This window comes from Pseudomonas duriflava (assembly GCF_007830155.1).
GTDB lineage: Bacteria > Pseudomonadota > Gammaproteobacteria > Pseudomonadales > Pseudomonadaceae > Chryseomonas > Chryseomonas duriflava.
Genome location: NZ_VLKY01000003.1, coordinates 346,029 through 403,699, shown reverse-complemented (window position 1 = coordinate 403,699; position 57,671 = coordinate 346,029). Strand labels below are relative to the sequence as shown.

The window sequence follows — 57,671 nt, the reverse complement described above, 5'->3', positions numbered from 1 at the left end:
GACGGAAAAAGCCTATGCCAGGGGCGTTATTGAAAGTTCTCTTTTTGCAGCCGCCCGCCGCGCCGGTCTTTCACACGACATGACTATGGCCTTGGCTAATGTATTTGCCTATGACGTAGATTTTGCTCTGGATATACGAGAGGGTGACGAGTTCGAAGTTATCTACGAGAAAAAAATGGTGGATGGCAAGCGCGTCGGTAACGGCAACATACTCGCGGCTCGCTTTACTAATCGCGGCAAAACTTACACAGCCGTGCGCTATACCAATAAACAAGGCAACACCAATTATTACACTGCTGATGGTAGCAGCATGCGCCGAGCCTTTATTCGCACACCTGTAGAGTTTGCTCGGATCAGCTCGCGCTTCTCACTCGGCCGTTACCACCCCGTACTGAATAAATTGCGTGCTCATAAAGGCGTCGATTATGCAGCGCCTACAGGGACACCGATTCATGCCACGGGAGATGGACGCATTGTTGAAGCTGGGCGCAAAGGCGGTTATGGCAATGCGGTTGTAATCCAGCATGGGAAACGCTACAGCACCGTATATGGCCATATGAGTCGTTTCGCCAAGGGCATTCGTGCAGGGACATCTGTCAAGCAAGGCCAAGTCATTGGATATGTCGGCATGACCGGCTTGGCGACCGGACCTCACTTGCATTACGAGTTTCGTATCAACGGAACCCACGTTGACCCACTAGGCGTAAAGCTACCTATGGCCGATCCTATAGCCAAAGGAGAGAAGCAACGCTTTTTGGCACAGAGCCATCCTTTAATGGCACGTATGGACCAAGAAAAGGCTACTTTAATAGCCTTGAACAAACGCTAGGCATACCTTATGCCCAAGTATATAGGAGTGATGTCTGGTACCAGCTTGGACGGGCTGGACATCGCTCTTATTGAACAAGCAGATAACACGTGCACATTATTGGCTGCGCACTATCTTTCCATGCCAGACGACTTGAGGCAGGCACTGCTTGCCCTTTGTAGTCCCGGCAATAATGAATTGGAGCGCGCTGCTCTTGCCGAACAGCATTGGGTAATGCTAGCCGCCCAAGGCATAGCTCATCTTTTAGATCAAGAACATCTTCCTACAAGCGCTATTCGGGCTATAGGCAGTCATGGACAAACAGTCCGCCATAGCCCAGCGGATCATTACAGCATTCAGATTGGCAATCCAGCCCTCCTAGCCGAACTCACTGGTATAGATACTATCGCTGATTTTCGGAGGAGAGATATTGCTGCCGGGGGACAAGGCGCCCCTCTGGTTCCCGCTTTTCACAAGGCAATATTTGAACATCCTCAAAAATCACGTGCCATCTTGAACATTGGCGGCTTTACCAATGTAACGCTTTTGTCACCCGGCCGCCCCGTTGAAGGATTCGATTGCGGGCCTGGCAACGTATTACTTGATGCTTGGATTCAGACACGACTCGGTAAAAGCTTTGACCCCGACGGCAGTTGGGCAGCAAGCGGGACCCCTTCCGCCGCCCTGCTTAACCGGTTTCTTGAAGATTCTTTTTTTGCGCAGCAAGGCCCTAAAAGCACAGGGCGTGAGCTATTTAACCTTGAGTGGCTTAATCATCACTTGTGCAGCACCCCGCCTCTATTGGCACAAGACGTTCAGGCCACGTTAGTAGAATTAACCGCCGTCTCAGTAAGTCGGTCTATTCAACAGGCACAGCCTGACTGCTCGGAAATCTTTGTCTGTGGCGGTGGCGCTCATAATCAGCACTTGATGACGAGACTGGCTTACCATATGCCTTCAAGTAAAGTCCTGACGACGCATACCTTAGGCATATCTCCCGACTGGGTAGAGGCTATGGCTTTCGCTTGGTTAGCTCACTGCTTCCTTGAACACATACCTGGAAATTGCCCTGAAGTAACAGGCGCACAGGGCTTAAGAGTTCTAGGGGCGCTTTATCCTGCATGAAGAGAAGCGCCACCCGGAGTATCTTTAACTAGATAGAAAAAGACTGACCGCAACCGCATGTGGTTGCGGCGTTTGGATTCTTAATGACAAATCGCGAGCCTTCCAAGCCTTCCTGATAGTCGACCTCAGCACCAGCCAGATACTGAAAGCTCATTGGATCAACCACTAGGCTGACTCCGTCACGCTCAACAATCGTGTCGTCCTCAGCAGTGTCCTCATCAAATGTGAAACCGTATTGAAATCCAGAGCAGCCGCCCCCGGTAACAAACACGCGTAATTTCAAACGGGGATTACCTTCCTCGTCGATCAGAGTCTTCACCTTATTGGCTGCACCAGGAGAAAACACCAAGGGAGTTGGAATAAAGGTTTCTATCGTCATACTCAGATCTCCCGGCTTTCGCCGATACCCACTTTAACAAGCAACATTATCCGCTTAACCGAGCAAAATGATCAACTATTCACATAAAGACGCTCGTCAATAAATCTACGACTCTTTAGGTGACGCTCCTCATTTAGCGCACTACTATTTCAGCTTTGCTCAGCCCCGGAGACACCCATGCTTTATTTATGGATCAAAGCTTTACATATAATTGCTTTAGTCTGCTGGTTTGCCGGTCTGTTCTATTTACCACGCCTGTTTGTCTATCATGCACAAAGCGAAGATGATGTCAGTAAGGCTCGTTTCTGTCTGATGGAGCGAAAGCTGTATCGCGGCATCATGCTGCCATCCATGCTGTTAACGCTTGTCTTTGGGGTTATGTTGCTTGTTATCAATCCAGGCTGGATGAGCCAAGGTTGGCTGCATACCAAACTGGCGTTAGTGGTCGTGCTGATTGGATACCATCATATGTGTGGTGCCATGTTGAAACGCTTTGCTCGCGGAGAAAATCGCCGAAGCCATGTTTTCTTTCGCTGGTTTAACGAAGCGCCTGTGCTACTTCTGATCGCCATAGTCATTTTAGTTGTAATTAAACCTTATTAACTTAGCGAAGCAGCGGCTCCAAGGCTGCTGCCTCAACCACAGTCATGCGACAAGGAAGCGCAATGTCCGACTTACGATACAAGGTAGTTTTCGATGGACAATTAATGCCTGGCATGGAGAAGGAAACCATCCTGCTTAACCTGGCAACATTGTTCAAAAGCGACTTGCAGCAGGTTAGCAAACTTTTTAAAGGGCCTACCACAATAAAGAAAGACCTCTCAGAGCTAGAGGCGGAGCGGTATGTGAAGGCCTTACGTCAGGCTGGCGCCTTGGCAAGGAAAGAGCAAGATCTTTCCTCCATGTTAACACTCGTTTCTGACGATACAACGCCGACACTTTTACAAGCATCAGAAACAATGATATGTCCGAAATGTAGTTATGAGCAGCCAGTTGACCAAGAGTGCTCCGCATGCGGAATTATTATTGAAAAATATCAAGCCCGACTAGCAGCACCAACATCTGCAATACCCGGACCAGCATTATCTCCCTATGCACCACCAAAAGCGGAGCTGAAAAGCAGTAGTCCTCAACACTACGGAAAACTTAAAGTTCTTAGCTTGAATGGCCGCATCGGCAGGCTCCGCTTTCTGGCATGGTCTCTGGTATCAGCTACAGTCTTGGCGCTGTTTTCTTTAATATTTGTCGCATTGGGCTCATCCTCCGCCTTGGGAGGGGCTGGCTTTACTCTTTCCATTACGCTACTTGCCTTGGCTGTCACGTTAAGCATTGGCGTACAACGTCTACATGATATGGGCTGGTCTGGATGGCTCTGGCTTATCTCAGCCATTCCATTCGTTGGTGGGCTATTTACACTTCTTCTTCTGATTGTGCCGGGTAATCGAGAGGCAAACCGCTATGGACCGCCTCCACCGCCTAATAGCACTTCAGTCAAAGTACTGGCTAGCCTTTGGCTGGTCGTTGTCATCCTTGGGATTCTCGCAGCTATCGCAGTGCCTGCGTATTACGCCTATACCCTACGTGCTACTGGCCATTAAGCCGTTATGATCATCGCAACCCCGCCAGGCTTGAGCGGTCAAACCTGGTGCGGTCTTTTTGAGAGTTCATCATGCCTCGTTATGCTTTAGTGACTGGTGCTTCAAGCGGTATCGGGCTTGCCCTTGCCGAAGCCTTGGCTCGTCGTGGACGCGCCTTGATCCTGCTCGCTCGCAAGCGCGACGCTCTAGAAAGTATTGCTAGTGAGCTGACACAACGCTTTGGTGTCGAGGCGCTGTATCGCGTGTGCGATCTTTCGGAACCTTTGCACGTAACTGGGCTACTGCATGAACTTGAGCAAAGCGAAAAGCATATCGATTTACTGGTCAATTGTGCTGGAATAGGTACTAGCGGCCCGTTCATCAGCAGCGACTGGTCAAAAGAGCAACGCCTTATTGAACTCAATGTACTTGGCCTGAGCCGTCTCTGCCATGCAATAGGCGAGAAGATGGCTACACAGGGCGGAGGTCAGATTCTGAATGTGGCCTCTACAGCTGCCTTTCAGCCTGTTCCCTGGATGAGCAGTTATGCCGCCAGCAAGGCCTATGTTTTACATTTTTCCGAAGGCTTACGTGAAGAGCTCAGGCCTCGTGGCGTTAGCGTATCTGTTCTTTGCCCAGGCCCAACGCGTACACACTTTTTCCGAAAAGCAGGTATGAACACAGCCCCTCTTGAGCGAGGCAAAGGGCTCATGAATGCGGAAGACGTTGCCCTGATTGCCATGCAAGGACTTTCAAAACGCACTGCCGTTATCCACTGTGGCTGGCGTAATTATATGATGGCGCTGATGCCGCGTTTTTTCCCTCGCTTTCTAGTGCGCAAAATAGCCGCTAAAGCCAGTCGAATGTTGTCCTCTTCATGATCTACATCTGTGACTAACCGGCAGCCCCCGCTACACTCTGCCTTAAATCCACACACAGGAGACTTCAATGGACTGCCTGTTCTGCAAAATTGTCGCTGGGGATATTCCTGCTCGTAAATTATACGAGGATGATAAGGTCATTGCCTTTCACGATATCTCCCCCCAAGCACCGGTACATTTTCTAGTCATTCCTAAGAAGCACATCGCTACGCTACATGACCTGAGCGAAACCGATGACAAAGCGCTGGCAGGGCATATCCTCTTTACAGCACAGCGTCTAGCGCAGGAGCAAGGCTGTGACGAAGGCTTCCGGGTCGTCATGAATTGTAACGCCATGGGTGGACAGACGGTTTATCACATCCATATGCATGTGCTAGGCCAGCGGCAAATGACATGGCCGCCAGGCTAGGACAAGTGTCAACATGCTTACATACAGGTTCATAGGGGATTTCAATGAGCAATGATCGTCACTATTCGCCTGGCGACCGCCTGCTATTGCAGATAGACAGTGCCTTACGCACCCTATTGCCGTTTAGCGGGCAACCCGAGCGCATTTCGCCAGCTACCGGTCATGAAGAAACATCTCTAGATGAAGAAAGCGCTCGGCATGTAGCCGGCCTCATGCGTATCAATCACACTGGTGAGGTTTGCGCGCAAGCTCTTTACCAAGGTCAAGCTCTGACTGCAAAACTACCTGAAGTGCGAAAAACGATGGAAAAAGCGGCTGATGAAGAAATTGATCACCTAGCCTGGTGCGAACAGCGCATCCGCGAGCTTGGTAGCCGCCCCAGCCTGCTAAATCCATTGTTTTATGGACTCTCGTTTGGCATGGGCGCTACCGCTGGCCTGATCAGTGATCGTTTGAGCCTAGGCTTTGTTGCTGCGACCGAGGAGCAGGTCTGCAAGCATTTAGATGAACATCTGGAGCAAATCCCTGCCGAGGATCGCCGCTCGCGTGCCATTCTTGAGCAGATGCGTACGGATGAAGAGCAACATGCCAATCATGCGCTTGATGCTGGCGGACTCCGCTTCGCTACTCCTATCAAGTTTGGCATGACGCTGTTATCCAAAGTAATGACCAAGAGCACTTATCGTATCTAGCAAACGGGCGCCTTTTGAGCGCCCTTTTTGATAATGTTTGACTTGGGTTTATCATGGCCTAGCAAAACCAGCCCCCCTCTCGCATTTGACACTTCAAACACGGCTAACCTGCTGCTCCGACAGATTGTGCTGTGGCATCGTTAAATAGATTGTTCAGAACCTAGTGGAAAGTCACTCTACAGGCTATTCAGAGATTAGGGTAGTTATGATCGCGCCTTGAGGGTCATAGCCCCTGACTGGGGATCACACTTCATTATAAAATGCGCATATAGCGCAATAAACTACTAGCAGAAAGCCCCATAAATCGAAGCTGGATACTCCGTAAGTATGTTGATAATGCCTAGCATTCCTACACTATGGTAAGCCCTAGCAGGGATACACGGCAGTGCTATGTGCTAGGCATATCCAAACACACCCAACTTTTAACCTAGTTCGACAATTTCGTACCCATGAGTTATTTCGACCCCAGCGCGCTCTAACATAATCGAGGCTGAGCAATACTTTTCAGCCGACAACTCAATTGCTCGCTTTACTTGAGCTTCCTTGAGATTGCGCCCCTTAACTACAAAACGAATATGAATTTTCGTAAAGACTTTCGGCTCAGTCTCGGCACGCTCAGCCTCTAGAAACGCCTCGCAGCTTTCTACTGCCTGACGGGACTTCTTGAGAATGCTCATGACGTCAAAGTTCGTGCAACCACCAAGACCGATCAACAGAGCTTCCATAGGCCGAACACCTAGGTTACGACCGCCATGATCTGGCGGGCCGTCCATTACAACAACATGCCCACTACCAGACTCACCAAGAAACATGGCCTCGCCGGCCCATTGAATACGTGCTTTCACTTATGGACTCCGCAGAAAGAGAAATAATGAGAATATCACAGGGCACCTCCACACCTCATTGCTCTCAAATAGCCACTAAAAAGCCATCAAAGTGTTAGGCGTGTCGCACCCTGCAAAACTATCAAGAGAAAGGGATAAAATTCGATTTAGTTTGCTGGCAAACTTGCCGCGATGTTCAAATCCCTGTAGACAAGGCTTGTCTCACTACCAGGAATCAGCATGGCCGCTATCATACCTCCTGCAAAGCTACAACATCTTGATAAACTGCTCGCGCATTGCTCACGTCGGCGGTATACCGCCAAGACGACAATCATCTATGCCGGTGATAACAGCGAGAGTCTCTTCTTTATTTTGAAAGGCTCGGTAACCATCCTGATTGAGGATGATGAAGGCCGCGAAATGATTATCGCGTACCTAAACGCTGGCGACTTCTTCGGCGAGATGGGACTTTTTTCCAAGGAAGGTAGCGAACCGGAGCGCAGTGCCTGGGTACGCGCAAGAACGGAATGCGAAGTTGCAGAAATCAGCTATAGCCAGTTCCGCGAACTGAGCCAACAGGACCCCGATATGCTCTTCTCTCTGGGGCGCCAGATGGCTGAGCGTTTGCGTCAAACCACCCGTAAAGTTGGTGACTTGGCTTTTCTTGATGTCACAGGGCGCGTAGCACGTACGCTACTTGATCTCTGCAAGCAACCTGATGCCATGACTCACCCGGATGGTATGCAGATCAAGATCACTCGCCAGGAAATTGGCCGGATCGTTGGCTGCTCCCGTGAAATGGTTGGCCGGGTCCTTAAGTCTCTTGAAGAGCAAGGTCTCGTTCATGTCAAAGGGAAAACAATGGTAGTTTTTGGAACGCGCTAACGATACCCAAAACAAAAGCCGGCCTAGCGCCGGCTTTTTTATTACAGAAATCAGCCAGCGTCGGGAGCAGAAAGACCCGTGTGTCGCTCTGGGAAGAACAACCGGTGCAATTCGTGCCCAGGATTTTCAGCCTTCATGAAGGCCTCTCCTACCAAAAAGGCATGAACATTACTGACTTGCATCAGCTCGACATCAGCCCGATTAAGGATACCGCTTTCGGTTATAACCAAACGACCCTGAGGAATCAGCGGAAGCAGGTCAAGCGTAGTCTCCAGACGCACTTCAAAGGTATGCAGATTGCGGTTGTTGATACCAACAAGAGGCGTATCGAGTACCTTCAAGGCCCGCTCTAATTCATTTCCATCATGTACCTCGACTAACACGTCCAGGTCATAAGACTTGGCTGTAGCAGCCAGGTCAGCCATCTGACCGTCTTCTAGTGCTGACACAATCAGAAGGATACAATCCGCTCCGATTGCACGCGCCTCGACTACTTGGTACGGGTCAATCATGAAATCTTTACGGATGATGGGCAGCGTACAAGCGGATCGTGCAGCCTTGAGATACTCATCACTTCCCTGAAAAAAATCGATATCCGTAAGCACGGACAAGCAGGCAGCACCTCCCGCTTCATAGCTACGCGCGATCTCCTCCGGAACGAAGTGCTCACGCAAAAGCCCTTTACTGGGCGAAGCCTTCTTAACTTCAGCAATAACTGCAGGCTCCTTACGGGCTGCTCGATCGATCAAAGCCTGGGCAAACCCTCGGGGCGCATCGGTCATCCCTGAGACATACCGATCAAGATCAGCTAACGAAACGCGGCTTTGACGCTGCGTGATCTCCTCTGCCTTACGCGCAAGAATCTTTTGCAGGACACTGGGTACGCTCACGCTTCGTTCTCCACTTTGTACACGGCCGTAAAACTGGCCAGCTCATCCATTTTCTCTTTGGCTAGCCCACTACAGAGCGCATCATGCGCCAAGCTAACACCTTCTTTAAGGGTAGAAGCCAGATCAGCTGCATAAAGCGCTGCACCTGCGTTGAGCACAATCATATCAGCAGCTTTCTGAGCCGCCTCGGTCGTACGACGACCAAGGGCATCACGAATCAATGCCAATGAACTGCTTGGGCTGTCGACAGTAAGGCCTATAAGGCTTTGGCTCTTAATCCCTACGTCCTCAGGCAAAACTTCATACTCAACGATCTGCCCGTCCTTGAGCTCAGCGACATGGGTCGGAGCTGCCAGGCTAAATTCGTCCAAGCCATCTTTGGAGTGGACAACAAGGACATGTTTGCTACCAAGTCTCTGAAGTACCTCTGCCAGAGGGCGACACAAAGCCGGGGTAAAAACACCTACTACTTGGTGTAACACTCCGGCAGGGCTCGTCAGCGGGCCAAGCATATTGAATAACGTTCGTAGACCTAATGACTTGCGCGGGCCTGCCGCATACCGCATAGCGCTGTGGTGGGACTGGGCAAACATGAAGCCAACCCCTACCTCTTCGACACAGCGGGCAATTTGCACAGGTGTCAGGTTAAGGTAAATCCCCGCAGCCTCTAATAAATCGGCACTACCACTTTTTCCAGAGACCGCACGGTTGCCATGCTTGGCTACTTTTCCACCAGCAGCCGCAACGACAAAAACCGACGCTGACGAAACATTGAAAATATTAGCCCCATCGCCTCCCGTACCGACGATGTCGACAACATGTTCCAATGTTGGCAGTTCGACCTTAAGAGCCAGTTCACGCATGACACTGACGGCCCCGCAGATTTCGTCAATGGTTTCGCTCTTTATACGCATACCGACTAAAAAGGCTCCGATCTGTGCCTCGTCGCATTGCCCCGTCATGATCTGACGCATGACAGCGCGCATTTCCTCTGTAGTCAGGTCGAGCTGATTCACGATTCTGTCAAGAGCTTCCTTGATATCCATATCAGCGCATGCCTCCGCTCTGCTTGAGGAAATTAGCCAGGAGGTCATGCCCGTATTCCGTAAGGATGGACTCCGGATGAAACTGCACACCTTCGATCATGTACTCACGATGCCGTAGCCCCATGATTTCATCCATGCTGCCATCCGGATGTTGCGTCCATGCAGTGATTTCAAGGCAGTCAGGCAATGTCTCTCGCTTAACGACCAGGGAGTGATAGCGCGTCACGGTGAAAGGGTTTGGCAGGCCGGCAAATACGCCCTCTCCCTTGTGATAGACCAAACTGGTTTTTCCATGCATAGGTTCGCGGGCGCGCACAACTTCGCCGCCAAAGGCCTGCCCCAGGCTTTGATGCCCGAGACAAACTCCTAAAACAGGTAGCTTACCGGCCGAGTGCTTTAGCAACTCAAGTGATACACCCGCCTCGTTAGGCGTACAGGGGCCAGGCGAGACGACTATGCGCTCTGGCGCTAGTGCCTCGATATCGGCAACGGTAGACTCATCGTTACGCACGACCTTCACATCTGCCCCTAGCTCGCCTAAGTACTGGACCAGGTTGTAAGTGAAGGAGTCATAGTTATCCAGCATTAATAACATGTCGGCAATTCCTTCAAGAATCCAGTGTGGAGGTCTGTTCGGCTAACGCAACCGCTCGGAACATAGCACGGCGCTTGTTAATGGTTTCTTCCCATTCGGCTGCTGGCTGAGAGTCCGCCACGATGCCGCCCCCGGCCTGGACATGCAATTCGCCGTTCTTGATCACTGCCGTACGAATGGCGATAGCGGTATCCATGTTGCCGTTCCAGGCCAAATAACCTACAGCTCCCCCATAAACGCCGCGCTTGACTGGCTCTAATTCATCGATGATTTCCATTGCCCGAATCTTGGGCGCCCCCGACAGGGTTCCTGCCGGCAGGATCGCACGCAAGGCATCCATAGCGCTCAGGCCATCTTTCAACTGCCCAGTCACATTGGAAACAATATGCATGACATTCGAATAGCGCTCGATGATCATTTTTTCAGTCAGCTTGACCGAGCCGGTTGACGATACGCGGCCTACATCATTACGGCCCAAGTCAATAAGCATCAGGTGTTCAGCAACTTCTTTCTCATCGCTTAGCAGGTCTTGCTCCAACTCCAGATCCTGCTCTTGCGTAGCTCCACGCGGACGGGTACCGGCAATAGGGCGGACGGTAACCAGCCCCTCCTCTACACGCACCAGAACTTCCGGCGAACTTCCTACCACGTGAAAGTCGCCAAAGTTAAAGAAGTACATATAGGGGGTCGGATTAAAACAACGCAGAGCTCGATAGAGATCAATGGGAGCCGCAGTGAAATCAATGGACATACGCTGGGAAGGTACGACCTGCATGCAGTCACCTGCCAGGATGTAATCCTTAATTTTGGTAACGGCCTGCTCATAATCTTCGCGGGTGAAACTGGCACGAAAATTAGGCTCGTGAACGTGCGTCGCACTGAAGTCGAGCCCTCGACGTGGCGTAATGGGTTGCCTTAAGGCCTCAAGCAAGTCGTCCAGGCGGCTCATGCCTTTATCGTAGGCATCCTGCTCGGCTGGATCGACCAGGACAATGGCATGCATCTTTGTAGAAAGATTATCGAACACCACGACGGCATCGGAGACCATTAGTAGAATGTCCGGGTTTCCCAACGGGTCGGGATTAGGACACTCTCCCAGACGCTTTTCTACATAGCGCACACAGTCATAACCGAAATAACCAACCAGACCGCCATTGAAGCGCGGCAGATTGGGCAGATTAGGGACACGATAGCGTTGCTGGAAGGCCTCGACAAAGGCCAGCGGATCATCGACCTCAGCCTGTTCGATAACGTCACTACCCTCACGGACGACGACTTGATGCCCGTAGACCCGCAGCACGGTACTGCTGGGTAGGCCAATGATGGAATAACGTCCCCATTTTTCGCCGCCCTGTACTGATTCGAGCAGATAGGTATTGGTACCGTTAGCCAGCTTTAGATAAAGCGAAAGCGGCGTATCGAAATCAGCAAGAGTTTCGAAGGTCAGGGGAATGCGATTGTAGCCAGCATCGGCTAGACGCAGAAATTCTTCGCGGGTCATGATCAGCCTCGTGGATGAGGAAAAAAACGGTCAGGTGCAAAACATGCCGGACGGACCGGCCAGGAATAAGTCAGGCGCGCCAGCGCCAACGCGCCAGAGCCTTAATGACCTTCATCCAGAGTTTGCAGGTGACCACCACGATTCGATCTCTTCGGCGGGATAAACAGGAATAACAGCACACTAGCTCAGCCTGCACGTCGAAGCAACCCATTCGCCAAGAGATCAAAGGTTTCGTTTATGACAATAGCTGTCGAAGATCATCAAGGAGCATGTCCGGCGACTCATTAGCAATAGGCTGCCCATGGTTATAACCATAGGTCATGGCTACGCAGCGGACGCCAGCGGCACGTGCTGCCCGTACGTCATTACGGGAGTCACCAACAAAAAGTGCTGCTTCTGCTTCGACGCCGGCCTTCTGCATGACATACAACAGCCCAGCCGGATCAGGCTTTTGCTGGGGGAGCGTATCACCGCCAATGATCCATGAAAAAAACCGCCCCAGCCCCATGTCATCGAGCAACGGGGCTACAAAACGTTCAGGCTTGTTGGTAATAACGGCCATGGCGATGCGCTTCTCTTCAAGCGCAGCCAGTCCTTCCGAAACCCCCGAATAAACCTCAGTTAAGGCATGGCTCCCGCCATAGATTGACATAAACAAGGCCAATGCCATCTCCGTTTCGCGCTCGGAGACAGCGTGGTGATCCATGCTGTCTGCCAGTGCACGACGCACCAGTACGCGCGCGCCGTTTCCAATCCACAGCCGGACCTTGCTCAGCCCGGCCGGGGGGCGCCCTAACTGAACGAGCATGGCATCGACGGCAACCGCAAGATCTGGCGCAGAGTCCAGCAAAGTGCCATCCAGATCAAACATGACCAGGCGCGGCAGACGCCCATGAAATAGGGCCTCTAACAGACCTGACGTCATATAGCACGCGCCTTGGCAAGCTCGTCTCGCATGGACTTGATGACCTCGGCATAATCCGGCGCACCGAAGATCGCGGATCCCGCCACAAAAGTATCGGCTCCGGCGTGAGCAATCGCACCGATATTACTGACGTTGACTCCACCATCAATTTCCAGGCGGATAGGCAGGCCAGAGGCATCGATCAATGCACGAGCTTCACGCAGCTTGTCGAGCGTGCCTGGAATGAATTTCTGACCACCAAAGCCCGGATTCACGCTCATGAGCAGAATCATGTCAATCTTATCCATGATATATTTCAGACAATCCAGGGATGTAGCAGGATTGAATACAAGTCCGGCCTTGCAGCCACCCGCCTTAATCAATTGCAAAGAACGATCGATGTGCTCCGAGGCTTCGGGATGGAACGTGATGAACGAAGCACCTGCATCAATGAAGTCGCCAATGATGCGATCCACTGGCTTAACCATCAAATGCACATCGATAGGTGCCGTTACACCATATTTGCGCAAGGCCGAGCAGACCATCGGACCAATAGTCAGATTGGGCACATAATGATTATCCATAACATCGAAGTGGACAATGTCGGCACCTGCAGCAAGCACTTTATCTACATCTGCTCCTAAGCGGGCGAAGTCGGCAGAAAGGATCGATGGAGCGATGGCATAAGGTTGCATGGATAAGCCTCAAGGCGGTCATGGGAAATAGCATTGTAACTGTGCCTACCCGATAGGCTCATCGGTTTTGGCATCCTGCTGATAAAGTACCAACAGGTCTAATTCTCTGTGTTCTGACAGGCGAAAGCCTACGCTACGATTATTGTTATAGAAGCTTTGGCGGCAAAGCCTGCGGTAGATGATCTTCTATGGACAGCGTGATGCACACATCATGAATTGCAGGCTCTGCCTTACCGCCTATACAGAAGATGAAGTGTAAACCCTATGTTGAATCGCCTTTTCGACCTAACATTTTTATTATTTTCTTCGTGCCTTTTAGCCGCCTCAATTACTTATGCTGAAGACAAGACATCCCCGCCCGCACCGCAGCCCAACCTTGAGCGAGCTGCGCCTTTAGAGCGCAGCCAGGAAGCCGCACAAGCTCTTGAACGCACGTTACCTTCTGACGAAAGACAAACCCTGAACGCAGGAAGCGAATCCTTTTTGGCACTTTGGCGTCTGGCTAATACACCCCAGCCACAAGGTACCATCGTATTGATTCCCGGCGATGGTGAGTCAGCAGACTGGCCAAGAGCGCTCGGTCCTTTGCGTCGCAAGCTACCTGACGCGGGCTGGAATACGCTAAGCCTTACCTTACCTGACCCCCAAAACACGGCGCCTCAGCCGCGAACATCTGGTTCATCCTCAGTCTCGTCTGCCGATGCAGATGCCAATACGAGCACTGGCAATACATCTACAACCGTAGAAGGAGTGGCCGGAACGGCTCCCACTGCCGAAACCCAGGCGGAAGTAGGTAGCAGCGAACCTGCCCAGGCCGGCACGGCTCTACCAGACCCGCAAATAATAAAAGATGCTTATGCAGAACGGGTCATGGCACGTATTGCATCAGGGATCGATCTTGCTTTGCAAAGAGGCGCTCAGCAGGTCATTTTGCTAGGGCATGGCAGTGGTGCTTACTGGGCAGCTCGCTACTTGGCCGAGCGTGAACCTAGTGAACTTCACTATCTGCTCATGGTGGACGGCACGGTTCCGATCGGCTTTGCTCCGCCCCTTGAAGCTATAGCACCCAAATTGAATCTGACAATAGGTGACTTCTTTCATGACCAGACGGCACGTGTCCGCAGCGCCGCCGAGCGTCGACGCCAAGCCGCTGTGCGCGAAAACACTTCGCGCTATACCCAAATCAGCCTCAAGATCATCCCCGGCGACCCTAAAAGTGAACAGGAGCAGCTATATCGACGCTTACGCGGCTGGCTGAATAGCCACGTCAAAGCAGCTACCCCAGAGGAAACTCCCTAAGGCTTCAGCGGAAACCATGCCGCTCTCTGACTATTGCATACGCCGCATGCAGAGCCGCCGTTTTCTCGGCGGCCTCTTGTACAAGGTATTTATTGGCACCCATGCCTTGAACCTTGTCTGGGTGATGCCGGCTTAGCAATCGACGATAGGCACGCTTGATAATTTTCGGGTCATTACTGCTGCTCACCCCCAGCAAGGCCAGGGCTTGTCGGTAGGCTTCATCGGAACAGGGCACCTTGGCTGCTCGCATCGGCTGCAAGTCTTCCGTACGCACACGGGATAAACCCGCCCACTCCCCCCATTGCAGAATGAGGTCACGCTCGCCCGGTCTCACACTGCCGCTTACCCAAGCCATACGCCAGCAGGCACGAACAAGAAGCTCCGCCTGATCAGCGGCTGCCCTCAAGCGTGCCTGCGTTGAGGGCACCGACTTTTTACCCTGCGCAAAGGCTGCAATAGCACGGCGGCGACCGTCGGCATTCAATCCGAGCCGTTTGATCTCGCCTTCAGCCTGCCGAATATGCGCAGCGGTAACCTGTCCTCCTACCTTGGCCAGGCACCCCAGCAACTCGAATAACAATTGATACTCAAAGACGTCTTGCCTCAGCCGTACTCGCAGAGCTGACCAAGAAGTCAGGCCTAGCTGCCGCTCGGCAGCATGCCCCAAAACACCTCCGAGCAGAGCGCCCGGCAGGCTGGCCAAGGCCCATCCTGCCGCCACTCCTGTTAACGTGAGCGGCCAAGGCCAGAACATCTATTCACCCGCCTGGATCAATCGCTCGACCTCTGCCAATCGCTCATGGGTTCCGACGTCCACCCAACGGCCCTTATAGTGCTGCCCACTAACACGCCCCGCCGAAATAGCCGCACGCAGCAGTGGCGCCAACTTGAACGCACCGGGTTCGCAACCGTTAAACAACGTCGGATGTAAGACGGCAATACCGCTATAGGTAAGCCGTTGTTCGCAAGCGCCCTGCTCGACTATATGTCCATCCTTCAAGTAGAAGTCTCCCTCCGGGTTATGCAGAGGGTTATCGACCAAAACCAGATGGGCTAAAGCTCCATCCATCTTGTTTAATTGCCGATAATCGCAATCCGTCCAGATATCTCCATTAACGATCAGAAACGGTGCGTCTCCTAACAAGGGCAACGCCTGAAAAATACCCCCTCCGGTTTCCAGAGGTTCGCCCTCACGCGAATAGGAAATTCTGACGCCGAAAGCAGAGCCATCTTGTAAGTGATCCTCGATCTGCTGGCCTAGCCAAGCATGATTGATAACCACGTCGGTAAATCCGGATTTTTTCAAAGCATGGATATGGTATTCGATCAGCGGTACCCCCCCAGCACGAACCAAGGGTTTGGGCGTATGCAGGGTCAGCGGTCGCAGACGCTCTCCACGCCCCGCCGCCAGAATCATCGCCTTCATACGCTCTGGCCCGCCTGTAACTGTTTCAACAGTGTACCCAAGGACGCTAGTTCAGGGCGTCGCGCGATAACAGTTTCGATATAGGTAAAGAAGCGTGGTACGTCAGCAAGGTACTTGGGCTTGCCGTCTCGATGGCATATGCGCGCGAAAATACCGATGACCTTGAGGTGTCGCTGTACGCCCATAAGATCACTTGCTCGATAAAAGGCTTCAAAATTTTCATCGACCGGCAGCCCTTGTTGACGAGCACGCTCCCAATACATTGCAAGCCAGTCCTTGACCCGTCTCTCTGGCCAGCTGAGGAATGCATCTTTAAACAAGCAGGTCACGTCATAGGTAATGGGACCAAACACGGCATCCTGAAAGTCGAGAATGCCTGGATTGGGGTCGCTTACCATAAGATTGCGCGGCATATAATCCCGATGGACCAGCACCTGTGGCTGCGCCAGAGCGCTATCGATCAATACCTCACAAACATGCTGCCACTCCGCTGCCTCGGCTTCACTAAAAGAACGCTTCAACACACAGCGCACATACCAGTCCGGGAACAATTGCAACTCGCGTGATAGCAGCGCACGGTCATAAACGGGCAAGCGCCCTGCGACAGGAACCCGCTGATAGGCCAGAAGAGCAGTTAACGCCGCATCAAAATAATCATCCGCATTATCAGCAGTCAGGACGTCCAAATAGGTGTGCCGCCCTAGATCACTCAGAAGCAGAAAGCCTTGATCAAGATCTTGCGCCAAAATTTCAGGCACATGCACGCCCGCCTCAGCCAATAAACTTGCCACATGAAGAAAGGGCCGGCAGTCCTCTTGAGGCGGGGGGGCATCCATCACAATCAGCGTACGCCCGTCACACTCCCAGCGGAAATAACGTCGAAAACTGGCATCACTACTGGCGGGCGTCAGGGTCCCCGTAGGATAGGCACCCCACCCTCTTTCTTGGAATAAGCGAGCTAGAGAAAAGTCCAGCCAGGTACGCAATTGAGTAAAACGAATATCTTCGGACATTTCTAGCGGTATCCCTCGGCTCTAGCCGTTGTGCAGGTCATGCTTTATTATCCGATATCTTTTTGAGCCCATCGAGAGGCCTGCGGCCCATTTCCGGGCCGATGGCGCGCAGGATAACTTTAAGGATGGCCGTGAAATCCCCCGCGTTTCGCAGAAAGTTTCCCTTGCTGGTAACCGGCAGTCTTCTGGCTTTCCAGCCAATGACTACCCTGATCGCTGCACCAGCAGCCCAGCAGTTCAACTGCGCCCCCTCCGCTTCGGGTGGGTGGGCGTGTAATGCCGAGGCGGCTGCTAACAGCACACCCCGCCCCGCTCATACAGATTCAGCGGTTAGTGCAGGCCGCACGGATACTTCACCACAGGCCACAGCGTCGACCGAACCCAAGACTATGCTGGTTACGGAAAGCAAAGGTCGGGCACTGGCCTCTCGTAGTCCCGACTATAGCCATCTCGACTGGGTGCCCCGTGAAAAGCTGACGCCTGCACAATTGGCCGAGACGGGACCGTATTGCTCCGGTGCCTATGTAGAGCCTCAGCGCCCGGGAATGAACGACAATACCCCTATGGAAGAGGCACCGACCTATGTGTCGGCCAAGGCTTCCCGTTATGAGGAGCAGACCCAGACTGCTACCCTGGCAGGTAATGTGGTACTGCGTCAGGGCAGCATGCAAGTCGAAGCCGATGAGGCCAACCTGCACCGCGCAGAAAACCGTGGCGAGCTCAACGGTAACGTCAAGTTCCGCGATGACGGCATGCTGGTTGTTGGCGATAACGCACAAATGCAGCTCGACAATGGCGAAGTCCAGGTGGACAACGCCGAATATGTCGTTCACCAGAGCCGCATCCGCGGTAGTGCGTTATATGCCAAGCGTAGTGAGGATGCTGTCATTCGTCTTAAAGACGGGACGTACACTACCTGTGAACCGAGTAGCAATGCCTGGCAGCTCAAGGGCAATAACGTTACCTTGAATCCAGCAACAGGGCTTGGCTATGCAACCAATGCCACCTTGCGCGTCAAGGATATCCCGGTTCTTTATACACCGTTCATCTACTTCCCCATCGATGATCGGCGTCAGTCCGGCTTCCTCCCGCCAACGATTGGTTCATCGAGTGATAATGGTCTAACAGTTGTTACGCCGTATTACTTCAACTTAGCCCCAAACTACGATGCCACCCTCTATCCGCGCTATATGAGCAAGCGCGGCCTGATGATGGAAGGCGAATTCCGTTATCTGACACGTAGCAGTGAAGGTCAGCTCAGCGCAGCCTATCTAAACGATCAGGAAAACGATCATGAGGACATGCCAGAGCAGACAGATACACGCTGGCTTTACGGTTGGAAGAATCGGACCGGCCTAGACTCACGCTGGCTAGCGGAAGTTGATTATACGCGTATCAGTGATCCTTATTATTTTCAGGACCTCGATACCGATCTAGGAATCAGTACACCGACTTATCTGAATCAACAGGGACGCTTGACCTACCGGGGCGATACGTTTACAGCAGGTATCAATGCTCAGGCCTACCAATTGGCCACGGTTTCAAACGTAACCCCGTATAACAGATTGCCGCAACTGACGTTGAATGGACGCCTACCGTTTACCCCGGGCGGCCTGACCTTCTCTTACGACACGGAGTTTGTAAAGTTCCAACGTGACCTTGAAAATAGTAGTGATAGACTCGATTACAATATAGGCCTAAACAATGGTCTAGCGCGCGCTGAAGGTGAGCGATTTAACTTATCGCCTAGCGTTTCGTTACCTCTGAGTTCAAGCTGGGGTTATTTAACGCCTTCAGCTAAGTACATTTATACTCAATACGATTTAGATATTGATAGTAGAGGCGAGCAACTATTAGCCGCTCAAAAACGCACTTTCAATGACAGCCCGGATCGTAACCTGCCAATACTGAGCGTAAATAGTGGCTTGTATTTTGATCGCGATTTGAATCTGTTTGGAGAGGGCGGCAAGCAAACCCTTGAGCCTCGAGCCAAATACTTATATGTACCTTATGAAGACCAGAGCGACATTCCTGTCTTCGATACCAGTGAGTACACGTTCAGCTACAGTTCGCTATGGCGTGACAATCGCTTTACTGGGACGGATCGCATTGGTGATGCCAACCAGCTAGCATTAGGCGCCACCTCGCGCTTTATCGAGCCCAGTGGATTTGAAAGAGCTAATATCAGCGCAGGTCAGCTGTATTACTTCTCGAACCGACGTGTTCAACTACCGGGACTGGAAGACGACTTACCAGATGACGCCACGACATGGCGCTCGCCTTATGCACTAACGGGCATGTACCGATTCAATCGTGATTGGCGTGTTAGTTCAGAGCTCAACTGGGATCCCAACACCAAAGAAACCGATTCAGGCAATGTGATGTTCCATTACCAGCCTGAAGCCAACCCGAACAAAGTAGTCAATGCCGGTTATCGCTATCGCGCTAACACCCGGACTTATGATCCAAACCTGGGCCGCTTCATTTATGACAGCGATGATTATCGTATCAAGCAACATGACTTTTCAGTTATCTGGCCGATTGTCCCGCAGTGGTCTGCTATTGCGCGCTGGCAGTATGATTACAACCAAAACCGTACGCTGGAAGCATTTGGTGGGTTCGAATATGACAACTGTTGCTGGAAGCTTCGCCTGATTAGCCGTTACTGGCTCAAGACAGAAGATGATGTCTATTACACATCACAAAGCACAGAGTCCGATCGCGGCATCTTCCTGCAAATCATCCTGAAAGGTCTCGGCAATGTCTTTGGTGGCAAGACCGAAGGTTTCCTAGACAAAGGCATTCAAGGCTATCGTGAACGTGAAGACCAAGCTATGTAACGCTATGCGCCCGCTCGCTTTGGGCGTGGCGCTCACTTTAAGTTCGCTGACCCATGCAGCCGTGGTACCGCTGGATCGTGTCGTTGCGATTGTCGACAACGACGTGGTCATGGAAAGCCAGCTGAAACAGCGGGTCGAAGAGGTTAAGCAGAACATCCTACGACGCGGTGGTTCCGTCCCCCCGGATAGTGCCTTGCAGAGCCAAGTACTGGAGCGCCTCATTTTGGAGGACATCCAGCTACAGATGGCCGAGCGCAACGGCATCCGAGTTTCGGATGAAGAGCTCAACCAGGCCGTTGCGACCATTGCCCAGCGCAATGGCCTCAGCGTTGCGGAGTTTCGCCAAGCCTTAGCCAGAGATGGCCTCTCTTATGAGGATGCTCGAGAGCAGGTCCGCCGTGAATTACTCATCAGCCGGGTACGTCAGCGACAAGTCGCTCAACGTATTCAGGTGAGCCCACAGGAAATACAAAACTTCCTTGCCTCCGACCTAGGCCGAATTCAGTTGGCGGAGGAATATCGGCTTGCCAATATTCTTGTTCCGGTTCCTGATAACGCCTCGGCCGCTACAACTCAGGCCGCTGGCCAGAAGGCTGAGCAGCTTTATAGACAGCTTCGCCAGGGTGGTGATTTCGCTCAGCTGGCGATAGCACACTCGGCAGGCGATAACGCACTAGATGGCGGCGAAATTGGCTGGCGTAAGGCTGCACAACTTCCACCACCCTTTGATCAAATAGTCAGTGACATGAATGTAGGTGATGTAACCGAGCCGGTACGTGTACCTGGCGGCTTCATCATCCTCAAGGTGGAAGAAAAGCGCGGCGGTGGCAGCTCGGTCGTCGACGAAGTTCATGTCCGACATATTTTGCTCAAACCCAACGAAATTCGCAGTGACGATGCCACACGTCGTCTGGCGCAACGTTTGCGGGAGCGTATCGTTAATGGTGAAAGCTTTGCGGACTTGGCCAAGAGCTTTTCGGAAGATCCAGGCTCGGCACTCAACGGTGGCGATCTTGACTGGGTTAATCCCGACTCATTGGTTCCTGAGTTCCGGGAGGTCATGGCCAACACGCCAGCCGGCGAGCTGTCACAACCGTTCCGTACTCAGTATGGCTGGCATATTCTGGAAGTGTTAGGACGCCGCGCCACGGATAATAGCGATCAGGTTCGTCAACAGCAGGCCCTGAATCTGTTGCGTAACCGCAAGTATGATCAGGAGCTGCAATCCTGGCTCCGTCAGATCAGGGATGAGGCTTACGTGGAAATCAAGCAGTGAGCTTACCCAGGCACTTCGCTTTGACGCCTGGTGAGCCGGCAGGCATAGGTCCCGACCTGTGCCTGCTTATGGCTCGAGTAGCTCAACCCCACGCTCTGATTGCAGTTGCCAGTCTGGAGATGCTAGCTGCGCGAGCCCAGCAGCTAGGCCTCTCGATTACTTTCATTCCGACCACTCCCGAACAAAAGTCACTGCAACCTGCACCGGCAGGTGCTTTGTATGTATGGGATACACCGTTGTCCGCTCCGGTTAAAACGGGATGCCTTGATGCAGCCAATGGACCTTATGTGCTCGAGACGCTAACTCGAGCCGCTCAAGGATGCATGGATGGCATGTTCGCGGGCATGATTACCGCTCCGGTGCACAAGGGCATCATCAACGAAGCAGGCATTCCGTTTTCCGGACATACCGAGTTTCTAGCCGAGCTGACAGGTACAGCTCAGGTCGTCATGATGCTTGCAACGACAGGCTTACGGGTAGGTTTAGTGACTACACATCTGCCTTTGCGAGCCGTGGCGGATGCTGTTACCCGAGAGCGCCTCCTGCAGGTAACCCGTATCCTTCATAAGGACTTACAGAACAAGTTTGGCATTGCTCAGCCCCGGATTTTGGTATGTGGCCTTAATCCACATGCAGGCGAAGGCGGGCATTTGGGCCTCGAAGAAATCGAGATCATCGAACCCGCTCTCGATACCTTGCGGGCAGAAGGCATCGATTTAGCAGGGCCGTTGCCTGCCGATACGCTTTTCACACCCAAGTATCTGGATCATTGTGATGCCGTCCTGGCCATGTATCATGACCAGGGACTTCCCGTACTCAAGCACAAGGGCTTTGGCGCTGCCGTGAACGTAACGCTAGGTCTGCCCATTATTCGAACATCGGTTGACCATGGAACTGCCTTGGATCTGGCTGGCACGGGCCGGGTCGATATCGGTAGCCTTGAAGTCGCCTTGAAGACAGCCTATCTAATGGCTGAAGCACATACTCCATGACTGAGCTTTATCAGCACCGGGCGCGAAAGCGTTTCGGTCAAAACTTTCTCCATGATGCTGGCGTTATTCACCGTATCCTTCGCGCTATCCATGGTCGTGAAGGCGAGCGCCTACTGGAAATCGGCCCTGGACAAGGCGCTCTAACAGAGGGATTAGTGGCCAGTGGCGCCCATCTCGATGTTATCGAACTCGACCAAGACCTGATTCCCCTGCTGAAACTGAAATTCGGCCTTAACCCGAACTTTACCTTGCACCAAGGCGATGCTCTGAAGTTTGATTTCAGCGCACTGGCTGGCTCTGACAAGCTGCGTGTGGTTGGAAATCTGCCCTACAATATTTCGACCCCGCTTATCTTTCACCTTCTTGCCCATGCTGATGTTATCGCGGACATGCACTTCATGCTGCAGAAGGAAGTAGTCGAGCGACTCGCTGCTGAACCGGGCGGCGGCGACTGGGGACGCCTGTCAATTATGGTGCAGTATCACTGCCGCGTTGAACATCTGTTTAATGTAGGGCCGGGAGCCTTCAATCCACCGCCAAAGGTAGACTCTGCCATTGTACGTCTTGTGCCGCACACTAAGCTGCCGCATCCCGCTCGCGATCCGAAAATACTGGAGCGTGTCGTGCGTGAAGCCTTCAATCAGCGCCGTAAAACGTTGCGCAATACACTGAAGAACCTCATGAGCACCGACATGATCGAGGCTGCCCATGTCGAGCCTGGACTGCGTCCGGAGCAATTGGATATCGCCGCCTTTGTCCGTTTGGCCAATGTCTTGGCAGACTTATCGCCTAGCAACTAAGGTCAACTCAATACACTCGCTTCTCACGAGGTCAGCCCCTGTGTCCGACCCACGCTATAACATCAAGGTCAGCGTTTCCACACGCTATTTGCCTGAGCAATCCATCGCAGCGCAAAACCGATTCGCCTTTGCCTATGATGTCACTATTACTAACGAAGGCAGCCTACCGGCTAAACTGCATACTCGCCACTGGCTCATTACCGATGGCAATGGTCGGACTCAGGAAGTACGTGGCGCCGGCGTCATTGGTGAACAACCCGTTATTTCACCCGGTGCAAGTTACCAGTACAGCAGCGGTACGGTACTTGAGACACAAGTAGGCAGCATGCGCGGAAGCTATAGGATGCAAGCCAGCGATGGGCATGATTTTGATGCCGAAATCGCACCGTTCCGTTTGGTTGTTCCGGGTGCGCTTCACTAATGACATTGTATGCCGTCGGTGATCTGCAGGGTTGCTTGGATCCTCTCGTATGCCTGCTTGACACCGTAGAGTTTGATCGGACGCAAGACCGCCTGTGGCTGGTAGGCGATTTGGTGAACCGTGGTCCACAATCGCTAGAGACGCTGCGCTTTCTTTACGAGATGCGCGATGCCATTGTAACCGTACTAGGTAATCACGACCTGCATCTCCTGGCGACATCGCTTCATCCGGAGCGCTTAAAGAAAAGCGATACACTACGCAAGATTCTTAAAGCGCCCGACCGGGACGAGCTGCTGAACTGGCTACGCCAGCAGCCTATACTGCATTACGATGCCGTCTACGACACAATTCTGGTTCATGCAGGTCTACCTCCTCAGTGGACGCTACCTCACGCTTTGACCCTAGCGGGCGAAGTCGAGTCGGTTCTTCAGGATGATGAGCGTTTCCCCTTATTTATCGAGGGGATGTACGGCAACGAGCCGGCATTATGGCGGGAGGATCTCGAAGGTGTTGAGCGTTGGCGGGTCATTACCAACTATCTGACCCGCATGCGATTTTGCGCGGCAGACGGCACGCTGGAACTCAAATCCAAAGAAGCCTCCGGAAACGCCCCTGACGGTTTTGCTCCGTGGTTTAGCCATCCGCACCGCTTGACGCGAGAACATCGTCTGATCTTTGGACACTGGGCGGCCCTTGAAGGCCGCTGCGACGAGCCCGGCGTATTTGCCTTGGATACTGGCTGCGTCTGGGGTAATAAAATGACTTTATTGAATGTCGATACTGGCGAGCGTCATACCTGCGCCTGCCGTAAAGGAGGCTGAATGAGCGAATTTCACCACATCGATCCGAACCAAGCCCTAGAACTGCGCCAGCGTGGCGCTACTATCGTAGATATCCGCGACCCGCATAGTTTCGCAACGTTGCATATCACAGGCTCAAAGCGGGTCGACAACCAGACGCTGCCTGATTTCCTCGCACAGGCCGACCTGGATCAACCGCTGGTTGTTGTCTGCTATCACGGGCACTCCAGCCAAAGTGCCGCGGCCTTCTTTGCGCAGCAAGGATTTAGCGATGTCTATAGCTTGGACGGCGGCTTCGAGCAGTGGCGAAGCACTTATCCCGACGAAACGGAAAGTGGCTCATTTTAGTGCCCTGCATTACCTCTTAGCACAGGCTTTTGACGATCCGGTTACAACATAAGTATTAAAGGGGGCTTCCACATCTCCATAATCGGACTATTCTTGAATCAGGCCTTCCCATTTCAGGGAGCCGGATAACCGGCTGCGCTATCGGTACGACCATTAGGTGTTCGGGGGAATATCAACGGTTGCTCCGTCGACTGTTTTTGTTCTCGTGCATCCCGTACGACCGATTCCGGCCGGCTCGAGGGTATCCAGCGAGGAGACGTCATGAGCATTTTCAGTCACTTCCAGGGGCGTTTCGAAGCGACTCGTCAGGAAGAATATTCCCTTCAGGAATATCTTGAGATCTGCAAGAAGGACCGTACTGCCTATGCCAGTGCCGCTGAGCGTATGCTCATGGCTATTGGTGAACCGGAGCTGGTAGATACCACCAGCGATCCGCGCTTATCGCGCATCTTTTCCAATAAGGTGATCCGGCGTTACCCTGCCTTTGCTGACTTCCATGGCATGGAAGACTGCATTGAGCAAATCGTTTCGTACTTCCGGCATGCCGCCCAAGGTCTTGAAGAAAAGAAGCAGATTCTTTATCTCCTGGGGCCTGTAGGGGGCGGTAAATCATCACTGGCAGAAAAGCTCAAGCAGTTGATGGAGAAGGTTCCCTTCTACGCCATCAAGGGCTCGCCGGTGTTCGAATCTCCGCTGGGGCTGTTCAACCCCGACGAAGACGGCCAGATCCTCGAAGAGGATTACGGCATTCCTCGTCACTACCTGCGCAGCATTATGTCACCGTGGGCGGCCAAGCGGCTCCAGGAGTTTGGCGGCGATATCAGTAAATTCCGCGTCGTTAAGCTGCGCCCATCCATTCTCAACCAAATTGCCATCGCCAAGACAGAGCCAGGTGATGAAAACAACCAGGATATCTCTGCACTAGTAGGCAAAGTCGATATTCGTAAACTTGAAGAGTTTCCGCAGAACGACGCCGACGCCTACAGCTATTCAGGTGCATTGTGCCGGGCCAACCAAGGCTTGATGGAATTCGTCGAGATGTTCAAGGCGCCCATCAAGGTCCTGCACCCTCTCCTGACGGCAACGCAGGAAGGTAATTACAACAGTACGGAAGGCTTGGGCTCCCTACCCTACAGCGGCATTATCCTAGCGCACTCCAACGAGTCGGAATGGCATACCTTCCGAAACAATAAGAATAACGAGGCCTTCATTGACCGTATCTATATCGTCAAGGTCCCGTATTGCCTACGCGTCTCGGATGAAATCAAGATTTACGACAAGCTGTTGATCAACAGCTCTCTTGCTGATGCTCATTGCGCCCCTGATACGCTAAAAATGCTGGCACAGTTTTCCGTTCTTTCGCGCCTTAAAGAGCCAGAAAACTCCAACATCTACTCAAAAATGCGTGTCTATGATGGTGAAAACCTCAAAGATACTGATCCCAAAGCCAAGTCGATTCAGGAATACCGTGACACTGCAGGCGTTGATGAGGGCATGAATGGCCTTTCAACCCGTTTTGCCTTTAAGATTTTGTCCCGTGTATTTAACTTCGATCCCAACGAAGTGGCCGCCAACCCGGTTCACCTACTCTATGTACTAGAACAGCAGATTGAGCAGGAGCAATTCCCGGCTGAAGTGCGCGAGCGTTACATGCGCTTTATCAAAGAGTATCTGGCGCCCCGCTATGTTGAATTCATCGGCAAGGAGATCCAGACGGCTTATCTCGAATCCTATAGCGAGTACGGCCAGAATATCTTTGATCGCTATGTACTCTATGCAGACTTCTGGATTCAGGATCAGGAATATCGAGATCCCGAAACCGGCGAAATTCTCAATCGCGCAGCCCTGAATGAAGAGCTGGAAAAAATCGAGAAACCGGCTGGCATTAGCAATCCGAAAGATTTCCGCAACGAGATCGTCAACTTTGTATTGCGTGCACGAGCCAACAATAACGGCAAGAATCCGAGCTGGCTGTCTTACGAGAAGCTGCGTACGGTCATTGAGAAAAAGATGTTCTCCAACACCGAGGATCTCTTGCCGGTCATTAGTTTCAATGCCAAAGCCAGCAAGGAAGACCAGCAGAAGCACAGCGATTTTGTGACGCGCATGGTCGAGAGGGGCTATACAGAGAAGCAAGTGCGGTTGCTGTCCGAGTGGTATCTGCGGGTACGGAAATCGCAGTAAAGAACGCAGCTGCCAGCCTTAGTCAGAAGTGGCCTGTCCATTTCTGACTAAGGCGTGTCCAACGGTAGAAAAAACGCAACATAGGACTCCTATCGTGGGACAGCAGGCTGCTCCCTTTCCGAGCCCGGAGGGCGTCTATGAGTTATGTCATCGACCGGCGTTTGAATGGCAAGAACAAGAGCACGGTAAACCGCACGCGTTTCCTGCGGCGTTACCGTGAGCACATCAAGAAGGCAGTCGAAGAGGCCGTAAGCCGTCGCTCCATCACCGATATGGAGCATGGCGAGCAAATCAGTATTCCTGGCCGTGATATCGACGAGCCGGTGCTTCATCACGGTCGTGGTGGAAAGCAAACTACCGTTCATCCCGGTAATAAAGAGTTCACCTCAGGCGAGCGCATCCCCCGTCCGCAGGGCGGAGGCGGCGGCGGTACAGGCCAGGGCAAGGCCAGTAACAGCGGCGAAGGCATGGATGATTTCGTCTTCCAGATTACCCAGGACGAATTCCTGGACTTCATGTTCGAGGATCTCGAGCTTCCCAACCTGGTCAAAAAACAGCTCACCGGTAGCGATACCTTTAAGACGGTTCGGGCTGGTATTAGCAGTGAAGGCAATCCGTCGCGCATAAATATCATTCGAACACTGCGTTCCGCTCATGCACGCCGCATTGCACTGTCAGGAGGCAGCCGCAATAAGCTGCGTGAGGTGAAAGCTGAGCTTGCACGTCTGCATGTGGAGGAACCGGATAACATCACTGATATCCAGGCGCTCGAAGCCGAAATCGCACGGCTGCGAGCACGTATCGACAAGGTCCCGTTCCTGGACACATTCGACCTCAAGTACAACCTGTTAAGTAAACAACCTACACCCAGCTCCAAAGCCGTGATGTTTTGCCTGATGGACGTTTCAGGCTCCATGACTCAGGCGACGAAAGACATCGCCAAGCGCTTTTTCATCCTGCTATACCTGTTTCTCAAACGAAACTACGAACGCATCGATGTGGTGTTTATTCGTCACCACACCAGCGCACGTGAGGTAGATGAGGAAGAGTTCTTTTACTCACGCGAGACGGGCGGCACCATTGTCTCCAGCGCCTTGAAACTCATGCAGGAAATCATGGCAGAGCGCTACCCCATTAACGAATGGAACCTGTATGCCGCGCAAGCGTCGGACGGCGATAACTGGAATGATGACTCGCCGATCTGTCGGGATATCCTCATGCGCCAGATCATGCCGTCTATGCAGTACTATACCTACGTGGAAATCACGCCGCGTGAGCATCAGGCACTGTGGTATGAATACGAGCAGGTTCGCGAGGCTTTCTCAGAATCTTTCTCACAGCAGCAGATCGTATCGGCTGCGGATATCTATCCGGTGTTCCGGGAACTATTCCAGCGGAGGCTCGTGTCATGAAGCGTCAGCCTATCTCTACCGGTTCGGAATGGACATTCGAACTTGTGCAGGCCTACGACCGCGAGATTGGTCGTATCGCCAAGCGTTACGCACTGGATACCTATCCCAACCAGATCGAGATCATCACGGCCGAACAGATGATGGACGCTTATGCGTCCGTCGGTATGCCCATTGGCTATAACCATTGGTCATACGGCAAGCACTTCCTGCATACGGAAAAAAATTACAAGCGCGGCCAGATGGGATTGGCTTACGAGATCGTGATCAACTCCGATCCCTGTATTGCCTATTTGATGGAAGAAAACACTATCACTATGCAGGCGCTGGTTATTGCCCACGCTTGCTATGGCCATAACAGTTTTTTCAAAGGGAATTACCTGTTCCGCACTTGGACAGACGCTAGCTCGATCATTGACTACCTGGTCTTTGCCAAGCAGTACATCACGCAATGTGAAGAGCGCCATGGGATCGATGCGGTGGAAGACCTGCTCGACTCCTGTCATGCGCTAATGAATTATGGGGTGGATCGTTACAAGCGGCCTTATCCGATTTCTGCCGAGGAGGAACGCCGTCGACAGAAAGAACGTGAAGAGCTTTTGCAGCGTCAGGTTAATGATCTCTGGCGCACCATCCCTAAAATGGGGGACAAGGATAAGCACGAGGAAGACGCACGCTTTCCTAGCGAACCTCAGGAAAACATTCTCTATTTCCTGGAAAAGCATGCGCCATTGCTAGAACCCTGGCAGCGGGAGGTCATCCGCATCGTCCGCAAGATTGCCCAGTACTTCTACCCTCAGCGCCAGACCCAGGTCATGAACGAGGGGTGGGCTACATTCTGGCATTACACCTTGCTCAACGATCTATACGACGAAGGGCTGGTGACTGATGGCTTCATGTTTGAGTTCCTGCAATCGCACGCAGGGGTGATTTACCAGCCCGGCTTCGACAGCCCCTACTACAGTGGTATTAATCCTTATACGCTGGGTTTTTCCATGTTCCGTGACATTCGCCGAATTTGTGAGAATCCCACCGAGGAAGATAAACGCTGGTTCCCGGACATAGCTGGTAGCGACTGGCTTTCTACCGTCACGTTCGCCATGAAAAGCTTCAAGGATGAAAGCTTTATTCTGCAATTCCTCTCGCCCAAGGTTATCCGCGATCTTAAGCTGTTTAGCATCCTGGATGATGACAAGCGCGATGAATTGGAGGTGGCGGCAATTCATGATGACCCCGGCTATCGCATCATCCGCGAACAGTTGGCGGCCCAATACAATTTGGGTAATCGGGAGCCGAATGTACAAATCTGGAATATCAACCGCCGGGGTGATCGCTCACTGACACTCCGCCATATCCAGCACGATCGCAAGCCGTTGGGCGAGTCCACTGAAGAAGTGCTCAAGCATTTGCATCGCTTATGGGGGTTCGATATCCATCTGGAAACAGTACAAGGTGATCAGGTCATTCACACCCAACATGTTCCGCCGCGTGAAGATGGACATGACGGCTTACACCGTCGTATGGACATAGCAGTTTCTCCTATCTGACCTCACCGGGGCCTTCCTTGAGGCCCCACTCTTTCACTCTTCTGTTGGCCCTTACCTATTCACGCCGTTATCCTGCTGCCTTCAGGAGGTGCTGTATGCGGATTTATAAAGTCGGGGGCGCGGTAAGGGATCGTCTGCTAGGGCAGCCGGTTACTGAAGTGGACTGGGTTGTAGTGGGAAGTACAGCCGAAGAATTGCTTGAGCAGGGCTTCCGCCCAGTTGGGGCTGACTTTCCCGTTTTTCTCCATCCCGCAACCGGCGAGGAATACGCGCTGGCTCGTACGGAGCGCAAAAGCGGACGCGGCTATGGGGGCTTCACGTTTTATGCCAGTCCAGACGTAACGCTGGAAGATGATCTTGTCCGCCGTGACCTGACGATCAATGCCATGGCAGAAGACGAAACCGGCCATGTCATCGACCCTTATGGCGGTATGGCTGATTTAAGCGCCCGCCTGTTGCGTCACGTTGCCCCAGCATTTGTCGAAGATCCGCTGCGAGTACTGCGTGTCGCCCGTTTCGCGGCCCGCTATGCTCCGCTGGGCTTTAGCGTCGCACCGGAAACCCGGCAGCTTATGCAGCAAATGGCCGAAAGCGGAGAGCTGGATGCGCTCACACCGGAACGCATGTGGAAGGAATTATCACGCGCCCTGATGGAGCCCCGCCCTGATGTTTTCATTCAGGTATTGTATGACTGCGGAGCGCTGGCTGTCCTTTTGCCCGAAATCGAGGCTCTCTTTGGCGTACCACAACCTGCCGCGCACCACCCGGAAATCGATACAGGCCTCCATATACAATCCGTATTGCGGCAATGCGTCCGATTCAATCAACCGCTGACAGTACGCTGGGCCTGCTTGTTGCATGACGTAGGCAAAGGCATAACCCCTGAAGAGGAGTGGCCTCGACATATCGCTCACGAAACGCGCGGGCTCAGGCTGATCAAGAACATAAATGCCCGCTTTAAAGTACCGCGTGACTGCAGTGAATTAGCACTATTGGTCGGCCAGTACCATACCCACGCACACCGTGCGCTGGAGCTAAGACCTTCTACTTTATTCGAGCTGTTTCAGGCATTCGACCTGTTCCGCCGGCCAACGCGGTTTGAAGAGTTCCTGGCCACTAGTGAAATGGATGCCCGTGGCCGACTTAGCCTTGAAGACCGTTCCTATCCCCAAGCAGATTATTTACGTCATGCAGCAGAGGCTGTACGCGCCGTTGGCGTACAGCCTCTGCTGGACAAAGGGCTGAAAGGTGCAGAGCTGGGTGAAGCCTTGCAGCAAGAGCGCCTAAGAGCACTGACACGCTTCAAGCAGACTTATACCAAGGGCGAGACCTGACACAGGGCAGAAGGCGTGAGGGAGCGCCCTTGCCAGCTGAAAGCTACCGGCCACAGCCGCTGCCCCTTAGGCATTTCTTGCCAGAGCTCAGCAAAGGTACGCCCGTCGACGGGATGGCGTACCGTACCGGCTAACAGCGATAAGGGCCAGAGCACAAAAGCATTCTTCAAGATTTCGGCGCGCGGCAGGACCAGACCGTCAAAGTCCCCTACCGACTCGCCGTACAACAGAATATCAATGTCCAGCGGGAGGCCCTTGCGGTCCGGCGCATAACGCCCACTGTTCGCCTCAATGTGCTTGAGCTGCGCACTAAGCTCCGCCAAAGACAAATCGGTTTGGCCACGCACCACGAAATTGATGAACGGAGCACTTTTGATACCTACCGCCTCGCTCTCGAAAACGGGCGAACATACCAATCCTTCTAACATGCCGGACAAGGCATTCAAAGCTGCAGTCAGGTTGCGCTCACGCTCGATGTTGCTGCCGAGCCCGAGATATACCGTGATCAGAGACATCCGCGCTCAATCTCCACACCGACACCCGCTGCAGTTGGCACTGCGCCGGGTTTGGTGATTTTTAAACGCAGCCATGGCAGGTTGAACTCTTTCTGCAGGCACTCCGCCAATCGCTCGGCAAAGGTTTCAACCAGTTGAAAGCTGGACTGGTGAGCAAATGCCAGAATCCGCTCGGCTACGGCGGCATAGTTCAAGGTCTTGTCCAGCTCATCCCTCTCGGCAGATGGCCGGATATCCCATCCCATGCATACATCCAAACGCAGGCACTGGCGAATTTCCCGTTCCCAGTCATACACGCCAATAACCGTGTCGACTTCCAGCCCCTCGATGAACACTTTATCCACGACTCTCTCCTGCGCCGTTAGGCGCATCGATTGAAAAAGCCCTGGCACCGTGTCGCGGCGGGCCAGGTATTCCCATAGAATCCACTATACGTGCCCCACGGAATTGCACCATGGTTTGGTTGCTGGCTACCTTCGCCTACCTCCTCGGCTCCTTGTCCTTTGCCGTACTGGTCAGCCAGGCATTTGGAGTAACCGATCCTCGCACTAGCGGCTCCGGTAACCCGGGCGCGACCAACATGTTGCGCTTGGGAGGCAAGAAACTTGCCTTGATTACCCTGCTGGGAGATCTGAGCAAAAGCCTTATCCCGGTACTTGTAGCGCGCGGCCTGGGCTTGGGTGAGCCCGAACAGGCCTGGATTGGCCTGGCTGCGGTGCTGGGGCATCTCTATCCTTTGTACTTTCGTTTTCAGGGCGGTAAAGGCGTTGCCACGGCCGCAGGTCTCTTGCTGGGCGTCTATCCCGCCATGGCCTTGCTGGCTTCAGCCTTGTGGGCGACCGTATTTGGCTTGACGCGTACCAGCTCTCTAGCCGCCTTGATCGCCTTGCCTCTATCCCTGCCGTTGGTCGCCTGGCAAAAACCACTACTGCTTCCGCCACTGCTGATCTTGACTGGCCTGATCGTGATCCGTCACCGCAGCAACCTCAAGAATCTATTGGCCGGACGCGAACGCCATTTCTAAAGCAGTAGTGTTGCCGATATTCATGCGATTCACTTGTCAGTGTGCGCCCTTCAAGCGTCTCAAATCGCCGGCAGCTGCTCCATTGGCCAACGCGCCTGTACTTTTATGGCAGGGCCGTCCTGCTGGCCTACTAGCAGACGCTGGCAACCAGCATAGGCAATCATCGCCCCGTTGTCCGTACAGAAACGCGGACGGGCATAGAACACCTGACCACGTAGCTCCGACAGCATCGTTTCCAATGACTCACGCAATGCACTATTGGCGCTTACCCCGCCAGCAATAACTAACGATTTAAGCCCGGTCTGCTTGAGTGCACGCTTGCACTTGATAGTCAGCGTCTCGACCACAGCCTTCTGGAAAGCCAGAGCAATATCGCAACGGGACTGCTCGTTATCGTCTCCAGCAGCACAACATTGCTGCCACGTATTAAGGGCAAAGGTCTTTAAGCCACTAAAGCTGAAATCCAGACCCGGCCGATCCGTCATCGGCCGAGGAAAGACGAAACGCCCTAGCGTACCGCGCTCTGCCAGACGTGCGATTTCAGGCCCGCCGGGGTATCCCAGACCTAATAACTTGGCCGTTTTATCGAAGGCTTCGCCAGCAGCATCATCTACTGACTCACCTAAAAGTTGATAACGACCGATACCGTCAACCCGAACCAGTTGAGTATGTCCACCCGAAACCAACAAAGCGACGAAAGGAAACTGCGGCGGCTGCTCTTCGAGCATAGGCGCCAACAGATGACCTTCCATATGATGGACGCCCAGGACAGGAACATTCCAGGCAAGCCCCAAGGCCTGCGCAAAGGAAGCGCCTACAAGCAAGGCACCCACTAGACCGGGCCCGGCCGTATAGGCAATAGCATCCACATCGGTAGACGTACTACCCGCCTCGCTAAGCACCTGATTAATAAGCGGCAGCATACGTTTTACATGATCACGGGAGGCCAACTCGGGCACTACCCCACCATAGACGCGATGCAGATCGATTTGACTGAACAGAGCATCGGACAATAGTCCGCGGTCACTGTCAAAGAGTGCGACGCCGGTTTCGTCGCAGGACGTTTCGAGTCCCAGAACACGCATGGGCAGCCAGCCTTCGGCCTGGTTGAGAATGAAGTCAGGCATAATAATCCCAGGTTTTCCGGCAGACCAGTGCTTTCGTCTGGAAGCTTTGCATTTCGACTACTGAAGGGTTACTATCCGCAACCCTTAAAAACCGACGCTTTGCGTGGCTAAGCCCGAGCGTTGAATCCACCCCCCGGTAAACATTGAAGGTACGACCTGGATGCCCGCCGTCAAAGTCAAAGAAAACGAACCCTTCGACGTAGCCCTGCGTCGTTTCAAGCGCTCTTGCGAAAAAGCCGGTGTTCTGGCTGAAGTTCGCAGCCGCGAGTTCTACGAGAAGCCTACTTCCGAGCGCAAGCGCAAAGCAGCAGCTGCTGTTAAGCGTCATGCCAAGAAAGTGCAGCGCGAACAGCGCCGTCGCGAGCGTCTGTATTGATCAGACGCCTGCATGGCTAACGGCTCCGCCCGGCTTTGGCCGGGCTGAACGTGACTAACCTCCAGCCCTCCGCAGTACCATCGTCATGCATTGCCATGCACGATACTCTATAGTCTCAGCTGTTGAACAATTTTACGCGCAAAGCGATAGCTTGTTCATTTTCGTCTGGATGACATCTGTCCTAGGCAGCCAATCGCCCATGTATAGCCGCCGTGAGCTTGCTTGGCGCATGTTACTTGCTTAATTCAGAGCCGAACGCACCATGGCTGGATTGATTCCTCAAGGCTTTATCGATGACCTCCTCAATCGCACCGACATTGTCGAAGTGGTGGGATCGCGCATCAAGCTTAAAAAGACCGGCAAGAACTATAGTGCGCTCTGCCCGTTTCACAATGAGAAAAGTCCTTCGTTCAGCGTAAGCCCAGACAAGCAGTTCTACTACTGCTTCGGCTGCGGCGCTGGCGGTAATGCGCTCGGCTTTGTCATGGACCATGACAATCTGGACTTTCCTGAAGCTGTCGATGAGCTAGCCAAACGTATCGGCCTCGACGTTCCACGCGAGGAAAGCAGCGGCACGCGTCAATCTCGCCAAGCTTTCGACTCCCCGCTTTATGCTTTATTAACAGCCGCCTCGGACTACTACCGCACAGCCTTAAAGAGCCATCCACAACGCAAGGCCGCAGTCGATTACCTAAAAAATCGCGGGCTGACGGGCGAAATTGCTCGGGATTACGGTCTGGGCTTCGCGCCTCCAGGCTGGGACAACTTGCTCAAGCACTTAGGCGGTGACAGTCTGCAGCAAAAGGCCATGATTGATGCTGGCCTTTTGATCGAGAATGCCGACAGTGGCAAGCGCTACGACCGCTTTCGTGATCGAGTCATCTTTCCTATCCGGGATAGTCGGGGACGCGTCATTGCCTTTGGCGGACGTGTTCTGGGCGATGACAAGCCTAAGTACCTGAACTCGCCAGAAACTCCGGTTTTTCATAAAGGCCAAGAGCTGTACGGCCTGTTCGAAGCCCGAAAAGCCAACCGCGACCTCGATGAAATTATTGTCGTCGAAGGCTACATGGATGTTATCGCCTTGGCTCAGCAAGGGATTCGCAATGCAGTAGCTACCCTTGGAACAGCCACCAGCGAGGAGCATATTAAGCGCCTGTTCCGCCTGGTCCCTCATATTCTTTTCTGCTTTGATGGAGACCAGGCCGGGCGCAGTGCAGCATGGCGCGCGCTCGAATCGGCACTGCCTTCTCTGCAAGACGGCCGCAAGGTCCGCTTCTTGTTTCTTCCTGAAGGTGAAGACCCAGACACACTGGTTCGCAAGGAGGGCCCGGATGCTTTCCAGGCTCGGTTCATTCAGCAGGCGCTCCCATTGGCTGAGTATTTCTTTCAGCAGTTATCCGGCGAGGCCGATCCGTCTACCTTGGAGGGCAAAGCACACCTGGCGACACTGGCAACACCTTTAATCGATCGCATCCCAGGCAACAACCTACGCGCCTTAATGCGGCTACGCTTAAGCGAACTGACCGGACTTACCAACGAGTCCCTGAATCAGTTTACTCAGCCCGCCACACCTATCGGCGCGGCAAGTGAACCTTACGGATACGAGCCAGAACCCTATTACGATAGCGGCTATGATTCTTCGACCCCAGCAAGGCAACAGCCTTACCGATCGGGACAGAAGCCCTATAGCAGCACCAAAGGCTTTCGTGGGAAAAAGCCGTTCGGCGCCAAAGGCGACCCCTCGTTTCGAGCGCCCTGGGTCCCTGCGGCAGTTGAGCCACCTACTCTTTCCGCGCTTAGAAGCCTTATTCATCGGCCGGCACTCGCCTTGCAAGTTCAAGATGCCAAAGATATTGCCGAAGAAAATGATCAATACGCACAACTACTCGTCGCCCTGATCGATGCCTTGCAAAAAAAGCCTGAGCAAACCACGCTGCAACTGCTAGCACGGTGGCATGGCACCGAACAGGGTAAACTTTTAAGGGTCTTAGCTGAAAAAGAATGGCTGATTTCGGGGGATAACCTTGAACAACAGTTTTTCGACACCATTATCAGGCTTGCAGCAAGCCAACGTGAACGAAGCCTTGAGCAGTTGCTTCGTAAGGCACGCGAAAGCGAGCTTAGCGCTGAAGAGAAAGACCGTCTGCGCGAGCTACTCAGCCGCCCAGCCGCACCAGTTACCTGATCCTGGCAAGCAAGCCGCCTGATCAGCTATAATATTCAGCTTATTTTTGCCCGCCTATGCCTTCGTGGAAGGGTGTTTATGTCCGGAAAAGCGCAACAGCAATCTCGTCTTAAAGAGTTGATCGCCCGCGGTCGCGAGCAGGGTTACCTGACGTACGCGGAAGTCAACGACCACCTGCCGGAGGATATCTCCGATCCAGAGCAGGTGGAAGACATCATCCGCATGATCAATGACATGGGGATCAACGTATTCGAAACAGCTCCGGATGCGGATACCCTACTGCTTGCCGAAGCGGATACCGATGAAGCCGCCGCTGAAGAAGCCGCTGCCGCTCTGGCCGCGGTGGAAAGTGACGTCGGCCGCACCACAGACCCAGTTCGCATGTATATGCGGGAAATGGGTACTGTCGAACTGCTGACTCGTGAAGGCGAAATTGAAATCGCCAAACGTATCGAGGAAGGCATCCGTGAAGTCATGAGCGCTATTGCTCACTTCCCGGGCTCGGTGGAATACATCCTTAGCGAATATGATCGCGTCACGTCTGAAGGTGGTCGCCTGTCCGACGTTCTGAGTGGCTACATCGATCCTGATGACGGCTCACTCCCGGCGGCAGAAAGCGACGATATTCCAGTGCCGAAGGCCAAGGAAGAAGCTGCTGATAAAGACGATGAAGACGAAAGCGAAGGCGACGATTCCGAAGATGAGGCCGAAAGCGGCCCCGATCCGGAAGAGGCACGCCAGCGCTTTGCCGCTGTTGCCGAGCAGCTGGAAAAGACGCGTAAGGCGCTCCAGAAGCATGGTCGCAGCAGTGATCAGGCCATCGAAGAGCTAGCCGCTCTAGCTACTCTGTTTATGCCGATCAAGCTCGTGCCCAAGCAGTACGATACGCTGGTCAGCCGTGTACGTGAGTCGCTGGATCGTGTTCGCGTCCAAGAACGCGCCATCATGCAGCTGTGCGTACGTGACGCCCGCATGCCGCGCTCTGACTTTCTGCGTTCCTTCCCCAGCAATGAAACCAATATTGGCTGGACAGCCAAGGTTCTGCAGGGCAAGCCCAAGTACGCCGAAGCACTTGAGCGCTTGCAGCCGGACATTCAGCGCAATCAGGAAAAACTGATTGCGCTGCAAAAAGAGTTGGATCTCACGGTTGCTGAGATCAAAGAGATCAACCGCAACATGTCCATCGGCGAAGCCAAGGCTCGTCGGGCAAAGAAAGAGATGGTCGAGGCCAACCTGCGTCTTGTGATCTCCATTGCCAAAAAGTACACCAACCGTGGCCTGCAATTCCTTGATCTCATTCAGGAAGGCAACATCGGCCTGATGAAAGCGGTGGACAAGTTCGAATACCGTCGCGGCTATAAGTTCTCTACGTATGCTACGTGGTGGATTCGCCAGGCAATCACTCGCTCTATTGCAGACCAGGCGCGCACTATTCGTATTCCGGTCCACATGATCGAGACGATCAACAAACTCAACCGCATTTCTCGCCAGATGTTGCAGGAAATGGGTCGTGAACCGACGCCGGAAGAGTTGGGTGAGCGTATGGATATGCCTGAGGACAAGATCCGCAAGGTATTGAAAATCGCTAAAGAACCGATCTCCATGGAAACGCCGATCGGTGACGACGAAGACTCGCACTTGGGCGACTTTATCGAAGATTCTACGATGCAATCTCCGATTGAAGTGGCTACCAGTGAAAGCCTGAAAGAAGCTACTCGTGACGTCCTGGCAGGCCTGACGGCTCGTGAGGCCAAAGTACTGCGCATGCGCTTTGGTATCGATATGAATACTGACCACACCCTTGAGGAAGTGGGCAAGCAATTCGACGTAACGCGTGAGCGGATTCGTCAGATCGAAGCCAAGGCTTTGCGTAAACTGCGTCACCCGTCCCGCAGCGAGCACCTTCGCTCGTTCCTCGACGAGTAAGCCTTTAAAAACCGGAGCCTACGCTCCGGTTTTTTTATTCTTCTTATTTGGCGAATAGCGCAACGGCGGGTATAATGCGCCCCTTCTTACCGGGCCTGTAGCTCAGTCGGTTAGAGCAGAGGACTCATAATCCTTTGGTCGAGAGTTCGAGTCTCTCCGGGCCCACCATTTTCAGAGCCGCGCACTGCGCGGCTTTTTCTTGCGCGATTAAAAAGCGCGGCTGCGTCAATCCTATACTCCTGATACAGCACCGGCTCGCCTGCATCATGCACGCCTTGACGTGGTTAATCCGGTACGCGCCGACTGGAGTACCGGACACCCTACTCAAATATCAACCTCTATGAAACGTCTGAACAAGCCGCTGACAAAACATAGGAAGATTACAAAGTGCCAGGTTGGCTCCGGCTGCCAACTATAGATAAATCTTGGGCAAGGCTCTGCTAATTAATCAAATATTGGCTCAGGAGCATCTTAGGCAGAATGGCTGGTAGGCGCACCAAACTGAAACGGCTTACACATTTAGGTAAGCCGTTTCAGCCTGTGAATCGAAAAACAATCAATTAAGCACTATCTTGCATGTCACGGCGTTCCTTTTCGACCAGTACTGGCCGATTGCGGGCCTGCTCGACGGCAGCGGCACCATTGAGCGGGAGGATAACGCTAAAGGTAGAGCCCTGCCCTTCTATGCTCTTTACACCGATAGAGCCGTGGTGCGCCCTGACAATCTGGTCGGCAATATAGAGCCCAAGCCCAAGACCAGCGACGCCCTCGCTACCACTGACGCGCTCGAACTGACGGAAGATGCGGTCCTGGTGCTCGGTCGAGATACCGATACCTGAATCCTTCACGCTGAGCTCCACCTGATCGGCTTGAACGTCCAACTTGACATGCACGGGCTTGCCAGCACCATAACGCATGGCATTGGTTAGCAAGTTGGCAAGCACCTGTTCGATACGGAACTCATCCCACTCACCCTCGATGCTGTCCGGCACATCCACTGTTAGCTCACAACCGGCAGCTTTCAATTGAGGCATGAAGTTTTCGACAATAGTGGTCACGAGATGTGCGAGATCGAAACGCGAGGTACGGATGGACAGTTTGCCGGTCCGTATCCGGGAAACGTCGAGCATGTCATCGATCAAGCGAACCAGCTTGTGAATCTGGCGTTCGTCCCGCTCAACCATGTCCATGAGCTTGTCGGGTGTAAAAGCAGACAGGTTGTTCTTGCCCAGGTAGATCTTGCGCAACTGTGCTTCAAGGATCAGGGTGTTAAGCGGCGTTTTGAGCTCGTGAGAGACAATGGACATGAAGTCATCGCGCATGCGTACCGCATGCTGCAACTCCGTTTGCGTCTGACGCAGCTCCTCTAGCAAAACCTCTTGCTCTTGCCGACTGCGCTCGAGCGCCTCCAACTGCCGTTTCATCTCCTTACGGTGACGGTACAAGTCGACAAAGACACTGACTTTGCTTCTGACCGCATGGATGTCGAGCGGCTTATAAAGAAAATCTACCGCACCGCTTTCATAGCCTTTGAAGGCGTAATTGCGATCATGGCCGGCCGCACTGACAAACACGATGGGAATATGCTTGGTCTTTTCAGTGCTGCGCATCATTTCTGCCAGCTCGAAGCCGTTCATGACGGGCATCTGGACATCAAGGATAGCCAGCGCAAATTCATGAACCAACAAGAGTTCCAATGCCGATTCGGCAGAGTCCGCTTTGAACACGGCAATATCGTCGTGTTTCAACAACGCTTCGAGTGCCAACAGATTCTCAGGCAAATCATCGACAATGAGAATCTTTGCCCTATCCCCTTCTTTAAGCATTGTTCCGTTCCAGCTCGACGAGCAATGTGTGGATACCTTTGACAGGTAAAACGAAATCCGGAATAAACAGTTCGAGAGCAGCCTCTGGCATAGTAGATACCAGCGCCTCCTCCGGATCTTGCACGACTGTCAGTCCACCGGCTCGGTGAATTGCTCTCAAACCCGTTGCGCCGTCCTCGTTGGCTCCGGTCAATAGAACACCACATAGGTGTTCGCCAAATACATCTGCGGCGCTTTCAAACAATACATCGATGGAAGGCCGTGAATAATGTACACGCTCTTCCTGACTCAAGGAGAGCGTACGGTCCTGCTCTATTAGCAGATGATACCCGGGTGAAGCGAAATAAAGCGTACCGGGCATCAAGGGCGCCTTATCCTCCGCTTCCATAACATGCAACTTCAAGCGCGCCTGGAAAATAGCCGCCAGTTTGCTCGCTTGTCCTTCGGGTACGTGAATAACCACGGCGATAGGCATGCGAAACCCAGACGGCAGCCCTCCCAATACTACACCAAGTGCCTGCAGCCCGCCCGCTGAGGCACCAATGACCACGGCATCAATGCGTCGCGGCGGTAGTTTTGGAAGCCTGTCGGTTAAGGGCATCACGCTATAACCGTCGGAACACACGCTCTTTCTTAACCACCGGCTCGAAGTGATCGGCATACGACGAGAAGTCCAGCGACTCCTTGCTGCCCAATCCCAGGAAACCGCGATGGCAGAGCGATTCATAGAACAGGCCGAAGGCGCGGTCCTGTAGACGTTTATTGAAGTAGATCAAAACGTTGCGGCAGGAGATGAAATGCGTTTCCGAAAACACGCTGTCGGTTGCCAGACTGTGATCGGCAAACGTTACGTTGGCGATGAGGTTTTTATCGAACAGAGCGCCTTCATAAGCGGCCGTGTAGTAGTCCGAAAAGGCCCGCACCCCACCGGACTGCTGATAGCTCTCCGTATATTTGCGAACATGCTCAAGAGGGAAAACGCCTCGCCGAGCTTTTTCCAGGGAACGCGGATTGATATCTGTCGCATAGATCAACGTCCGGTCCAGAAGCCCTTCCTCCTTGAGCAAAATCGCCATGGAGAAAACTTCTTCTCCAGTACTGCATCCTGCAATCCATACTTTCAAGGAAGGATAGGTCTTCAGTACCGGAATGACGTGCTCGCGAAGCGCCTGATAGTAGGTCGGGTCCCTGAACATTTCACTCACGGGAATGGTCAGGAACTGGAGCAGCTCACTGAAGAGCTGTGGATCGTGTAATACCCTGGCTTGCAGATGAGAGATGCTTTCACATTCGAACCTGCTTAATGCCTGCAAGACCCGGCGCTTGAGCGAAGCGCCGGAATAGTCCCGAAAATCATAGCTGTACTTGAGGTAAATCCCCTCGACGAGCAGCCGCAGCTCAATATCCGCCGTACGTTCGGGACACATATTTACAGCTTCTCCAGTGACGGCATCCAGACACGAATCAGAGAGAACAAACGATCAAGGTCGATGGGCTTGGCCAGGTAGTCATTCGCACCGGCTCGCAGGCAGCGCTCCTGATCGTCCTTCATGGCTTTTGCAGTAATGGCAATGATGGGTAGTTTTTGCAGGTAGGGAATTTTGCGAATCTCTTGCATGGCCTGGTAGCCATCCATCATGGGCATCATAATGTCCATCAGTACCAGATCAATCCCGTCTATATTCTGGACTTTTTCTACAGCCTCTACCCCATTCCGGGCAATTTCGACAACTGCGCCTTTTTGTTCCAGTGCACTGGTCAGTGCGAAGATGTTGCGGACATCATCGTCTACCAGCAACAGCTTACGGCCCTCAAAGGCCTTATCACGGCTGCGGGCCGTCTTGAGCATTTTTTGCCGCTCCGGCGGCATATCAGCCTCAATCTTGTGCAGGAACAGCGTGACTTCATCAAGCAGGCGCTCGGGTGAGCGAGCCCCTTTGATAATGATCGAGCGCGAGTATTTCATGAGGTTAGCTTCCTCATCGCGCGTGAGGCTGCGTCCGGTGTAAACGATTACCGGTGGGAAGGAGCAGATCTCCTCGCTGGCCATGCGCTCGAGCAGTTCATTGCCTTCCATATCCGGGAGCTTAAGGTCAATGACCATGCAATCGTAGATATTTTCCCGCAGCAGCTTTAGCGCCTCGTTGCCATATTCAACGGCCGTAATCTCGACATCAGCGTCGCCGATCAGCTTGGCGATGCTGTCGCGCTGCAGAGCATCGTCTTCCACCAACAGGATTCGCTTCATTTTCTGGGAGAACTTAGCCTCCAGCTTGCTGAAGACTCCCTTGAGCTCATCGCGCGTTGTAGGTTTCATGGCATACCCCACCGCGCCCATGTGCATCGCGGCTTCAACGCGGTCCTCAACGGACACTACATGTACAGGTATATGCCGGGTGCGTGGATTTTCCTTGAGCCGTTCAAGCACGGTCAGGCCGGAATGATCCGGTAGTCGCATGTCCAGCAGAATCGCGTCGGGAATGAACTCCAGTGCTGTGTCGAAACCTTCATCGGCACCATGGGCAACCAGGCAGCTGTACTTCAGCTCATGTGCCAGATCGAAGAGGATACGAGCAAATTGTGGCTCGTCTTCAATGATCAGTACCTTGCGGTCCGGGAAGGGCATAGTCTCTCGGTCATCCAAGAACGGACGCGTCGGGACTCCTGCTTCAGGCACGACAGGAGCAGACTCTACTGCCTGAATAGCAGGTGCGGCCCTAGGCGCTTCAGCAACAGGGCGGGACGCCGGAGCCGGGGTGACGGATGCCGCCATGGCCGTTTTAGCCTGTGGCTTCTCCGCGAGCAGGGGTTCTTCGTATTGAAGCGGCACATGCAGCGTGAACGTACTGCCCTGCTGGGGCACGCTCTGGACATGAATCGTACCGCCAAGGAGCTTAGCCAAGTCACGAGAGATCGAAAGCCCCAGACCCGTTCCACCATAACGGCGTGTCGTAGCCCCATCCGCCTGACGGAACGCTTCAAAGATAAGCGCCTGCTGGTCGAGCGGGATACCAATGCCCGAGTCGGTTACGGCAAAGGCCAAGCGATTATCATGCAGCGAAACCTTTAACGAAACGCCGCCTCGCTCAGTAAATTTGAAGGCATTGGATAGCAGATTTTTAAGAATCTGTTCAATGCGCTGGCGATCGGAATAGAGGAAGGCAGGGACGTCTTCGCCTACCTGGATATCAAAAGTCAGACCACGGCTGTCGGCGACTGGATTAAACGACCCGCGTAAGGTCTCGACGACCCGCTTGAGCGATACCTGTTCCGGCCGAATTTCCAGCATGCCGGCCTCAACCTTGGAAATATCGAGGATATCGTTGATGAGGTTCAGTAGATCGTTACCCGCGGAGTAGATGGACTCGGCATAGCGCACCTGCTCAGCGGTCAGATTGGATTCGGTGTTATCCGCCAGTAGCTTGGCCAAAATCAGCGAACTGTTGAGCGGGGTACGCAGCTCATGGGACATATTCGCAAGAAATTCAGATTTGTACTGGCTGGCCCGCTCCAGATCTCTGGCTCTCTCCTCAAGTTGGCTTTGCGCCTCGTTGAGCCGCTGGTTGCGATCATCCAGGATATCGCGCTGCTGCTCCAGTTCATGCGCCTGCTCAGATAATTGCTCGTTAGTCTGCTCAAGCTCGGCCTGTTGCTGCTCGAGGTGGGCCTGTGACTCCTTGAGCGCTCGAGACTGCTCTTCCAGTTCTTCGTTAGCCGTTCTGAGCTCTTCCTGTTGAACCTGAAGCTCTTCATTAAGCTGCTGTGTTTCAGCCAAGAGCTTCTGCAGCCGCTGCCGGTATTTGGCGGCCTCGATGGATGAGCCAATTGCACCGGATACCAGTCTCAATAATTCGGCATCGCGAACGTCCAGCGGGCGAGTGAAGCCCAGCTCAACGACCCCGTTGACCAAACCATCACTTTCAATAGGCACGATCAGCGCGGAAGCCGCTGTCGCATCGCCGACACCAGATGCTACCTTGAGGTACTCTGCCGGCAGATCGCGCAATTCAATGAGACGGGCCTCCTGTGCCGCCTGCCCGACTAGATTCTCACCAAAGGCCAACTCCCGGCGCTCGGCCAGGTTTTTCTCACTTAAGGCATAATCGGCTACACGTTCGAGCCGGCGGATACCGTCCTGGACAATATACAAAGCCCCTACCGACGCCCCCAGGTAACGTGCCAGGAACTGCAGAATACTTTGCCCCAACAGCGGCAGCGTAAGCTGGCCGATTACTTGCTCAGACAGTTGCATCTGACCAGCGCGATACCATGCCTGCTTTTGTAACTGCTCGGCATGCTCCATCTGCTGGTCGAGTATTTCCGTGTAGGTATCAGACAACCGAGTCAGCTCACGGCGCCCCAAGAAAGCCAGCAAGCCGCTCAACAAGAGACTTATCGCTAGAAAGGCTGCGACGATAACAATAGTGATCTTACCGGCCGAGGCGCTCCGTTCATCTCGGATTTGCTCTTCGAGTGCTAAAAAGTCGCCGAAATCACGTCGTATGTCGTCGATCAGGCTCTTGGTTTTCCCATCTTTGATTATATTTAGGTAATCATGACCCTGCTGACGCAAGGTGATGAGCTGATCAGCATATTCCCGCCATGAGCGATGCACGCTTTCTATCCGCTCCAGGCGGCGCACCTGACTCTGGTCGCTTGTGACCATACCCTTGAGCTCATCCAGCTGCCGTTCGACATTAGGCAACGCTCTCTGATAAGGCTCTAGAAAAGCCGTATCGCCACTGAGCAGGTAGCCGCGCATGCCTGTCTCGAGGTCAACAACGAGTCGGAAAGCGTTATTACCATTACTGATGACTCGATCGGCATGCTCGATCCACTGACTGACGGACAGCAGGTAATAAATAATGGCGACAAAGAAAGCGGAGGTTAAAAATCCAATTCCGAGCGGAAGAGTAAGATTGCGGCTCAGTATGCGGCGAAAGCTTTGCTGATCGACAGGCGACTCACGATTCATGCGCTACTCGATATCCATCATGAATAAAAGCGGCTGCTCGAAGGGCAGCCGCATTACCAGCGTGTCCGAAAGAGTAGCTGTTGGCAGCGATAATGCGGCCAACGGCATCGAGCACGCCGTTGGATCATAACAAATTGAGAGCGTTTACTAGCGTCGTGCGATGATCCAAACCGCATGGATAATGCCAGGGATATAGCCTAGGAGAGTCAGGAGGATGTTGAGCCAGAAGGCCCCTCCAAAACCAACCTGGAGGAATACACCGAGAGGGGGAAGAACAATGGCGCAGATGATGCGAATCAGGTCCATTTGCGTGCTCCAAATAGCTGGCCGTGGGAAAATACCCCCATCAGACTCAGTCACTGCGCACCGGTTCCTTCGCAGAAAGACAATAAAAAACCCCGCCGAGGCGGGGCTTTGCAGACTGGGCGATTTCCTTATCCACGTCAATCCTGACGCACGCTCCTTCAAATCCCTGTTTGACCTGTAGCGCTTCCTGCGCTGGATTCGATGGAGTCAGCATAAGGATTCAGCCTGTAGCACAACAGCGCCAATCACAGTGACACTGTGTAAGCCTTTCGCCATAAGCTCCGGCAGGTCAGAACTGAGCTGCCTCTAGGCCATAGAGCACATCGCTGCCAGCCTTGACGGTGGCAGTGAGCGAATGGATACGGGGCAGCAGCCGGGTATAAAAGAACCGCGCCGTGGCGCGCTTGGCTACGTGAGCATCACTTTCCCCCTGTGCCGCCTGCACCATACGCGCCCAGAGGTAGGCATAGACGGTATAACCGAATACATGCAGGTATTCGACGGAGGCGGCACCTATTTCGTTAGGGCTGGTCTTCGCCTGGGTGATAACCCATTCCGTTAGAGCATCAAGGTTTTCCATAGCCTGTCGCAAGGGAGTAGCGAATTCACTCATGCCCTCATCCAAGGAGGACACGTAGGCATACACCTCATCAGCCAATATGCGGTACAGGCTACCGCCAGACCCTACGACCTTACGGCCCATCAGGTCGAGTGCCTGAATACCATTGGTGCCTTCGTAGATCTGGGTGATGCGTACGTCACGCACCAACTGTTCCTGTCCCCATTCGCGAATATAACCATGCCCGCCAAAGATCTGCTGGCCATGTACGCAGGTTTCCAGCCCCAAATCCGTCAGGAATGCTTTGGCCACTGGCGTAAGCAGCGCCACCATGGACTCTGCCCGAGAGCGAGCCTGTTCGTCTGGACTGAACTTGGCGATATCAAGCTGTAAGGCTACATACGTTGAAAAGGCGCGACCGCCTTCGTTCAAAGCCTTCATGGTCAGTAACATGCGACGTACATCGGGATGAACAATGAGGGGGTCGGCAACCTTGTCAGGAGCAACCACGCCCGTCGCCGCACGGCTTTGCAAACGCTCGCGGGCATAGTCGACTGCGTTTTGGTAGGAGCGCTCACCGGCCGCCAAGCCCTGAATACCAACGCCAAGACGTTCGTAGTTCATCATGGTAAACATGGCAGCCAAGCCCTTGTTAGGCGCACCCACCAGATAACCGATCGCCCCATCGAAGTTCATAACGCATGTGCTGGAGCCATGAATACCCATCTTGTGCTCGATAGAGCCGCATACCAACGAATTGCGTTCGCCCAGATGACCGCCTTCGTTAACCATGAACTTTGGTACGAGAAACAGGGAAATCCCTTTAGAACCCGCTGGCGCGTCTGGCAGCTTGGCCAATACAAGATGGATGATATTCTCGGAAAGATCATGCTCACCGGCCGTAATAAAAATTTTCGTTCCGGTTACAGCATAACGGCCGTCGCCCAGGGGCTCAGCCCGTGTACGAATGATACCTAGGTCCGTGCCAGCATGAGGCTCAGTCAGGCACATGGAGCCAGCCCATACGCCGGCATACAGGTTGGGCAGGTAGCGGGTCTTGAGCTCTTCGCTGGCATGAGCGTGAATGGCCAGGCAACTGCCCGCCGTCAGCATGGGGTACAGTCCGAACGACAAGCTAGCCGCGTTAACCATTTCTTCGACCTGAGCTGAAATGACCTTGGGCATGCCCATGCCGCCATATTCCGGATCGCCACCTACCCCAACCCAGCCGCCTTGGGCATAGATGTTATAAGCCTCGCGAAAGCCGGCTGGGGTCGTCACGCTTCCGTCCTGCCAGCGACACCCCTCTTCGTCGGCATTACGATTGAGGGGTGCTAGAGTGCGAGCCGCAACTTTGGCTGCCTCCTCGAGAATAGCCTCGGCCGTTTCAGTATCGACGCGCTCGGCCAGAGCCGGTAGTTGCTTCCAGACCTCCTGAACGTTAAAGACTTCATTGAGCAGAAAACGCATGTCACGTAACGGAGCGTGGTAGTCGGCCATCGGGCAGTCCTCCAGCAAAGGCACGGTTATCCGGCACTTTTTTGTAAGTATTGCCCGAGTGTAGCGAATACGAAAAAAGGGCCATAGGTTCATGATCCGACCGACAAGTCATCCGACTTGCGGTGTGTTCACGGCCATTTTTTGAAGAGTTTCTGCTCAATAAAAAAGGGATGCCAGAGGCATCCCTTTTCAAGTCACAACCGTTTAGATCCCGACCTTGGCCTTTAGACGCCATTGATGCAACAACGGCTCGGTATAGCCATTAGGTTGCTCGCAGCCCTTGAGTACCAGATCGCGGGCGGCCCGGAAGGCATAAGATGACTCGAAGTTAGGTGCCATCGGGCGATACAGCGGGTCATCGGCATTCTGCTCATCAACGATACGCGCCATGCGCTGCAGGGTCTCGATGACCTGCGCCTGGTTGGTTACCCCGTGGCGTAGCCAGTTGGCAATATGCTGACTAGAGATACGCAACGTCGCACGGTCTTCCATCAGGCCAACGTTGTGGATATCCGGCACCTTCGAACAACCGACGCCCTGCTCTACCCAGCGAACCACATAGCCCAGGATGCCCTGCGCATTGTTGTCCAGTTCCTGCTGGATTTCGTCGGCCGACCAGTTGGGTGCATCGACCACCGGCACAGTCAGCAGATCATTAAGCAGGCTGTCACGCGCGGCGTTTACGTCTACCTGCTCCAACTCTTGCTGAATGGCCTGTACGTCGATCTGGTGATAATGCAGCGCGTGTAGCGTGGCCGCAGTGGGCGACGGTACCCAGGCGGTGTTGGCGCCAGCCTTGGGATGGCCTATCTTTTGTTCGAGCATGGCGGCCATCAGATCTGGCATGGCCCACATGCCTTTACCAATCTGAGCGCGACCGCGCAGGCCGCACGCCAGGCCGACCAGTACATTGTTGCGCTCGTAGGCGGCGATCCACTTTGTTCCCTTCATGTCACCTTTGCACAGCATCGCACCGGCTTCCATGCTGGTGTGCATCTCGTCGCCGGTGCGATCCAGGAAACCGGTGTTGATGAAGGCTACGCGCGAGGCGGCCTCGGCAATACAGGCCTTCAGGTTAACGCTGGTACGGCGCTCCTCATCCATGATGCCCATCTTGATGGTATTTACCGGCAATCCCAGCATCTCTTCGACCCGGGCGAACAGTTGCGCAGCAAAGGCAACTTCTTTAGGCCCATGCATCTTGGGCTTTACGATATAAACCGAGCCGGTGCGTGAGTTGCCGCGCCGCGCCAGGTCATGCAACGCGATAGTAACCGTGACAACAGCATCCAGGATGCCTTCAGGAATTTCCTGCCCTTCTCCGTACAGAATCGCCGGGTTGGTCATTAGATGGCCGACGTTGCGTACGAAAAGTAGCGAACGGCCATGCAGGGTCAGACTACTGCCGTCGGCTGCGGTGTATTCACGATCTGGGTTCAAGCGACGAGTGAAACGCTTATCGCCCTTGGTAACCTCTTCAACGAGATCCCCCTTCATTAAACACAGCCAGTTACGGTAGGCCAGGACTTTGTCCTGCGCATCGACGGCTGTAATGGAATCTTCGAGGTCCATGATGGTGCTGACAGCAGATTCCATCAGAATGTCTTTGACTCCGGCCTTGTCGTTTTGGCCGATCTGAGAGTGCCGGTCGATCTGGATTTCAAAATGCAAGCCGTTGTGCTTAAGCAGAATGGCAGAGGGCTCGGATGCATCGCCCTGGTAGCCGACAAACAGTGACGGATCGGCCAACTCACAGGCGCCTTCCTTCATGGCCACAACCAGGCGGCCGCCATCGACGCGGTAGCCTTTGGCATCTTTGTGTGAGCCTTTGGCAAGGGGCGCTGCCTGATCCAGGAAGTTACGTGCAAACTCAATAACCTTGGCACCGCGTATGGGGTTGTAACCCGTGCCCTTTTCCGCGCCGTCGGCTTCCGGAAGGGCATCGGTGCCGTAAAGGGCATCGTACAGCGAGCCCCAGCGGGCGTTGGCGGCGTTCAAGGCATAACGGGCATTGAGGACGGGCACAACCAATTGTGGGCCGGCCTGTTCGGCGATTTCCGTATCAACATTGGTTGTGGAGGCCTTAACCCGCTCCGGCTGGGGCAATAGATAGCCAATAGACTCAAGAAAGCTGCGATAAGCCGGCATGTTAGTGATCGGGCCGGGATGGGCGCGATACCAGTCGTCCAACTGCGCCTGGATACGATTACGTTCGGCCAACAGGGCCTGATTCGTAGGCGCCAGCTCATGGACCAAGGCATCAAAGCCCTGCCAGAACGCCCCGCTGTCGATCCCAGTGCCAGGAAGTACCTGCTCCTCAATGAAACGATAGAGCGACGTAGCAACTTGTAGGCGATGGCATGAAGTGCGTTGAGTCATAATGAGATCCTGTCTTTTTATTATCGATTCAACCCAATACTGCTTCAGCGCCTGCCTTGGCAACCTGCGCGTCCTGATCCGCCTTGATGCCAGAAACGCCGACTGCACCGACAACCTGCCCGTCGACTACAACAGGCACGCCACCTTCCAACATGCCAGCCAAAACCGGGGCAGACAGAAAGGCGGTACGTCCGCCGTTGATCATGTCTTCGAAGCCTTTTGATTCACGTCGGCCCAACGCCGCCGTGCGAGCTTTTTCCGTGGAGATATAAGCGCTAGTCGGCGCGGCATTGTCCAGGCGCAGCAGCGCCAGAGGGTGTCCACCGTCGTCGACCACTGCAATGGTAACGGCCCACTGATTACGCTCAGCTTCGGCGCGCGCGGCGTCCAGGATGCGATTCACTTCAGTGACGGTCAGGACGGCTTTGCTATGCATGCGTGTTCTCCACATGAGGATTAAAGGACTGAGTAGCGAGGGCGGCGTCGACGATCTCGATCCAATGCCGGACCGGTGTACGACTAGCACCTCCAAGATGCGTCTGGCAACCAATATTGGCCGTGACAATCACATCAGGCTGACCACTTTCGAGCGCTGCGAGCTTGTTGTCTCGCAGCTGACGGGACAATTCCGGCTGGGTGATCGAATAGGTTCCGGCCGAGCCGCAACATAGGTGAGCATCCGGCACGGGTGACAACGTATAGCCCAGACGTTGCAGGACATCCTCCACGGCGCCCCCTAATCGCTGGGCATGCTGCAACGTGCAGGGACAATGGAAGGCCAGCCGATGACTAGCACTGACGGCGAGTCGCTCCAGAGGCTCGGCGCGTATGACTTCAACGATATCCTTGGCCAGCTCCGAAACCCGCTGCGCCTTCGCGGCATACGCTGGATCATCCTTAAGCAGATGACCGTACTCTTTGATGAACGCGCCGCAACCGCTGGCTGTCTGGACAATTGCCTCCGCTCCGGCCTCAATAGAAGGCCACCAGGCATCAATGTTGCGCCGTGCGCGATCAAGGCCGTCATCCTGGGCATTAAGGTGAAATTCCACCGCCCCGCAGCAACCAGCCCGGGGCGCATCAATTACACTGATGCCGAGCCGGTCCAGTACACGCGCCGTCGCGGCGTTGGTGTTAGGCGACAGACCAGGCTGCACACAACCTTCCAGCATCAGAACATGACGTGTATGACGTGCCGTCGGCCGCTTACCGGCGGGCAGAGGATCAGCAGGCAACTTGCTCTTCAGCGCCACGGGCAGCAAGGGACGCAATGTCTGACCGGCCCCAGCCAAGCCTTTGAACAAGGTCGGATGAGGCAGTACCGTACGTAGCCCAGCGCGCAGTAAGCGCTCCCCTAGTGAGCGTGGCACACGGCGCTCCAGCTCAGCACGACCAATGTCTAGCAGGTTGTGATAGGTCACGCCCGAAGGACAGGTTGTTTCACAGTTACGGCAGGTCAGGCAGCGGTCGAGGTGCAACTGCGTTTTCTTAGTCACCTCACCGCCTTCCAGCATCTGTTTGATAAGGTAGATTCGCCCACGGGGGCCATCTAGCTCATCACCCAGTAGTTGATAGGTTGGGCAGGTAGCATTGCAAAAACCGCAATGCACACAACTCCGCAGGACTCGCTCGGCTTCTGCCGCGTGCGGCAGGCGCCGAGCCTCTTCACTCAATATGGTTTGCATTACAGCTCCGCATACAGTCGACCAGGATTGAACAGCCCATGCGGGTCCATTTGCTGTTTGAGCTGACGCTGATAGCGTAACAGCGCAGGTGCCAAGGGATGGAACGGCTCGCGCCCAGCTTCGGAAGTGAAACACATGGCATGCCCGCCAGCCTGCTCGGCAAGACGGCGCAGCGTGGCGGCGGCGCTGCTGGACTTCAACCAGCGTTGGGCACCCGCCCAATCCATCAGTACGCTGCCCGGTAAATCCAGCACAGGCGTATGGTTGGGCAAGGACAAACGCCACAGAGGGCGCGGATCGCTGAAGAAATCCAGACGATGTTCTCGCAGAGCCTCCCAATAATCAGCTGGCAACCTATCGCCTCCGATCCGGTCACAGGCCGATGCCACCGAGCCCTCGCCACCCTCCAGCCGCACGTACAAAGCAGTACCGTCATGACTGGCGGCGGAAAGGGGAATAGCCTGACGCTCCCATTCGGCCAGCTTGATCAACGCCCGGTGCGTATCGATTTCCAAACGCAGGCTGGCGCTTTGCCGCGGCTTGGGCAGCACTTTGAGCGATACCTCAGTGATCACGCCCAGGCACCCAAAGCTGCCTGCGAGAAGACGCGACAGGTCATAACCCGCCACGTTTTTCATCACCTCACCACCGAAGCGCAGATGTTTGCCCTCCCCGGTAATAACGCGAGTGCCCAGAACAAAGTCGCGTACCGACCCAGCCCAGGGCCGACGCGGCCCTGAAAAGCCAGTAGCGATCATTCCGCCCACCGTAGCGCCTTCACCATAATGGGGCGGCTCACAGGGCAACATCTGGCCGTTCGCCTCCAGCGCCGCTTCGAGCTCAGACAAGGACGTACCGGTGCGAACGGTGACCACCAGTTCGGTTGGGTCGTAGGTTACGATGCCACGGTGCGCCCGGGTATCAAGCTCTTTTCCCTCAACGGGTCGACCCAGGTTCCGTTTGCTATCACCCCCACGGATACGCAGGGCTTGACGCTTTTCGATGGCCTGCAGTACTTCGTCCTGGAGAGACTGGGCCGCGTCGTGAGAAGCAGTCATGGCATCCATCAAAAGCGCTCCAGCTCAGGAAAAGGCAATTTGCCGTGGTGCACATGCATACCGCCGAATTCGGCACAGCGGTGCAATGTCGGCACGTTCTTGCCTGGATTGAGTAAGCCCTTCTCGTCAAAAGCCTTTTTGACGGCATGAAACATCGTCAACTCGTCCGGCTTGAACTGGGTGCACATCGAGTTGATTTTCTCGCGTCCGACGCCATGTTCCCCGGTAATGCTGCCGCCCACCTCAACACAGAGATCGAGGATCTTGGCCCCTAACTCCTCGGCTCGCTCCAGCTCACCGGGCTGGTTGGCATCGAACAGGATCAATGGATGCATATTGCCGTCACCGGCATGGAAAACGTTGGCGACACGCAGGCTGTACTGCCGGGACAACTCTTCGATGCCGCGTAAAACACCAGGGAGCGCACGACGAGGAATGGTGCCATCCATACAATAATAATCAGGAGAGATACGCCCAACGGCCGGGAAGGCATTCTTGCGACCTGCCCAGAACCGCTGCCGCTCGGCCTCATCACGCGCCAGACGAATCTCCGTGGCACCTGCTTTTTCCAGTACCTGCCGCACTCGATCGCAGTCGGCATGAACATCGGACTCTACGCCATCCAGTTCGCACAACAGGATCGCCTCGGCATCCACGGGGTAGCCCGCATGAATGAAGTCTTCAGCAGCGCGGATGGACAGGTTGTCCATCATTTCCAGACCACCGGGAATGATGCCTGCCGCAATAATGTCACCTACGGCACGTCCAGCCTTTTCGATATTGTCAAAACTGGCCATGACCACCTTGGCCGTCTGTGGCTTGGGCAGCAGCTTCACGGTTACTTCCACTACCACGCCCAGCAGGCCTTCCGAACCGGTAAACAGCGCCAGCAGATCAAAGCCGGGTGAATCCAGCGCTTCGCTGCCCAGGGTAAGGCGCTCACCCTCGATGGTTACGATGTCGACTTTGAGAATATTGTGTACCGTCAGCCCATACTTCAGGCAATGCACACCACCGGCGTTCTCCGCCACGTTGCCGCCAATGGAACACGCAATCTGTGAAGATGGGTCAGGAGCGTAGTACAGCCCGTACGGGCTGGCTGCTTGGGAAATAGCAAGGTTACGTACGCCAGGCTGGACCCGCGCACGGCGGGCATCCGGGTCGAGCTCGAGAATTTTGTTGAACCGCGCCATGACCAACAAAATGCCCTGCTCCAGCGGCAAGGCCCCTCCCGACAGTCCAGTGCCGGCACCGCGTGCTACCACCGGAACGTTTTGCGCATGGCACAACCGCATGATGGTCTGGACCTGTTCAACCGTGTCTGGCAGCACAACGGCCATTGGCGTTGTGCTGTAGGCAGAAAGGCCGTCACACTCATAAGGCTTGAGGTCTTCACCTTCGTGGAGAACCAGCAACCCCGGTAGCGCTTCGTGTAGCGAGGCGATCAGTCGAGTCTTGTCCACACGGGGCAGTACACCATCGACGCGCTCGTCGTAGAGGATATTCATTGCCTGGTACCAATCTTGTTGTTCTTATGCCGACGGGCCGGTGATCGACCTAGCGCCTGCTAATCATGCTTTTCTTTTACTCCTCCTGCCCGTCAACGTCTATGCACCTAAAAGCTGGTCAGACCAGTTTTTTAGAAGATCCTATAAACCTTTAGTCTAATGAAAGCAGCTTTGATAAGGCTTTCAGCTGTGCTGTATGCTTATGGTCATCCCCACGCCAAAACTGGTCAGACCACTTAATTATGAGCGAAACCGAGAGCAACAAGCGTCGTCACGTTGCTGATGCCGTCAGTGAGCAGATCGAGCGTCTGATCGTGGATGGAGTCTTGAAGGTTGGCCAGGCTCTACCTTCCGAACGGCGTCTATGTGACAAGCTGGGCGTTTCTCGAGCAGCGCTCCGTGAGGGACTGGGCCTTTTACGGGCACGCGGCATTATCGAAACCAGCCAGGGCCGCGGATCATTTGTTGCCCGGCTTAGTGCATCCAACGACACCAGTCCGCTGCTGCACCTGTTTGGCAGCCAGCCCAGAACACTGTTTGATTTGCTGGAAGTTCGCGCCCTGCTTGAAGGCGAGGCCGCTCACTTGGCCGCTCTACGAGGCACGGAGGCGGATTTCGTTCTCATCGGCCGACGCTACCAAGAGCTGTGCCGTGCTTGTGAAAAGCCGGAGGAGCTCGACGCCGACATCCATGCCCGTCTCGACCATGCCTTTCATCTATCTGTCTACGAAGCATCCCATAACCCGGTACTCGTCCATACTCTGCAATCTCTGAACGACCTCTTGCTCGGTTCGGTATTCGCCTGTATCGCCAACCTTTATCACCGCCCGCCGCATCGCAAGCAGATCGACCGCCAGCACACCCGCCTTTATCAAGCCGTGACCCAGCGATTGCCGGGACAGGCCCGCCGCGCTGCGCTCGATCATATTCACAGCATTCGTGACAACTTGCGGGAGATCGAGCAGGAAGAACAGCGTCTGGTGCGTGCAACGATGCGCCTCGAGGGCTGGATGTGACCGTCGGGACATGAATACCGACCACTGAAGAGGCTTGTGACTTGAGTCACAGCATGAACCTGCCCGCTCCGGCACCCTCCCGCGCCTGTTTTAATGGACAAGGCGCAGCAGGATGCTGGACGCGAACACAAGCCCTATCACCCTTTTTGTCGAGGGTGATTCGAATGACTTTCAGGTACTCAGCTTCGAGGGTTACGAAGCCCTCAACCAAACCTACCGTTTCGATATCGAACTGGTCAGCGAAAGGCCTAGCCTTGATTTGGGGAGCCTGCTGCATAAGCCCGCCTATTTTGCTTTCGGGCCTGCCGGTTGCGGCGTTCACGGGCTGGTTTATCGAGCCGAACAGGGCGACTCAGGCAAGCGACTAACGCGTTATCGCCTTAGCCTCGTGCCCCAATTGGCTTACCTAGCCCACCGCACCAACCAGCGCATCTTTCAACAACTCAGCGTAACCAAAATTATCGAGTCGATTTTTAAGGAGCATGGTCTGTTCGAGGGGGCCTATCGCTTTCAGCTCGGCAAAACGGTGTATCCACCGCGCGATTATTGCGTTCAATACGATGAAAGCGATCTCCATTTCATCCAACGCCTCTGCGAAGAGGAAGGTCTGAGTTACCACTTCCAGCACAGCGGGAGCGGCCATGTCTTGGTATTTGGAGATGATCAAACCGTCTTCCCCACGCTCTCGTCCGTGCCTTACCAGCAGGACTCCGGCATGGCCGCTCAGCACGAGGTTGTTCGCCGCTTCGGCGTATGCCTTGCGACACGAACCAGCCGCGTTACGCGCCGCGATTACAACTTTGAAAAGCCGCGCCTGCTTATGGAAGCGGCCTATAAAGGCACGTCTTCTCCTGACTTAGAAGATTATGACTATCCCGGCCGTTTTACCGACCGCACCTACGGCAAGCTTCTCGCTCAGCGTGCCCTGGAGCGGCACCAGGCAGATTCGCAGCTGGCGGAAGGCAACAGCGATGCCGGACTGGTCAGCGGACACTTCCTACCACTAACCCATCATCCAAGAACGTCCTGGAATGCCCTGTGGCTCGTGCAGGAAGTTTTCCATGAAGGCCGACAGCCTCAGGTGTTGGAGGAATCGGTTACCAGCGACACTCTTCCTGAGAACGGCTTCACCCAAGGCTATCGAAACCGCTTTACCGCTACCCCGTGGGACGTGCCCTACCGCCCCGCCCTTAAGCATCCCAAGCCTAAAGTGCTGGGAAGCCACTAAGTACGGATTCAAAGACAGTCTTGTTGAAGGCTATGCTCTCATTTCCATACTCCTAGAGTTAGACGGTGGAGGTGATATGCCAAGGCTTGTAAACCTTAAGCTCCCTAAAATCGCAGCTAAAATGACACCTCAACAACTAGAAGAAGCCCAACAGTATGCAAAAGATTGAAAAGTTACACATCCGCCCCTTTCCTTTTACCCTGTCAAGTTAGGCCTCTGACTCTATGCAGAGCCTTTTTTGTATAGTTATTTCCTCACAGCGCGTTTGAGTTAACCGGCTTCTCCCAGATCAAACAGGGAAGCCGGCAAGCGTCAAACTTCCATATAAACCACCTGCGTATGGGTGTACTCATACAACCCATGCTTTCCATCCGCCCCGCCAATGCCTGACTTGCGTACCCCCGCATGGAAGCCTTGCATGGCTTCGAAGTTTTCGCGGTTGATGTAGGTTTCGCCAAAATCGATTTCACGGCAGGCTTGCATGGCTTTGCTCAAGCTGCGGGTATAAATGGATGAGGTGAGGCCATATTCGGAGTTGTTTGCCAGGGCAATGGCTTCGTCCAGGCTATCAACGATCTGGATTGGCAGGACGGGACCAAAAATCTCCTCACGCATGATGGTCATATCCTTCCGGCAACCGGCCAGCACCGTAGGTTCGTAGTGGAAGCCCTGGGGGCGGTCTGCGACCTTGCCACCGGAGACGACCTTAGCGCCCTGGCTGACTGCCGTGCGAACACGTTCGGCAACTTTATCGAGCCCAGCCTGGTTGATCAGCGGCCCCATTTCTACCGAGGCGTCAGCAAGTGGATCTCCGTAGCGCGTTTCACTCATGGCGGCGCTGACGCGTGAGATGAACTCGTCGGCTACGCCGCGCTCGACGTATACACGCTCAGCACAGTTACAGACCTGTCCGGTATTGATGATGCGCGAGCCGCGAATTGCCCGGACGGCAAGGTCAAGATCAGCGTCGGCCAGCACGATGGCCGGCGCCTTACCGCCGAGCTCAAGGTTGAGCTTGGTGAGGTTTGGTGCAGCCGACGCCATGATGCGCGCACCGGTGGCGACGCTGCCGGTAAAGCTGATCATGTCGACACCGGCATGGGCGCTGAGCGTCCTGCCTACCTCCCCTGCTCCACTGACGACGTTGAACACGCCGGGCGGTAAATCCGTTTCGGCGACCAGTTTGGTAAATTCGAAGCAGTTGATCGGTGTTTCTTCGCTGGGTTTGATAACGATGGTGTTGCCGGTTACCAGGGCAGGAGCCATCTTGCGGGCGATGAGGAAGAACGGGAAATTCCAAGGCAGGATGCCTGCGACCACCCCCAGGGGCTTACGGAACAGAAAGATGTTTTCGTTGGGCCGGTCACTGGTGATGATTTCGCCTTCGATGCGGCGCGCCCACTCTGCCATGTAGTCAATGTAATCAGCCGTGAAGTTGACTTCGACTTCAGCCAGACCACTGACCTTGCCCTGCTCTTCGGTAATGATGCGCGCCAGCCGGGGCGCATGTTCGCGGATCTTGGCGGAAATTTTTCTCAGGTAGCCCGCACGCTCGATAGCAGGCTTTTTTGCCCA

50 protein-coding genes, 1 tRNA gene and 2 pseudogenes (2 of these 53 cut by a window edge) are annotated in these 57,671 nt (G+C 54.1%); 27 read left to right on the top strand and 26 right to left on the bottom strand.

Going from position 1 to position 57,671, the window contains the following annotated elements:
- Together IQ22_RS06315 and IQ22_RS06310 are read left to right on the top strand one after the other, a co-directional pair.
- A protein-coding gene (locus IQ22_RS06315) for a peptidoglycan DD-metalloendopeptidase family protein (protein ID WP_145139698.1) crosses the window boundary here: on the top strand, window positions 1-829 show its 3' portion. 620 nt of this gene lie to the left of the window's left edge; the window shows 829 of its 1,449 coding nt (coding positions 621-1,449); the start codon falls outside the window, past its left edge; its stop codon occupies window positions 827-829.
- A 9-nt stretch (window positions 830-838) separates the two neighbouring features.
- Window positions 839-1,933, top strand: coding sequence for an anhydro-N-acetylmuramic acid kinase (locus tag IQ22_RS06310; protein WP_145139695.1), 1,095 nt, complete (start codon window positions 839-841; stop codon window positions 1,931-1,933).
- 28 nt (window positions 1,934-1,961) lie between these two features.
- Here IQ22_RS06310 and erpA read toward each other — a convergent pair whose 3' ends face one another.
- The gene (erpA, locus tag IQ22_RS06305; protein ID WP_145139692.1) at window positions 1,962-2,312 is read right to left on the bottom strand and encodes an iron-sulfur cluster insertion protein ErpA; all 351 of its coding nucleotides are present in this window, start codon (window positions 2,310-2,312) and stop codon (window positions 1,962-1,964) included.
- A 177-nt stretch (window positions 2,313-2,489) separates the two neighbouring features.
- Here erpA and hemJ point away from each other — a divergent pair, with 177 nt between their 5' ends.
- The 5 genes from hemJ to coq7 all read left to right on the top strand — a co-directional run bounded on the left by hemJ (window position 2,490) and on the right by coq7 (window position 5,871).
- Entirely contained in the window at window positions 2,490-2,915 is a 426-nt protein-coding gene (hemJ, locus tag IQ22_RS06300) for a protoporphyrinogen oxidase HemJ (RefSeq protein ID WP_145139689.1), read from the top strand.
- A gap of 113 nt (window positions 2,916-3,028) precedes the next feature.
- Window positions 3,029-3,910, top strand: a complete 882-nt coding sequence (locus IQ22_RS06295; RefSeq protein WP_244308973.1) for a DUF805 domain-containing protein — start codon at window positions 3,029-3,031, stop codon at window positions 3,908-3,910.
- 71 nt (window positions 3,911-3,981) lie between these two features.
- On the top strand, window positions 3,982-4,770 hold the full coding sequence (locus tag IQ22_RS06290; RefSeq protein ID WP_145139683.1) for an SDR family NAD(P)-dependent oxidoreductase: 789 nt from the start codon (window positions 3,982-3,984) through the stop codon (window positions 4,768-4,770).
- Between the two features lie 67 nt (window positions 4,771-4,837).
- Window positions 4,838-5,179: a histidine triad nucleotide-binding protein gene (locus IQ22_RS06285; RefSeq protein ID WP_145139680.1), complete on the top strand. Its 342-nt coding sequence runs from the start codon at window positions 4,838-4,840 to the stop codon at window positions 5,177-5,179.
- A gap of 44 nt (window positions 5,180-5,223) precedes the next feature.
- Window positions 5,224-5,871, top strand: coding sequence for a 2-polyprenyl-3-methyl-6-methoxy-1,4-benzoquinone monooxygenase (gene coq7, locus IQ22_RS06280; RefSeq protein ID WP_145139677.1), 648 nt, complete (start codon window positions 5,224-5,226; stop codon window positions 5,869-5,871).
- 422 nt (window positions 5,872-6,293) lie between these two features.
- Here coq7 and IQ22_RS06275 read toward each other — a convergent pair whose 3' ends face one another.
- Window positions 6,294-6,716, bottom strand: coding sequence for an OsmC family protein (locus tag IQ22_RS06275; protein WP_145139674.1), 423 nt, complete (start codon window positions 6,714-6,716; stop codon window positions 6,294-6,296).
- 219 nt (window positions 6,717-6,935) lie between these two features.
- Here IQ22_RS06275 and crp point away from each other — a divergent pair, with 219 nt between their 5' ends.
- Window positions 6,936-7,580 carry a cAMP-activated global transcriptional regulator CRP gene (crp, locus tag IQ22_RS06270; RefSeq protein ID WP_145139672.1) on the top strand — a complete coding sequence of 215 codons (645 nt, stop codon included), beginning with the start codon at window positions 6,936-6,938 and terminating at the stop codon, window positions 7,578-7,580.
- A 50-nt stretch (window positions 7,581-7,630) separates the two neighbouring features.
- Here crp and trpC read toward each other — a convergent pair whose 3' ends face one another.
- The 6 genes and pseudogenes from trpC to rpe form a co-directional block, all read right to left on the bottom strand.
- A complete protein-coding gene (gene trpC / locus IQ22_RS06265; protein ID WP_145139669.1) occupies window positions 7,631-8,470 on the bottom strand; it encodes an indole-3-glycerol phosphate synthase TrpC in 840 nt (279 codons plus the stop codon).
- Complete coding sequence (gene trpD / locus IQ22_RS06260; protein WP_145139666.1) at window positions 8,467-9,516, bottom strand: anthranilate phosphoribosyltransferase; 1,050 nt, start codon at window positions 9,514-9,516, stop codon at window positions 8,467-8,469. Before trpD ends, trpC begins: the two co-directional genes overlap by 4 nt.
- 1 nt (window position 9,517) lies before the next feature.
- A complete protein-coding gene (locus tag IQ22_RS06255) occupies window positions 9,518-10,111 on the bottom strand; it encodes an anthranilate synthase component II (RefSeq protein WP_145139663.1) in 594 nt (197 codons plus the stop codon).
- A 13-nt stretch (window positions 10,112-10,124) separates the two neighbouring features.
- Window positions 10,125-11,612, bottom strand: coding sequence for an anthranilate synthase component I (gene trpE, locus IQ22_RS06250; protein WP_145139660.1), 1,488 nt, complete (start codon window positions 11,610-11,612; stop codon window positions 10,125-10,127).
- A 70-nt stretch (window positions 11,613-11,682) separates the two neighbouring features.
- Window positions 11,683-12,537 (bottom strand): annotated as a pseudogene (locus IQ22_RS06245) (phosphoglycolate phosphatase).
- On the bottom strand, window positions 12,534-13,211 hold the full coding sequence (gene rpe, locus IQ22_RS06240) for a ribulose-phosphate 3-epimerase (protein WP_145139654.1): 678 nt from the start codon (window positions 13,209-13,211) through the stop codon (window positions 12,534-12,536). Before rpe ends, IQ22_RS06245 begins: the two are co-directional and overlap by 4 nt.
- Window positions 13,212-13,475: 264 nt before the next feature.
- Between rpe and IQ22_RS06235 the strand changes: the two genes are divergently transcribed.
- Window positions 13,476-14,510: an alpha/beta hydrolase family protein gene (locus tag IQ22_RS06235; protein WP_145139651.1), complete on the top strand. Its 1,035-nt coding sequence runs from the start codon at window positions 13,476-13,478 to the stop codon at window positions 14,508-14,510.
- Between the two features lie 4 nt (window positions 14,511-14,514).
- Here IQ22_RS06235 and IQ22_RS06230 read toward each other — a convergent pair whose 3' ends face one another.
- Genes IQ22_RS06230 through IQ22_RS06220 form a run of 3 tightly spaced genes read right to left on the bottom strand, consistent with a single transcriptional unit; the run spans window position 14,515 to window position 16,949 of the window.
- A complete protein-coding gene (locus IQ22_RS06230) occupies window positions 14,515-15,264 on the bottom strand; it encodes a DnaJ domain-containing protein (protein ID WP_145139649.1) in 750 nt (249 codons plus the stop codon).
- Complete coding sequence (gene murU / locus IQ22_RS06225) at window positions 15,265-15,936, bottom strand: N-acetylmuramate alpha-1-phosphate uridylyltransferase MurU (RefSeq protein ID WP_145139646.1); 672 nt, start codon at window positions 15,934-15,936, stop codon at window positions 15,265-15,267. It lies immediately after the preceding gene.
- Window positions 15,933-16,949, bottom strand: coding sequence for an aminoglycoside phosphotransferase family protein (locus IQ22_RS06220; RefSeq protein ID WP_145139643.1), 1,017 nt, complete (start codon window positions 16,947-16,949; stop codon window positions 15,933-15,935). Before IQ22_RS06220 ends, murU begins: the two co-directional genes overlap by 4 nt.
- Window positions 16,950-17,074: 125 nt before the next feature.
- Here IQ22_RS06220 and IQ22_RS06215 point away from each other — a divergent pair, with 125 nt between their 5' ends.
- From IQ22_RS06215 to IQ22_RS06165, 11 genes are all read left to right on the top strand, one after another.
- Complete coding sequence (locus IQ22_RS06215; protein ID WP_145139640.1) at window positions 17,075-19,789, top strand: LPS-assembly protein LptD; 2,715 nt, start codon at window positions 17,075-17,077, stop codon at window positions 19,787-19,789.
- Window positions 19,770-21,065 (top strand): peptidylprolyl isomerase, encoded by a 1,296-nt coding sequence (locus tag IQ22_RS06210; protein WP_145139637.1) that lies wholly within the window; start codon window positions 19,770-19,772, stop codon window positions 21,063-21,065. Before IQ22_RS06215 ends, IQ22_RS06210 begins: the two co-directional genes overlap by 20 nt.
- Window positions 21,062-22,057 carry a 4-hydroxythreonine-4-phosphate dehydrogenase PdxA gene (gene pdxA, locus IQ22_RS06205; RefSeq protein WP_145139633.1) on the top strand — a complete coding sequence of 332 codons (996 nt, stop codon included), beginning with the start codon at window positions 21,062-21,064 and terminating at the stop codon, window positions 22,055-22,057. Before IQ22_RS06210 ends, pdxA begins: the two co-directional genes overlap by 4 nt.
- Complete coding sequence (gene rsmA / locus IQ22_RS06200; RefSeq protein ID WP_145139630.1) at window positions 22,054-22,857, top strand: 16S rRNA (adenine(1518)-N(6)/adenine(1519)-N(6))-dimethyltransferase RsmA; 804 nt, start codon at window positions 22,054-22,056, stop codon at window positions 22,855-22,857. Before pdxA ends, rsmA begins: the two co-directional genes overlap by 4 nt.
- Before the next feature lie 40 nt (window positions 22,858-22,897).
- Window positions 22,898-23,278, top strand: coding sequence for a Co2+/Mg2+ efflux protein ApaG (gene apaG, locus IQ22_RS06195; RefSeq protein WP_145139628.1), 381 nt, complete (start codon window positions 22,898-22,900; stop codon window positions 23,276-23,278).
- Window positions 23,278-24,099 carry a symmetrical bis(5'-nucleosyl)-tetraphosphatase gene (locus IQ22_RS06190; RefSeq protein WP_145139625.1) on the top strand — a complete coding sequence of 274 codons (822 nt, stop codon included), beginning with the start codon at window positions 23,278-23,280 and terminating at the stop codon, window positions 24,097-24,099. Before apaG ends, IQ22_RS06190 begins: the two co-directional genes overlap by 1 nt.
- Window positions 24,100-24,426 carry a thiosulfate sulfurtransferase GlpE gene (gene glpE / locus IQ22_RS06185; protein WP_145139622.1) on the top strand — a complete coding sequence of 109 codons (327 nt, stop codon included), beginning with the start codon at window positions 24,100-24,102 and terminating at the stop codon, window positions 24,424-24,426.
- Between the two features lie 261 nt (window positions 24,427-24,687).
- Complete coding sequence (locus tag IQ22_RS06180; RefSeq protein ID WP_145139620.1) at window positions 24,688-26,610, top strand: PrkA family serine protein kinase; 1,923 nt, start codon at window positions 24,688-24,690, stop codon at window positions 26,608-26,610.
- Between the two features lie 137 nt (window positions 26,611-26,747).
- Window positions 26,748-28,022 carry a YeaH/YhbH family protein gene (locus tag IQ22_RS06175; protein ID WP_145139617.1) on the top strand — a complete coding sequence of 425 codons (1,275 nt, stop codon included), beginning with the start codon at window positions 26,748-26,750 and terminating at the stop codon, window positions 28,020-28,022.
- Entirely contained in the window at window positions 28,019-29,566 is a 1,548-nt protein-coding gene (locus IQ22_RS06170; RefSeq protein ID WP_145139614.1) for a SpoVR family protein, read from the top strand. The genes IQ22_RS06175 and IQ22_RS06170 overlap by 4 nt, the downstream gene beginning before the upstream one ends.
- A 95-nt stretch (window positions 29,567-29,661) precedes the next feature.
- The gene (locus IQ22_RS06165; RefSeq protein WP_145139611.1) at window positions 29,662-30,900 is read left to right on the top strand and encodes a multifunctional CCA addition/repair protein; all 1,239 of its coding nucleotides are present in this window, start codon (window positions 29,662-29,664) and stop codon (window positions 30,898-30,900) included.
- Here the strand turns inward: IQ22_RS06165 and folK are convergent.
- Together folK and folB are read right to left on the bottom strand one after the other, a co-directional pair.
- A complete protein-coding gene (gene folK / locus IQ22_RS06160) occupies window positions 30,879-31,415 on the bottom strand; it encodes a 2-amino-4-hydroxy-6-hydroxymethyldihydropteridine diphosphokinase (RefSeq protein ID WP_145139608.1) in 537 nt (178 codons plus the stop codon). The two genes, IQ22_RS06165 and folK, sit on opposite strands and share 22 nt — an antisense overlap.
- Entirely contained in the window at window positions 31,406-31,759 is a 354-nt protein-coding gene (gene folB / locus IQ22_RS06155) for a dihydroneopterin aldolase (protein ID WP_145139606.1), read from the bottom strand. The genes folK and folB overlap by 10 nt, the downstream gene beginning before the upstream one ends.
- A 110-nt stretch (window positions 31,760-31,869) precedes the next feature.
- Here folB and plsY point away from each other — a divergent pair, with 110 nt between their 5' ends.
- A complete protein-coding gene (gene plsY / locus IQ22_RS06150; protein ID WP_145139603.1) occupies window positions 31,870-32,439 on the top strand; it encodes a glycerol-3-phosphate 1-O-acyltransferase PlsY in 570 nt (189 codons plus the stop codon).
- Between the two features lie 59 nt (window positions 32,440-32,498).
- On the opposite strand, the gene tsaD is transcribed toward plsY, so the two are convergent.
- On the bottom strand, window positions 32,499-33,524 hold the full coding sequence (gene tsaD / locus IQ22_RS06145) for a tRNA (adenosine(37)-N6)-threonylcarbamoyltransferase complex transferase subunit TsaD (RefSeq protein ID WP_145139759.1): 1,026 nt from the start codon (window positions 33,522-33,524) through the stop codon (window positions 32,499-32,501).
- Window positions 33,525-33,726: 202 nt separating this feature from the next.
- On the opposite strand from tsaD, the gene rpsU reads away from it, so the two are divergent.
- The 4 genes from rpsU to IQ22_RS06125 all read left to right on the top strand — a co-directional run bounded on the left by rpsU (window position 33,727) and on the right by IQ22_RS06125 (window position 38,224).
- Window positions 33,727-33,942: a 30S ribosomal protein S21 gene (gene rpsU, locus IQ22_RS06140; RefSeq protein WP_010795989.1), complete on the top strand. Its 216-nt coding sequence runs from the start codon at window positions 33,727-33,729 to the stop codon at window positions 33,940-33,942.
- A 262-nt stretch (window positions 33,943-34,204) separates the two neighbouring features.
- The gene (gene dnaG / locus IQ22_RS06135) at window positions 34,205-36,130 is read left to right on the top strand and encodes a DNA primase (RefSeq protein WP_145139599.1); all 1,926 of its coding nucleotides are present in this window, start codon (window positions 34,205-34,207) and stop codon (window positions 36,128-36,130) included.
- Window positions 36,131-36,208: 78 nt separating this feature from the next.
- Window positions 36,209-38,056, top strand: a complete 1,848-nt coding sequence (gene rpoD, locus IQ22_RS06130; RefSeq protein WP_145139596.1) for an RNA polymerase sigma factor RpoD — start codon at window positions 36,209-36,211, stop codon at window positions 38,054-38,056.
- A 91-nt stretch (window positions 38,057-38,147) separates the two neighbouring features.
- Window positions 38,148-38,224: transfer RNA gene (locus IQ22_RS06125), tRNA-Ile, on the top strand.
- A 392-nt stretch (window positions 38,225-38,616) separates the two neighbouring features.
- Here IQ22_RS06125 and IQ22_RS06120 read toward each other — a convergent pair.
- The 11 genes from IQ22_RS06120 to glcD all read right to left on the bottom strand — a co-directional run bounded on the left by IQ22_RS06120 (window position 38,617) and on the right by glcD (window position 53,852).
- A complete protein-coding gene (locus IQ22_RS06120; RefSeq protein WP_145139595.1) occupies window positions 38,617-39,882 on the bottom strand; it encodes a hybrid sensor histidine kinase/response regulator in 1,266 nt (421 codons plus the stop codon).
- A complete protein-coding gene (locus IQ22_RS06115) occupies window positions 39,875-40,483 on the bottom strand; it encodes a chemotaxis protein CheB (protein WP_145139592.1) in 609 nt (202 codons plus the stop codon). Before IQ22_RS06115 ends, IQ22_RS06120 begins: the two co-directional genes overlap by 8 nt.
- A gap of 4 nt (window positions 40,484-40,487) precedes the next feature.
- Entirely contained in the window at window positions 40,488-41,309 is an 822-nt protein-coding gene (locus IQ22_RS06110) for a CheR family methyltransferase (RefSeq protein ID WP_145139589.1), read from the bottom strand.
- A 2-nt stretch (window positions 41,310-41,311) separates the two neighbouring features.
- The gene (locus IQ22_RS06105) at window positions 41,312-44,857 is read right to left on the bottom strand and encodes a response regulator (RefSeq protein WP_145139587.1); all 3,546 of its coding nucleotides are present in this window, start codon (window positions 44,855-44,857) and stop codon (window positions 41,312-41,314) included.
- A gap of 147 nt (window positions 44,858-45,004) precedes the next feature.
- Window positions 45,005-45,163, bottom strand: a complete 159-nt coding sequence (locus IQ22_RS06100; RefSeq protein ID WP_145139584.1) for a YqaE/Pmp3 family membrane protein — start codon at window positions 45,161-45,163, stop codon at window positions 45,005-45,007.
- Between the two features lie 289 nt (window positions 45,164-45,452).
- Window positions 45,453-47,222 (bottom strand): acyl-CoA dehydrogenase C-terminal domain-containing protein, encoded by a 1,770-nt coding sequence (locus tag IQ22_RS06095; RefSeq protein ID WP_145139582.1) that lies wholly within the window; start codon window positions 47,220-47,222, stop codon window positions 45,453-45,455.
- A gap of 204 nt (window positions 47,223-47,426) precedes the next feature.
- The gene (locus tag IQ22_RS06090; protein ID WP_145139579.1) at window positions 47,427-49,601 is read right to left on the bottom strand and encodes a malate synthase G; all 2,175 of its coding nucleotides are present in this window, start codon (window positions 49,599-49,601) and stop codon (window positions 47,427-47,429) included.
- A 28-nt stretch (window positions 49,602-49,629) separates the two neighbouring features.
- On the bottom strand, window positions 49,630-50,037 hold the full coding sequence (locus IQ22_RS06085; protein ID WP_145139576.1) for a heme-binding protein: 408 nt from the start codon (window positions 50,035-50,037) through the stop codon (window positions 49,630-49,632).
- A complete protein-coding gene (gene glcF / locus IQ22_RS06080) occupies window positions 50,030-51,286 on the bottom strand; it encodes a glycolate oxidase subunit GlcF (protein ID WP_145139573.1) in 1,257 nt (418 codons plus the stop codon). Before glcF ends, IQ22_RS06085 begins: the two co-directional genes overlap by 8 nt.
- Window positions 51,286-52,344, bottom strand: coding sequence for a glycolate oxidase subunit GlcE (gene glcE, locus IQ22_RS06075; RefSeq protein ID WP_145139756.1), 1,059 nt, complete (start codon window positions 52,342-52,344; stop codon window positions 51,286-51,288). The genes glcF and glcE overlap by 1 nt, the downstream gene beginning before the upstream one ends.
- A gap of 8 nt (window positions 52,345-52,352) precedes the next feature.
- Window positions 52,353-53,852, bottom strand: a complete 1,500-nt coding sequence (gene glcD / locus IQ22_RS06070) for a glycolate oxidase subunit GlcD (protein WP_145139571.1) — start codon at window positions 53,850-53,852, stop codon at window positions 52,353-52,355.
- 242 nt (window positions 53,853-54,094) lie between these two features.
- Here glcD and glcC point away from each other — a divergent pair, with 242 nt between their 5' ends.
- Window positions 54,095-54,868 carry a transcriptional regulator GlcC gene (gene glcC, locus IQ22_RS06065; protein ID WP_145139568.1) on the top strand — a complete coding sequence of 258 codons (774 nt, stop codon included), beginning with the start codon at window positions 54,095-54,097 and terminating at the stop codon, window positions 54,866-54,868.
- A gap of 112 nt (window positions 54,869-54,980) precedes the next feature.
- Window positions 54,981-56,090, top strand: a pseudogene (tssI, locus tag IQ22_RS06060) (type VI secretion system tip protein TssI/VgrG); the annotation flags it as partial.
- A gap of 318 nt (window positions 56,091-56,408) precedes the next feature.
- On the opposite strand, the gene aldA reads toward tssI, so the two are convergent.
- On the bottom strand, window positions 56,409-57,671 hold the 3' portion of the coding sequence (aldA, locus tag IQ22_RS06055) for an aldehyde dehydrogenase (RefSeq protein WP_145139565.1). It continues 165 nt past the right edge of the window; only the last 1,263 of its 1,428 coding nucleotides appear in the window; its start codon lies off the right edge, out of view; its stop codon occupies window positions 56,409-56,411.

What these genes read in the sequence shown, in the direction of transcription:
- folK (WP_145139608.1), bottom strand. Translation starts at nt 31,415, where the DNA reads ATGTCTCTGATCACGGTATATCTCGGGCTCGGCAGCAACATCGAGCGT.
- erpA (WP_145139692.1), bottom strand. Translation starts at nt 2,312, where the DNA reads ATGACGATAGAAACCTTTATTCCAACTCCCTTGGTGTTTTCTCCTGGT.
- IQ22_RS06095 (WP_145139582.1), bottom strand. Translation starts at nt 47,222, where the DNA reads ATGGCCGACTACCACGCTCCGTTACGTGACATGCGTTTTCTGCTCAAT.
- glcC (WP_145139568.1), top strand. Translation starts at nt 54,095, where the DNA reads ATGAGCGAAACCGAGAGCAACAAGCGTCGTCACGTTGCTGATGCCGTC.
- rpoD (WP_145139596.1), top strand. Translation starts at nt 36,209, where the DNA reads ATGTCCGGAAAAGCGCAACAGCAATCTCGTCTTAAAGAGTTGATCGCC.
- IQ22_RS06165 (WP_145139611.1), top strand. Translation starts at nt 29,662, where the DNA reads ATGCGGATTTATAAAGTCGGGGGCGCGGTAAGGGATCGTCTGCTAGGG.
- IQ22_RS06255 (WP_145139663.1), bottom strand. Translation starts at nt 10,111, where the DNA reads ATGTTATTAATGCTGGATAACTATGACTCCTTCACTTACAACCTGGTC.
- IQ22_RS06100 (WP_145139584.1), bottom strand. Translation starts at nt 45,163, where the DNA reads ATGGACCTGATTCGCATCATCTGCGCCATTGTTCTTCCCCCTCTCGGT.
- IQ22_RS06170 (WP_145139614.1), top strand. Translation starts at nt 28,019, where the DNA reads ATGAAGCGTCAGCCTATCTCTACCGGTTCGGAATGGACATTCGAACTT.
- IQ22_RS06085 (WP_145139576.1), bottom strand. Translation starts at nt 50,037, where the DNA reads ATGCATAGCAAAGCCGTCCTGACCGTCACTGAAGTGAATCGCATCCTG.
- trpE (WP_145139660.1), bottom strand. Translation starts at nt 11,612, where the DNA reads ATGACCCGCGAAGAATTTCTGCGTCTAGCCGATGCTGGCTACAATCGC.
- IQ22_RS06115 (WP_145139592.1), bottom strand. Translation starts at nt 40,483, where the DNA reads ATGCCCTTAACCGACAGGCTTCCAAAACTACCGCCGCGACGCATTGAT.
- glcF (WP_145139573.1), bottom strand. Translation starts at nt 51,286, where the DNA reads ATGCAAACCATATTGAGTGAAGAGGCTCGGCGCCTGCCGCACGCGGCA.
- IQ22_RS06230 (WP_145139649.1), bottom strand. Translation starts at nt 15,264, where the DNA reads ATGTTCTGGCCTTGGCCGCTCACGTTAACAGGAGTGGCGGCAGGATGG.
- IQ22_RS06175 (WP_145139617.1), top strand. Translation starts at nt 26,748, where the DNA reads ATGAGTTATGTCATCGACCGGCGTTTGAATGGCAAGAACAAGAGCACG.
- IQ22_RS06105 (WP_145139587.1), bottom strand. Translation starts at nt 44,857, where the DNA reads ATGAATCGTGAGTCGCCTGTCGATCAGCAAAGCTTTCGCCGCATACTG.
- crp (WP_145139672.1), top strand. Translation starts at nt 6,936, where the DNA reads ATGGCCGCTATCATACCTCCTGCAAAGCTACAACATCTTGATAAACTG.
- rsmA (WP_145139630.1), top strand. Translation starts at nt 22,054, where the DNA reads ATGACTGAGCTTTATCAGCACCGGGCGCGAAAGCGTTTCGGTCAAAAC.
- IQ22_RS06220 (WP_145139643.1), bottom strand. Translation starts at nt 16,949, where the DNA reads ATGTCCGAAGATATTCGTTTTACTCAATTGCGTACCTGGCTGGACTTT.
- IQ22_RS06310 (WP_145139695.1), top strand. Translation starts at nt 839, where the DNA reads ATGCCCAAGTATATAGGAGTGATGTCTGGTACCAGCTTGGACGGGCTG.
- IQ22_RS06190 (WP_145139625.1), top strand. Translation starts at nt 23,278, where the DNA reads ATGACATTGTATGCCGTCGGTGATCTGCAGGGTTGCTTGGATCCTCTC.
- IQ22_RS06295 (WP_244308973.1), top strand. Translation starts at nt 3,029, where the DNA reads ATGGAGAAGGAAACCATCCTGCTTAACCTGGCAACATTGTTCAAAAGC.
- trpD (WP_145139666.1), bottom strand. Translation starts at nt 9,516, where the DNA reads ATGGATATCAAGGAAGCTCTTGACAGAATCGTGAATCAGCTCGACCTG.
- glcE (WP_145139756.1), bottom strand. Translation starts at nt 52,344, where the DNA reads ATGACTGCTTCTCACGACGCGGCCCAGTCTCTCCAGGACGAAGTACTG.
- IQ22_RS06285 (WP_145139680.1), top strand. Translation starts at nt 4,838, where the DNA reads ATGGACTGCCTGTTCTGCAAAATTGTCGCTGGGGATATTCCTGCTCGT.
- glpE (WP_145139622.1), top strand. Translation starts at nt 24,100, where the DNA reads ATGAGCGAATTTCACCACATCGATCCGAACCAAGCCCTAGAACTGCGC.
- dnaG (WP_145139599.1), top strand. Translation starts at nt 34,205, where the DNA reads ATGGCTGGATTGATTCCTCAAGGCTTTATCGATGACCTCCTCAATCGC.
- IQ22_RS06180 (WP_145139620.1), top strand. Translation starts at nt 24,688, where the DNA reads ATGAGCATTTTCAGTCACTTCCAGGGGCGTTTCGAAGCGACTCGTCAG.
- rpe (WP_145139654.1), bottom strand. Translation starts at nt 13,211, where the DNA reads ATGCAACCTTATGCCATCGCTCCATCGATCCTTTCTGCCGACTTCGCC.
- murU (WP_145139646.1), bottom strand. Translation starts at nt 15,936, where the DNA reads ATGAAGGCGATGATTCTGGCGGCGGGGCGTGGAGAGCGTCTGCGACCG.
- coq7 (WP_145139677.1), top strand. Translation starts at nt 5,224, where the DNA reads ATGAGCAATGATCGTCACTATTCGCCTGGCGACCGCCTGCTATTGCAG.
- IQ22_RS06090 (WP_145139579.1), bottom strand. Translation starts at nt 49,601, where the DNA reads ATGACTCAACGCACTTCATGCCATCGCCTACAAGTTGCTACGTCGCTC.
- hemJ (WP_145139689.1), top strand. Translation starts at nt 2,490, where the DNA reads ATGCTTTATTTATGGATCAAAGCTTTACATATAATTGCTTTAGTCTGC.
- plsY (WP_145139603.1), top strand. Translation starts at nt 31,870, where the DNA reads ATGGTTTGGTTGCTGGCTACCTTCGCCTACCTCCTCGGCTCCTTGTCC.
- rpsU (WP_010795989.1), top strand. Translation starts at nt 33,727, where the DNA reads ATGCCCGCCGTCAAAGTCAAAGAAAACGAACCCTTCGACGTAGCCCTG.
- IQ22_RS06110 (WP_145139589.1), bottom strand. Translation starts at nt 41,309, where the DNA reads ATGTGTCCCGAACGTACGGCGGATATTGAGCTGCGGCTGCTCGTCGAG.
- glcD (WP_145139571.1), bottom strand. Translation starts at nt 53,852, where the DNA reads ATGAATATCCTCTACGACGAGCGCGTCGATGGTGTACTGCCCCGTGTG.
- IQ22_RS06235 (WP_145139651.1), top strand. Translation starts at nt 13,476, where the DNA reads ATGTTGAATCGCCTTTTCGACCTAACATTTTTATTATTTTCTTCGTGC.
- IQ22_RS06290 (WP_145139683.1), top strand. Translation starts at nt 3,982, where the DNA reads ATGCCTCGTTATGCTTTAGTGACTGGTGCTTCAAGCGGTATCGGGCTT.
- tsaD (WP_145139759.1), bottom strand. Translation starts at nt 33,524, where the DNA reads ATGCGTGTTCTGGGACTCGAAACGTCCTGCGACGAAACCGGCGTCGCA.
- IQ22_RS06120 (WP_145139595.1), bottom strand. Translation starts at nt 39,882, where the DNA reads ATGCTTAAAGAAGGGGATAGGGCAAAGATTCTCATTGTCGATGATTTG.
- IQ22_RS06215 (WP_145139640.1), top strand. Translation starts at nt 17,075, where the DNA reads ATGGCCGTGAAATCCCCCGCGTTTCGCAGAAAGTTTCCCTTGCTGGTA.